The organism is Streptomyces sp. NPDC020958, assembly GCF_055562175.1.
The window spans coordinates 55,421-110,471 of sequence record NZ_JBVHFU010000010.1; the positions used below are offsets into that span (position 1 = coordinate 55,421).

The window sequence follows — 55,051 nt, forward strand, 5'->3', positions numbered from 1 at the left end:
AGTTCCCGCTCGGCGGCGATGCCGTCGACGATCCGGCCGTCCCCCTGAAGGGGGTGCGGACGGCGCACCGACTCGAAGCGGCGGACCAGAGCGTCGTCGGACGACTCCAGGAAGACGATCCGACGGGTGACGCCCCGGCTGTCCAGGTCCGCGAGGGACTCCCGCAGGTTGTCGAAGAAGCGCCGGCCGCGCACGTCCACGACGACCGCGATCCGGGCCACGTTGCCCTGCGAGCGGGCACCCAGCTCCACCATGGTGGGGATCAGGGCCGGCGGTAGGTTGTCGACGACGAACCAGCCGAGGTCCTCCAGACACTTCGCCGCCGTCGAACGACCGGCTCCCGACATGCCGGAGATGATCACCAGCTCGGGGATGGCCGCCTCGGCAGCCCCGGCCGGGGTGACGTCCGTGCTCACTTCTGCTCCGTTTTCCTGGACCGCTTCCGCTTGCTGCGGCTGATCCCGGCGCGCCTCGCCGGGCGTCCGCCCGGGGTCGCCCTGTGTCTCACCGAACGCCGGATCTCGCCCGGCCGTGCCCTGTGCGTCTCGCTCGGTCATCTCTCCTGCCCCCGTCGATCGTCCGGGGCGCCCGCGGGTACGGGCTCCCCCGAGGCGTCCGCCGTCGTCCCGGGCGCCTCGTCTTCCCTGTCATCCATGATCTCTCCCGTCGCCGTGTTCACGGCGGGTGCGGCCGGGGCCGCCTGGGCGAGGGCCGCGGCGATGGTCTCGGCCGTCTTGCGGCCTATCCCGGGGACTTCCTGGATCTGTTCGATTGTGGCGGACCGCAGCTTCTTCACCGAGCCGAAATGCTTGATCAACGCCTGTTTGCGGGTCTCCCCGAGGCCCGGTACCTCGTCCAGGGGGCCGGCGCGGAACCGCTTGGCCCGCTTGGTGCGCTGGTAGGTGATGGCGAAACGGTGCGCCTCGTCGCGGACGCGCTGGAGCAGGTAGAGACCCTCACTGGTGCGGGGCAGGACCACGGGGTCCTCGTCCTCGGGCAGCCAGACCTCTTCGAGGCGCTTGGCGAGACCACAGACGGCGATGTCGTCGATGCCCAGCTCGTCGAGTGCGCGTTTGGCGGCGGCGACCTGCGGCCGGCCGCCGTCGACGACCACGAGCTGGGGCGGGTACGCGAACTTCTTGGGGCGGCCGTCCTCCTCCTTGAAGCCGTTGACCGGGGCGCCGTCGGGGTGGATGTCGGCGCCCCCGAGGGCGGCGTTCGTGGCGGCGTCGGCGTCCGCGAGGGGGCTTGCGGTGTCGCCGTCCTCGACCCACTCCCCCGTCTTCTCCTTCTCGGCGAGGTAGCGGCGGAAGCGGCGGGTGATCACCTCGTGCATGGAGCGCACGTCGTCCTGCCCGGCGAAGCCCTTGATCTGGAAGCGGCGGTACTCGTTCTTGCGCTGGAGACCGTCCTCGAAGACGACCATGGAGGCCACCACGTCGTCGCCCTGGAGGTGGGAGATGTCATAGCACTCGATGCGCAGCGGGGCGCTGTCCAGGTCGAGGGCCTCGGCGATCTCCTCCAGCGCGCGCGAACGCGTGGTGAGGTCGGAGGCACGCTTGGTCTTGTGCAGGGCGAGCGCCTGCTGGGCGTTGCGCGCCACGGTCTCCATCAGGGCCTTCTTGTCGCCGCGCTGCGGAATCCGCAACGAGACGTTCGACCCGCGGCGGCCGGTGAGCCACTCCTGGACCGGCTCCAGCGGGTCGGGCAGGGCCGGGACCAGCACCTCCTTGGGAACGGCGTCCCCGGTCTCCTCGCCGTAGAGCTGCTGAAGGGCGTGCTCGACGAGAGCGGCGGTGGTGATCTCCTCCACCTTGTCCGTCACCCAGCCACGCTGGCCGCGCACCCGTCCGCCGCGCACGTGGAAGATCTGGACGGCCGCCTCCAGCTCGTCCTCGGCGACGGCGACGAGGTCGGCGTCGGTCGCGTCGGCGAGCACGACCGCGTTCTTCTCCATGGCCTTCTTGAGGGCCCCGATGTCGTCACGGAGGCGGGCGGCCCGCTCGTACTCCATCTCCTCGGCCGCCTCCGTCATCCGGTTCTCCAGACGGCGGAGGTAGGTGCCGGTGCGGCCGGCCATGAAGTCGCAGAACTCTTCTGCCAGTTCGCGGTGGTCCTCGGGGTCGATCCGGCCGACGCAGGGCGCCGAGCACTTGCCGATGTAGCCGAGCAGGCAGGGGCGGCCGGTACGGGCGGCGTTCTTGAACACCCCGGCGGAGCAGGTGCGCACCGGGAACACGCGCAGCAGCAGGTCGACGGTGTCCCGGATGGCCCAGGCGTGGCCGTACGGGCCGAAGTAGCGCACGCCCTTCTTCTTGTGACCGCGCATCACCTGGACGCGCGGGAACTCCTCGTTCATCGTCACCGCGAGGTACGGGTAGCTCTTGTCGTCGCGGTACTTGACGTTGAACCGGGGGTCGTACTCCTTGATCCAGGAGTACTCCAGCTGGAGCGCCTCGACCTCCGTGGACACCACGGTCCACTCCACGGACGCGGCGGTGGTGACCATCGTCCGGGTGCGGGGGTGCAGGCTCGCCAGGTCCTGGAAGTAGTTCGCCAGGCGCTGGCGCAGGCTCTTCGCCTTTCCGACGTAGATCACCCGGCGGTGCTCGTCACGGAACCTGTACACCCCGGGAGAGTCCGGGATCTGTCCCGGCTTGGGGCGGTAGCTGGAGGGGTCGGCCATGTCTCACACCCTACTGGCGAGCGCCGACACCGCGACGCCCTGTGGCCCCCCGGCGGGCATCCGGGACGGCCGGGAGCCGGGACGGCACGCCGGTCCGGGAGCCCATCGGAGGCCCACGCGGCGGCGGCCGGTGGCGGGTGCGGGGCGAGGCGGGTAACCGTGCGGTGACGTTCGTTCGCGGTCCGCGGTCGGCGGTCGTCCCGGTCCACCCGGAAGCCCGTCCCGGTCTTGGAATCGGCCACGTCGGCGCCGCCGCGAACGGCTGAGGCGCGGCACGTGCGAGAGGCCGGTCGGCGTCCCGTGCCGGGCCCCTGTGCTGCCGCCGAGCCGGTCACGACGGGGCGTGCGCGGCTTCTCCCCCCCTTCCTCACCTCTCCTTCTGACGATCTTCGCTCGACGGGACACCTCCGGCGCCACCGAGCCCGCTCGATCCCCCCGCACCGGGGTCACGCCTCGGCCAGGTGGACGCCCTCGGCCCGCCCAAGGTGTTGTCGGGGATTGGTCAACACGCTTCAATGCGGGGGAACTCGGGGCCGCGAGCGACGGCCCGCGGACGCGGCGTACCCAAGCGCGGCCGCCCCGGCACCGACGGGGTGGCCCCGGACCGCGCCAACGGCCTGACCAGCCGTTGAGAACCCCCCAAGAGAAAGGCCCCCTGCATGCGGCACGGCACACAGCACGCGGACGTCGCCATCGCGGAACTGGACTCGGTCCTGCGCGGCGGCCCCTTCCATGTGGCACTGCGCGCCGCGATCGCCGCCCGCGGGCTGCCCCTCCAGCGCGTGCAGCACCATCTGTCGCGTCACGGGGTCAAGGTGGGCGTCACCAGCCTGAGTTACTGGCAGCAGGGCGCCCGCCGCCCCCAGCGTCCGGAGTCGCTGCGGGCCGTCCGCGCGCTGGAGGAGATCCTGCAACTCCCGGACGAGTCCCTGATACGTCTCCTGGCCGAGACCGAGCAGGGTGCTGCCGTGCGCCGTCCCGCGGCCCGCTCCTACCGCTCGTTGATCGAGGCCTCCGACGTCATCGACCGGCTCCAGGCCGAGCTCGGCTGGTCCCTCGACGGCGGCCTGCACACCCTGGGGCACCACGAGCGGGTGCGGATCGGCGCCCGGCGTGAACTGGCCGGCCGCGAGTCGCAGCACATCGTGCGCGCCCACCGGGACGGCATCGACCGCTTCGTGGCCGTCCACCACGGCGACCCGGGCTGTGCCCCGCAGCACATGAGCGTGCACGCGCTGGAGAACTGCCGTACAGGGCGCGTCCGTTCGGACCAGGAGACCGGCCTGCTGGTGGCCGAGCTGCTCTTCGACACCCAGCTGCGCTCCGGCGACACCTTCCTCTTCCGTTACGCGGTCGAGGACGGCACGGCCGGTGTCTCCCGCGAGTACGTGCGCGGTTTCGGCTTTCCCGGCGGTCAGTACACCCTCCAGGTGCGCTTCGCCGCCGACGCGCTGCCGGCCCGGTGTCAACGGTTCGCCCAGCACTCGGCCGCGGCCCCGCGCAGCGGCCGGCAGAACCTGCCGCTGAGCGGGCTGCACCGCTCCGTCCACCTGGTCGAGCCCCGGGTACGGCCGGGTCTGCTCGGCATCGGCTGGGATTGGGACTGACCCGAGCGACTGGGAACGCCCCGCACGGCCGGGCTGACCCGGTCGGGCGGGCCGACCCGCGGAGACAGCCCGCGGTCTCAGGCGCCCGGGCCGGCCACGATCCGGCCGTTCGCCGCCTTGACCGGCAGTTCGCTCAGCGGCTCGGTGGCCGGCGACCGCACCACCTTCCCGGTCACGGCATCGAACTCGCTGCCGTGGCAGGGGCAGACCAGCGTCGTCCCCTGGAGCTCGTTGATCGGACACCCCGCGTGCGTGCAGATCGTGCTGTACGCCTTAAGGGTGCCGTCGCCGGACCGGCTCACGACGACGTTGTGCTCCCGGTAGAGCTTGGCACCGCCCTTGACGACCTCGCCCTCGGCCCCGAGGTCGACGGGCGCGGTCGGTGTCGCGTCCGCCGCGGCTCCCCCACCGGGCGCCGAGCAGGCCGCCAGCCCCAGTCCGGCGACCGGTACGGCCGCCGTCCCGCGCAGGACGGTACGACGGCTCGCGGAGGGACGGGCGGTCATGAGGTTCTCCCAGGGGTCGAGGGCGCGGTCTGCGCAGGCGTCTGGTGTACGTCACCGGGGGGACCGCGGCAGCGGGAGCGCCGTCACGGAACGGCCGCCCGGAATCGCGCAGGGCGACGATACCCGGGTCGGTCTGTCCCGCTTCGGGCGGGTCGGCGCTCGGGCGCAGCTCGCCCAAGCCGGACGTAAACGCTTGCGCAAGCGTTTACGCGATGACGTCGGATGGGGTAGCTTCCCGGCCGGAGGCCCGCGGCAGCCCCGGCGCGACATGGGGAGCCTTGCCCAGGCGGGGAAGCGGAGAAGGGGAACCCATGCCCACCATGGCCGACGTGGCGCGGAGTGCGGGTGTCTCCGTGGCGACCGTCTCCCATGTGCTGAACGAGACCCGTCCGGTGCTGCCGCACACCCGCCAGGCCGTCCTCGACGCCGTCGAGGAACTGGGCTACACCCCGAACACTCTCGCCCGCTCCCTGGTGACCTCCCGCACCCGCTCCATCGGGCTCGCGGTCTCGGCGATCAGCAACCCGTACTTCACCGAGATCCTCCAGGGTGTCGAGGCCGCCGCCCTGGAGCACGGCTACAGCCTGCTCATCGCCGACCCCCACGACGACCCCGAACACGAACGCAAGGTCGCCCAGCTCCTCCACGAACGCCGTGTCGACGGCATGATCGTCGCTCCTTCCGCCGCCCCGGGCGGACTTCTCGCCTACCTCGGCCGCCATGCCGTGCCGACCGTCCTGCTCGACCGGGTGATCGACTGCCGCGCGGACCCCGCCCCGCGCTTCGACCAGGTCTGCGCCGAGAACACCGGGCCGACCGCCCGGCTCGTCACCCATCTGGCCGCCCGGGGGCACCGACGGATCGGCCTGGTCGCGGGGCTGCCCGGGCTGAGCACCACCGACGAGCGGATCACCGGGTACCGGCGGGGGCTCGCCGCCGCCGGGCTGGCCCCGGACGAGGACCTGGTCGTCTCAGGCAACTCCGAGTCCACCGGTGCCGAGCGGGCCGTCGCCGTCCTGATGGCGCTCGCGGCGCCGCCCACCGCGCTCGTCACCGCCAACAACGCGATGACCATCGGCGCGCTGCGCGCCCTGCGGACCCACGGCCGCTCCGTGCCCGACGACATCGCCCTGTGCTGCTTCGACGACTTCGCCTGGGCCGATCTGTTCTCGCCCCGGCTCACCGCCGTCGCCCAGCCCAGCAGGGAGATCGGCGCCGAAGCGGTCCGGGTGCTCCTGGAGCGACTGGCCGCACCCGACCGGCCCGCCCGCACCGTACGGCTCCCCTGCACCTTCGCGCACCGGACCTCGTGCGGGTGTCCGGAGCAACCCGAGCATCCCGAGCCCTCCAGGGAAGGAACCCTCTCGTGATCGTCGTCGCCGGTGAAGCGTTGATCGATTTGGTACCGCAGGGCACGGGCGCCCTCGCCGCCCTGCGGCCGGCGCTCGGCGGCGGCCCGTACAACACGGCCGTGGCCCTCGGGCGCCTGGGCTCCCCGACCGCGTTCTGCTCCCGCGCCTCGAACGACACGTTCGGCGAGGCCCTGCTGGACGGGCTGCGGCGGGCGGAGGTGGACGTCTCCCTCGTGGCACGCGGTGCGGAGCCGACCACCCTGGCGGTCGCCACCGTCGACCCGCACGGCTCCGCCTCCTACTCCTTCTACGTCGACGGCACCGCCGACCGCCTGTTCACCGCCCCGGCCGCCCTCCCCGCAGCCACCCGTGCGGTCTCCTTCGGGACCCTCTCGCTCGTCCTGGAACCGGGCGCGAGCGCCTACGAGGAGCTGATGCGCGGCGCGGCCGGGCAGGGCCTGTTCATCGCCCTCGACCCGAACATCCGGACGGCTCTGATCCCCGATCCGGACGCCTACCGGGCGCGGTTCAAGAGCTGGCTGCCGTCGGTGACGCTTCTGAAGCTCTCGGAGGAGGACGCGCTGTGGCTGGGCGGCACCCCGCACGAGTGGCTGGCATCGGGGCCGTCGGCGGTCGTGGTCACCCATGGTGGTGACGGACTCAGCGCCTTCACCCGTGACGGCACCGTGTACTCCGTCCCGGGTGAGGAGGTCGCCGTCGTGGACACGATCGGCGCCGGTGACACCGTGAACGCGGCTTTGCTGCACGGTCTCGCGGCTCAGGACGCGCTGTCCGCCGAGGCGCTCCTGGAGCTGGACGCAGACGGCTGGACGACGCTGCTGCGCTTCGCGGCCCGGGCGGCCGCGATCACCTGTTCCCGGGCGGGCGCGGAGCCGCCGTACGCTGCCGAACTCGCGGCTCTCTGAGGGACGGTCGGCGTTTTCGGTCGCTGTCGTCGGCCTTGCCGGTTCGGCTTCGTTTCCGCTGTTGAGGAGTCAAGGTTCGTCCTGCCCGCGGAGATCGGGCGGCTGATGATGCAACGTGCGGCGCCCCGCGGGAAGTTCCCGCGGGGCGCCGCACATGTCTGGATTTGTCGAATCCGGTGACCCCGTGGAGGGTCACGCCTTGCGGGCCCGCGTCGTCTTCTTCGCGGGCGCCGCCTTCTTCGTGACCCCGGCCGTCTGCTTCGCCGCCTGCCTGCGCGGTGCCTTCACCGAGCTGGCGTCGCTGATGCGGTCGGCGCCGAGGATCTCGCGCAGGAACTTGCCGGTGTGGCTGGCCGGGACGCCGGCGACCTCCTCGGGAGTGCCCTCGGCGACGACGAGTCCGCCGCCGGCGCCGCCCTCCGGGCCCATGTCGACGACCCAGTCCGCGGTCTTGATCACGTCGAGGTTGTGCTCGATGACGATGACCGTGTTGCCCTTGTCGACGAGACCGGACAGGACCTTCAGCAGCTTGCTGATGTCCTCGAAGTGCAGACCGGTGGTCGGCTCGTCGAGGACGTAGACGGTCCGTCCTGTGGAGCGGCGCTGCAGCTCGCTGGCGAGCTTCACCCGCTGCGCCTCACCGCCGGACAGCGTGGTCGCGGACTGGCCCAGGCGGACGTAGCCGAGGCCGACGTCCTTGAGCGTGTTCAGGTGGCGGGCGATCGACGGGACGGCCTCGAAGAACTCCGTGGCCTCCTCGATCGGCATGTTCAGGACCTCGGCGATGGACTTGCCCTTGTAGTGGACCTCCAGGGTCTCCCGGTTGTACCGGGCGCCGTGGCAGACCTCGCAGGGGACGTAGACGTCCGGGAGGAAGTTCATCTCGATCTTGATGGTGCCGTCGCCCGCGCAGTTCTCGCAGCGGCCGCCCTTGACGTTGAAGGAGAAGCGGCCCGGCAGGTAGCCGCGGACCTTCGCCTCGGTGGTCTCGGCGAACAGCTTGCGGATGTGGTCGAAGACGCCGGTGTAGGTCGCCGGGTTCGACCGCGGGGTGCGGCCGATGGGCGACTGGTCGACGTGCACGACCTTGTCGACGAGGTCGTCGCCGTCCACGCGCGTGTGCCGGCCCGGGACGTTGCGCGCGCCGTTCAGCTCGCGGGCCAGGTGGGTGTAGAGGATGTCGTTGACCAGCGTCGACTTGCCGGAGCCGGACACGCCTGTGACGGCGGTGAAGACACCCAGCGGGAAGGACACGTCGATGTCCTGGAGGTTGTTCTCCCGGGCGCCGTGCACGGTGAGCCGGCGGGACGGGTCCTGCGGGCGGCGGATGTCGGGCAGCGGGATCGACTTCTTGCCCGACAGGTACTGGCCGGTCTGCGACTCGGCGTTGGCGAGCAGTTCCTTGAGGGATCCGCTGTGCACGACCTTGCCGCCGTGCTCGCCGGCGCCGGGACCGATGTCCACGACCCAGTCGGCAACCTTGATCGTGTCCTCGTCGTGCTCGACGACGATGAGCGTGTTGCCCATGTCGCGGAGCCGGACCAGGGTCTCGATCAGCCGGTGGTTGTCGCGCTGGTGCAGACCGATCGACGGCTCGTCCAGGACGTACAGGACGCCGACGAGGCCGGAGCCGATCTGGGTGGCCAGGCGGATGCGCTGGGCCTCACCGCCGGAGAGGGTGCCTGCCGCGCGGTTCAGCGAGAGGTAGTCGAGGCCGACGTCCACGAGGAAGCGCAGCCGCTCGTTGACCTCCTTGAGTACGCGCTCGGCGATCTTCTTGTCGCGCGCGTTGAGCTTGAGCTCACCCAGGAAGTCCGCGCAGTCGCTGATCGACATCGCTGAGACCTCGGCGATCGACTTCTCCATGATGGTGACGGCGAGGACGATCGGCTTCAGGCGGGTGCCCTGACAGGTCGGGCAGGGCACCTCGCGCATGTAGCCCTCGAAGCGCTCACGGCTGGCGTCGCTCTCGGCCTCGCTGTGCCGGCGCTTGACGAACGGCACGGCGCCCTCGAAGGGCGTGGTGTACACGCGCTCGCGGCCGTACCGGTTGCGGTAGCGGACCTCGATCTGGGTCTTGTGACCGTAGAGCAGGGCCTTCTTGGCACGCTGCGGCAGACCGGCGAAGGGGATGTCGGTGCGGAAGCCCAGCGCGTCCGCGAGGGCACCGATCAGGCGGCCGAAGTAGTCCTTGGTGTGACCGTGCGACCAGGGGTGGATGGCGCCCTCGTCGAGGGACTTGTCCTCGTCCGGGACGATCAGCTCCGGGTCGACCTCCATGCGCGTGCCGATGCCGGTGCACTCGGGGCAGGCACCGAAGGGCGAGTTGAAGGAGAAGGAGCGGGGCTCCAGCTCTTCGAAGGAGAGGTCGTCGTAGGGGCAGTACAGGTGCTCCGAGTACATGCGCTCGCGCTCCGGGTCGTCCTCGGGGAGGTCGACGAAGTCGAGCACGACCATGCCGCCGGACAGGCCGAGGGCGGTCTCCACGGAGTCGGTGAGACGGCGCTTGGCGGTGCCCTTCACCGTGAGGCGGTCGATGACCACCTCGATGGTGTGCTTCTCCTGCTTCTTCAGCGTCGGCGGGTCGGACAGCTGGACGGTCTCGCCGTCCACGCGCGCGCGGCTGTAGCCCTTGGTCTGGAGGTCGGCGAAGAGATCGACGAACTCGCCCTTGCGCTCGCGCACCAGCGGCGAGAGCACCTGGAAGCGGCTGCCCTCCGGCAGCTCCAGCACCTTGTCCACGATGGCCTGCGGCGACTGGCGCGAGATCGGGCGGCCGCACTCGGGACAGTGCGGCTTGCCGATGCGCGCGAAGAGCAGCCGGAGGTAGTCGTAGACCTCGGTGATGGTGCCGACCGTCGAGCGCGGGTTGCGCGAGGTCGACTTCTGGTCGATGGACACCGCCGGGGACAGGCCCTCGATGAAGTCCACGTCCGGCTTGTCCATCTGCCCGAGGAACTGGCGGGCGTACGAGGAGAGCGACTCCACGTAGCGACGCTGGCCCTCGGCGAAGATCGTGTCGAAGGCCAGGGAGGACTTGCCCGACCCGGACAGCCCCGTGAAGACGATGAGCGAGTCACGAGGCAGGTCGAGCGAGACGTTCTTCAGATTGTGCTCGCGCGCGCCACGGACGATGAGACGGTCGGCCACAGCCGGTCCGCACCTTTCTTGAGAGAAGTGACAGGGGCAGGGCCCCGTGCTTCTTCAGACTAGGGGGAGCCACTGACAACGCCGGACGGATTCCTGGATGCGTAAACAATCCCGGACCATCCAGCATGCCCGACGCCGTCAACGACGATATAGCACGCGCATTCGATTTACGGAGCCCGACGGAAACCTTCACCCGAAGGTGTGGCCGGACTACTGTCAGCCTCATGATTGATCACGCTCATGACCTGGCGGCTGTACAGAATGCGACGGACCGGCTCCTCAGCGCAGTCGCCGCCCTGGACAACGCGGCCGTCGCGCGACCGTCACGGCTGCCCGGCTGGACGGTCGGCCATGTCCTGTCCCATCTCGCCCGCAACGCGGACGCGCTCGTGAACGTCCTGGACGGCCGCCCCATGTACGCCTCCGCCGAGGCGCGGGACTCCGACATCGAGCGGGACGCGCCGCGCCCGCTCGATGTGCAGCTGGAGGACCTGCGCGCGAGCCACGCCGCGTTCCGGGCCCAGGCGGAGGTGCCCGCGGACTGGACGCGCACGGTGGAGCTGCGCAACGGCGTGACCGACACGGCGGGCCGGGTGCCGTTCCGGCGCTGGGCCGAGGTCGAGCTGCACCATGTCGACCTCGGGGCCGGGTACGAGCTGGAGGACCTGCCGGAGGAGTTCACCGAGCGGGAGATCGACTTCCTCGCCGACCGCTTCCTGGGGAGCCCCGATGTGCCGGCGACCCGGATCACGGACGGCACGCGCGCGTGGCGCACGGGGAGGCAGGCGCCGCAGACGGAGGTCACCGTCCAGGGCCGGCCCGCGGACCTGCTCGGCTGGCTCTGCGGACGCCGCGACGGAACCGCGCTGGAGCTGTCCGGCGGGGAGCTGCCGAAGCTGCCGCCGCTCTAGCGGGCGAACCGCCCCGCGGGGCCGTGCCCGCTATAGGCTGACCGCCATGACGTACAGCGGAGAGGTCTCGGTCGGCGGGCCGGCGGACGTGCACGAGCTCAAGGACCTGATGATCACCAAGATCGCGGTCGGGCCGATGAACAACAACGCCTATCTGCTGCGCTGCCGCGCCACCGACGAGCAGTTGCTGATCGACGCGGCCAACGATGCGGAGACGCTCCTGGGCACGATCGGTGACGACGGCATCGCGTCCGTCGTCACCACGCACCAGCACGGCGACCACTGGCAGGCGCTGGCCGAGGTCGTCGCCGCCACCGGCGCGCGCACGTACGCGGGCCGTGAGGACGCCACCGGCATCCCGGTCACCACCGACGTCCTCGTCGACGACGGCGACGTCATCCGGGTCGGCCAGGTCGAACTGACCGCCCGCCACCTCGTCGGCCACACCCCCGGCTCGATCGCCCTGGTCTACGACGACCCGCACGGCCATCCGCACGTCTTCACGGGCGACTGCCTCTTCCCCGGCGGGGTCGGCAACACGCGCAAGGACCCGGAGGCCTTCGCCAGCCTGATCCACGACGTCGAGACGAAGATCTTCGCGGTCCTGCCGGACGAGACCTGGGTGTATCCGGGACACGGCAACGACACCACGCTGGGTGCGGAGCGCCCGCACCTGCCGGAGTGGCACGCACGCGGGTGGTGAGTACGAGGCGCGCATCACCAATCGCGCGCCCCGTGTGAACAGTTCGCACGCGCCGGAGCCCAGCGCACGCTCCCGGCGCGTGTGGTTGCGCGGTCAACTGGTGGCAGCCCCGCACAGGATGACGGCTCCTGCGCGGTACGGGCCGCCGGTCATCATTCCCCGCCCTCGGCCGGCGGCCCCGGCGCGTCCGCCCGCCTCGTGAGCGGTCGCGTTCACAGAACCGCAACACCCGTTCCCAGCATGCGGACAAATACCCGCTTGACCTGGACAAACGCGGTGTTCGCTGTCACTCTCCCGCCATGCACCCTGCCCCGAGCGCGCCGCGTCGCGCTGCCGCCGCCGCCACCATAGCCCTGCTCGCCACCGCTGTCGGCTGTGCTCCGCAGCCGGACGACAAGGCGTCCGGCGCGTCCTCCTCGTCGACCGGAACCACCTGCGCCAAGGGCAAGTTGGCCACCCGGACCACCGGCAAACTGACGATCGCGACGGACGAACCCGCGTACGAGCCGTGGTTCAAGGACGACAAGCCGGCCAACGGCGAGGGCTACGAGTCGGCGGTCGCGTACGCCGTGGCGAAGCAGCTGGGGTACGGCAGGAGCGCGGTCGTCTGGCAGAGCGTGCCGTTCAACAAGGCGTTCGCCCCCGGGGTGAAGACGTTCGACTTCGACATCAACCAGGTCTCCATCAGCGCCGAGCGCAAGAAGGCCGTGGACTTCTCCTCCGGCTACTACGACGTGCGCCAGGCGGTCATCGCGCTCAAGGGCACCAAGGCCGCGAAGGCCAGGAGCGTCGCCGACCTCAAGGGTCTCAAGCTGGGCGCCCAGGTGGGCACGACGAGCCTCGACTACATCAGTGACGTGGTGAAGCCCTCCCAGCAGGCGGCCGCCTACTCCAAGAACGACCAGGCCATCTCGGCGCTCAAGAACGGCCAGGTGGACGCGATCGTGACCGACCTGCCGACCGCCTTCTACGTGACCGCGGCCCAGGTGACGAACGCCAAGATCGTCGGCCAGTTCGAGAACCAGGGCGGTACGCCCGAGCAGTTCGGCCTCGTCCTGGACAAGGGCAGCGCCCTCACCTCCTGCGTGACCTCGGCCGTGGACGCCCTGCGCGAGGACGGCACGCTGGCGAAGCTGGAGAAGCAGTGGCTGTCCGACGCCGTCGACGCTCCGGTGCTCAAGTGACGGTCACGAAGGCCGAGACCGGGGAGGACTCCGGCGAGGACGGAATGCGCGACGCCTACGTCCCCTCGCAGCGGCGCCTGGACCGCGAGCGCCACAAGCGCGTCAGGGCGCGTCGCGCGACCGCGATCGCCGCGCTGTCCACCCTGGTCACGGCCGTGGTTCTGTACTTGATCGTGGTCAGCGCGCCGGGCTGGGAGCGCACCAAGGAGACCTTCTTCGACGGGCGGTACGCACGCGAGGCTCTGCCCAAGGTGCTCGACGGCCTGTGGCTCAACATCCGGCTGCTGCTGATCTGCGGCGTGCTGGTGCTCGTCCTGGGCATGCTGATCGCCATCGCGCGCACGCTGCCGGGACCCGTGTTCTTCCCGTTGCGGGCGCTTGCGGCGGCGTACACGGACTTCTTCCGCGGTCTGCCGCTGATCATCAATCTGATGATCGTGGTGTTCGGGGTGCCCGCGCTGCGGCTCCAGGGCGTGACCGTCGATCCCGTGCTGCTGGGCGGTACGGCGCTGACGTTGACGTACTCCGCTTACGTCGCCGAGGTGTTCCGCGCGGGCATCGAGTCCGTGCACCCCTCGCAGCGCGCGGCGGCCCGCTCGCTGGGGCTGACCAACCGGCAGGCACTGCGCCACGTGGTGCTGCCCCAGGCGGTGCGCCGCCAGGTGCCGCCCCTGCTCAACGACCTGGTGTCGTTGCAGAAGGACACCGGGCTCGTGTCGATCGGCGGCGCGATCGACGCCGTACGGGCGTCCGACATCATCGCCCAGCGCAGCCTCAACTACACGCCGTACATCGTCGCGGGACTGGTGTTCGTGGCGCTGACCATCCCCATGACGCGCTTCACGGACTGGGTGACGGCCAGGACGGACCGGCAGCGGGCCCAGGGAGGATCCATATGAGTGAGGCGCCTGTCCTGCGCATGGAGTCCGTCCGCAAGACGTTCGGGGACTCGGTCGTCCTGCGGGACGTGGACCTGGAGGTCGCCCCGCACACCGTGACCGCGCTGATCGGCGCCTCCGGCTCCGGCAAGTCGACGCTGCTGCGCTGCGCCAACCTCCTCGAGGAGATCGACGACGGCGCGATCTGGCTGGACGACCAGGAGATCACCGATCCGCGTACCGACCAGGACGCGGTCCGGCGCCGTATCGGCGTGGTCTTCCAGGCGTACAACCTCTTCCCGCACATGACCGTGCTGGACAACATCACCCTGGCCCCCCGCCGGGTGCACGGTGTCCCCCGCGCCGAGGCCGAGGAACGGGCCAGGGAGCTGCTGGAGCGCCTCGGGCTGGGCGGGAAGGCGGATGCCTACCCCGACCGGCTGAGCGGCGGTCAGCAGCAGCGGGTGGCCATCGTGCGCGCCCTGGCGGTGCGGCCGCGGCTGCTCCTGCTCGACGAGATCACCGCCGCCCTCGACCCGGAGCTGGTCGGCGAGGTGCTCACCGTGGTCCGTGATCTGAAGGACGAGGGCATGACCATGGTGCTGGCGACGCACGAGATGGGCTTCGCCCGGGACGTCGCCGACCAGGTCTGCTTCCTCGACGGCGGTGTCGTCCTCGAACGTGGCACGGCCGACCAGGTGTTCGGCGACCCGCGGCAGGAGCGCACCCGGCGCTTCCTGCGGCGGATCGTGGAGGCCGGGCGCCTCTGAGGCAGCGGTCAGGTCTCGACGGTGGCGGCGCCGACCAGCGCCGCCACCCGCTCCACTCCGAACACGTAGCCCTGGACACCGCATCCGGCGATCACACCGTCCGCGCGCAGCGAGACGTACGAGTGGTGGCGGAACGACTCGCGCTTGTGGATGTTGGAGATGTGGACCTCCAGGACGGGCAGCCCGTCGCAGGTGTGGAGGGCGTCCAGGATCGCGACCGAGGTGTGCGAGTAGGCGCCCGGGTTGATGACGATCCCGCAGTGGCCGAGGCGCGCCTCATGGATCCAGTCGACCAGTTCGCCCTCGTGGTTGGACTGCCTGAAGTCGACGGTGCCGCCGTGTGCGGCCGCCGCCCTGACGCACAGGGCCTCGACGTCGGCGAGCGTGTCGGAACCGTAGATCTCCGGCTGGCGTCTGCCGAGCAGGTTCAGGTTGGGCCCGTTGAGGATCATGATCGGGGCGTCGGTCAGGGTGCGGGGCACTGTTCCTCCGGGTACGTCTGACGGGTGAACGGCCCTGGTGGGACCGCGGCTCAGACCGGTTTATCACGGTGCGCCGGAGCGCCCGCGAAGGACGCCGTGCGCCCCCGTAACCCGCGATCACCGTGGGTAGTTGACCCGGCATGCATGATGTACGCACCGTGACTCCTCCCTCGATGCTGCGGCTGGCCGCGGCCTCGCTCGTCGGGACCGCGATCGAGTTCTACGACTTCTTCGTCTACGGGACGGCCGCGGCCCTCGTCCTGGGGCCGCTGTTCTTCCCGACGTTCTCGACGGTCGCGGGGACGCTGGCGGCGTTCGGGACGTTCGGGGTGGGCTTCGTCGCCCGGCCGCTGGGCTCGGCGCTGTTCGGGCACATCGGGGACCGGCGGGGCCGGCGGCCCGTTCTGGTCCTGTCCCTGCTGCTGACCGGCGTCTCGACGGTCGCGGTCGGGTGCGTGCCCTCGTACGGCACGATCGGAGTCGGCGCTCCCGTCCTGTTGCTGGCGCTGCGGTTCCTGCAGGGTCTGGGGCTCGGTGGGGAGTGGGGCGGGGCGGTGCTGCTGACCGCGGAGCACGCGCCTGCCGGACGGCGCGCCCTGTGGTCGAGCCTTCCGCAGATCGGGCCGGCCGTCGGCTTTCTGCTCGCCAACGGCGTGATGCTGGCCCTGTCGGCGACCCTCTCGGACCCGCAGTTCGCGCAGTGGGGGTGGCGGGTGCCGTTCTGGGCGGCGGGAGCGCTGGCGCTGAGCGGTCTGTGGGTGCGCTCGTCGCTCCCGGAGAGCCCGCGCTTCCTGGAGCTCGACGAACACGCGCGCGTGCCGCTCGCCGAGGTCGTACGGCACCACTGGCGGCTGGTGCTGCTGACGGCGGGCGCGCTCGCGGTCGGGTACGCGGTGTTCTACGCGGTGACGACCTGGTCGCTGGCGTACGGGACGGAGCGGCTCGGGGTGAGCCGTACCGTCATGCTGGTCTGCATCATGGCCGCCGTGGTGGTGAAGGGCTCGCTCACACCAGTGATGGCCCTGCTCGGCGACCGTTACGGGCGGCGCCCGCTGTGCCTGGTGGGGTGTACGGTCTCGGCGCTGTGGTCGTTCCCGATGGTCGCGTTGCTGGCGACCGGGCAGCCCCTGTTGATGTTCATCGGGTTCACGGGGGCTCTGGTCGCCTTCGTCACGATGTTCTCCGTGGTCGCCGCCTATCTGCCGGAGCTGTACGAGCCGCGGGTGCGCTGCACCGGCGCCGCGGTGGGCTACAACCTGGGCGGGGTCGTCGGGGGCGCGCTCACGCCGATCGTGGCGACGGCGCTGGCGCAGCACGACGGGCGGGTGCCGTGGGGTGTGGGCGCGTATCTGGCGGGGGTCGCGCTGCTGAGTCTGGGCTGCTTCGCCCTGTTGCCCGAGACGGGCCCGGCGCCGGTGGCGGCGGTCGAGCCGGTCACCGGCCGCGCGCGGTCTATGGGTTGATCGCCAGTTCCAGGTAGACGGCGAACAGCACCAGATGGACACCGCCCTGCAGCGGTGTGGCCCGGCCCGGCACCACCGTCAGGGAGCTGACCACCACGGTCAGCGCGAGCAGCAGCATGTGGGTGGCGCCGAGGCCGAGGACGAGGGGTCCGGAGAGCCAGATGGAGGCGAGGGCCACCGCGGGTATGGTCAGGCCGATGCTGGCCATGGCGGAGCCGAGCGCCAGGTTGAGGCTGGTCTGCACGCGGTCGCGGCGGGCTGAGCGCAGGGCCGCGATGGTCTCGGGCAGCAGCACCAGCAGGGCGATGATCACGCCGACGACGGCCTGGTGCAGACCGGCGGCCTGGACACCGGCCTCGATCGTCGGGGACACCCCCTTGGCGAGTCCGACGACACCGATCAGGGCCAGGCCGAGCAGTCCGAGGCTGATCCAGGCCGTGTGCGCGGAGGGGGCCGCGGCGTGGTCGTCGACCGCCATCACCTCGCCCTGCCGGGTGATCGGCAGGAAGTAGTCGCGGTGCCGTACGGTCTGCGTCGCGACGAACAGGCCGTACAGGATCAGTGAGGTCAGGGCGGCGAAGGTGAGCTGTACGCCCGAGAACTCCGGGCCCGGCTTGGTGGTGGTGAACGTCGGCAGCACCAGGCTGAGCGTGGCGAGGGTGGCCACGGTCGCGAGGGCGGCTCCGGTGCCCTCCGGATTGAAGACCGCCGTACCGTGCCGCAGCGAGGCGACGAGGAGGCAGAGGCCGACGATGCCGTTGCAGGTGATCATGACGGCGGCGAAGACGGTGTCCCGGGCCAGGGTCGCACTCTTGTCGCCGCCGTCGGCCATCAGGGTGACGATCAGGGCTACTTCGATGATCGTGACGGCGACGGCGAGGACGAGGGAGCCGAAGGGTTCGCCGACCCGGTGGGCCACGACCTCGGCGTGGTGGACCGCCGCCAGGACCGATCCGGCGAGGACCAGCGTCACCAGCGCCACGACCCAGCCGGGCAGATCACGTCCCCAGGTGAGGGCGAGGAGGACGACCGCGAGCACCGGCACGAGGAACGTCCACTGAGTGGTGAGCGACCTGAGCCGAATGATCATGCAGCGATGGTGGCAGAGGCGTACATCGTTCGCATTTCCTGTCCTTTCGGGGGCCGGGGGCCCACCGTCGGCGCGGCGCGGCCCCCGGGTCGTACGGTGCGGTCGGTCGTGTCAGGAGTGTCAGGCGTGTATGGCGTGTCAGGCGTCGACGCTGTCCTTCGGAGCGCCCTCGCCCGTGGTCTGCGCCGGCTCGGCGGCCGCCTGCTTCGCGGAAGCCCTGAGGCTGGTGATCGTGGTGACGATCAGGACCGCGCAGATGACGCCGAGGGAGACCGGGATGCTGATCTCCGGAACGTGGACGCCGGACTCGTGCAGGGCGTGCAGTACCAGCTTCACGCCGATGAAGCCGAGGATGATCGACAGGCCGTACGAGAGGTGGACGAGCTTCTTCAGCAGTCCGCCGATGAGGAAGTACAGCTGTCGCAGACCCATCAGTGCGAAGGCATTGGCCGTGAAGACGATGTACGGGTCCTGCGTCAGGCCGAAGATCGCGGGGATGGAGTCCAGCGCGAACAGGACGTCGGTCGTGCCGATCGCGAGCATCACGACCAGCATCGGGGTCATGACCCGCTTGCCGTTCTGCTGGATCCACAGCTTGGTGCCGTGGTAGCGGTCGGCCACACCGAACTTGCGCTCGACGGCCTTGAGCAGCTTGTTCTCCTCGAACTCCGCTTCCTCCTCGTCGGCGCGGGCCTCCTGGATCAGCTTCCAGGCGGTCCAGATCAGGAAAGCACCGAAGAGGTAGAAGACCCACGAGAAGCTGGCGAGGATCGCGGCGCCCGCGGCGATGAAGATCGCGCGCAGCACCAGGGCTATGAGGACGCCGACGAGCAGCACCCGCTGCTGGTACCGCGAGGGCACGGCGAACTTCGCCATGATCAGGACGAAGACGAAGAGGTTGTCGACGCTGAGCGACTTCTCGGTGATGAAGCCGGCGAAGAACTCTCCTGCGGGCCGGCCACCGGAGAACAGCAGCAGACCGAGGCCGAAGAGTCCGGCCAGGGCGATCCAGACGACGGTCCAGATCCCGGCTTCCCTGATGGACACGTCGTGCGGTTTACGGCCGATGAAGAAGTCGACCGCGATCAGGGCGGCCAACCCCAGGACGGTGAGGACCCACAGGGTCACGGACACATCCACTGCGCCTCCGGTTCGTGAACGGGCAAAGTGCCAGCGTCATCGCTGCCGGAGGTCTCTTCCACCCGAGACGGGCCGACGCCCCGGGATCCGGTCGGATCCGTATTGACGGGTACGCCGCAGCAGACAGGGAGTACTCCCCTCCGTGGGGAAAACAGTACCCCAATCACCAAGGAAAGGTAAAGCGATTGGCAAAAGAAAGACCAAATACCCAGGTCAGGGGAGTTTACATGCGCTTGGTGCGGGCCGTCGCGACCTGGGTGAGCACCTGCTGGAGCACCTGGCTGCCGGCCGGTACGAGGCAGGGTTCGTACGTCCAGGCATGCCCCACCCAGGGATCGGCCAGGTGGTCGTCCGGTGCCGGGGTGAGTCGCATCAGTGAACGCCAGAGCGGGTCGAGCAACGGGCCGTGGGCGGTGGCGTCCTCCCGGTCGGCGACCAGCAGGAGGTGGACCCCGGCGTCCGGGCCCTCGTCCGCGAGGTAGCGCAGCTGGTTGACGGCACGGTCGTCGAAGCCGTGCGGGAAGTCGTGGACGATCAGCAGCTGGCGCGACGTGTCCAGACCGGGCGGCAGGGCGTCGGGCACCCCACCGCGCACCGCCATCTGCACCAGGTCGACACGCTCGGTGAGCCGCCCCAGCGTGTCCGCCACACCGGCGGCGCCTCTCGCGGGCGGTGCCGTCAGCGCGCCGGTCCCGGTCAGCGGCGCGAGCGCGGACGCGCCGGAACCGGCCGGATCGATCACTTGCACTGCGAACTCACCCGCCGGATGAACGGCGAGCAGCCGGGCCGCGAGCGCCACCGCCGTCTGTACGGCCAGGTGTCGCAGCTCACCGGTGTCGGCCGCGGATCCGTCGTGGGAGCCGCTGTCGATCCACAGCCCCCGCTCCAGCGGCAGCCTGACCAGCAACGGGATGCGCAGCGCGGGACTCTCCGGGAGGTGGAGGTCGCCCAGCCGGACGGCCATGGGCGGCTGGAGCGGCACCCGATAGCCGTGCCAGACGGGGTTGTCCCAGCGGGCGTACGCGGGAGGCAGTGCGGGCTCGACGACCTCGGACTCGGCGGTGAGCTGGGCGACGTCCCGGTCGAGGACCGCCCGCGCCTGGCCGACCAGCTCCTCCTGACGGGCCCGGGCGGCCTCGCGAGCGGCGTCGCCCACGGAGCCCAGGCGGCTGCGCGGATCGGAAAGGGCCTGGTCCAACTCCCTCTCCAGGCGCGACTCGGCGAAGTCGACGGCGCTGCGGTAGGCGGCGGTGGCTCGTGCCAGGTCCTCGAACATGCCCCAGACCTGGTTGTAGAGCCGCTCCTCCAGGGACCAGCCCACCGCGTCACCGGCGACGGGCGGCGCGGAGCCGTCCGCCGGGACCGGAGCTTCCGGTGCCGCGGGCCGGGGAGCCCGGCGGCGCCCGGGGTGCGTGTAGTCGATGGCGCCACCGGCGCTCGAAGTGGCGGCCTCTGCGGCACCAGACGCTTGGGAGTCGTACGAAGACCCGCCCGCGCCGTCGGGCAGGTCGGGCCCGGCGACGGAGGCGGCACCCGGCAGGTCGGGACCGGTGACGGAGGCGGCCGTGTGGCGGGAGCGGCCGGCGTCCGCCGAAGGCACCGGGACCGAGCGGGTCATGCCCTGAGCCACCGCTTCCTCGATCCCGCGGGCGAGTTCGGCGGCCTGAGGCACCCCCTGGTCGGTGAGGAGCGCGGTGAGACCGTCCGCGTAGCCCTGGCCCACCGCCCGGACCTTCCAGGCGCCCTGCCGCCGGTAGACCTCGAGAACCACGACGGCGGACTCGACGTCCAGGCCCACAAGGGTGTACGCGGCGATCTCGGTGCCGTCGAGGCCGGTGACCGAGGCACGGGGAGCGGGGACGGCACCGAAGCGGGGCGGACCGCCGGGTGTCGCGGGCAGGGCGATCAGGACGCCGAGCCGGTGCACGGCCTCAGGCAGGGCGTCGAGGTCGACGGCGATCCGGTGCCCGGCGGCCGCCTGCCGGGAGACCTCCAGCCCTGGCAGGCGGGGCGCGCCCGGATGGGCCACCCGGTCGGCGCCCTGTACCCGGCCGCTCTCGTCGGCGAGGGTGGCCCCGGCGACCACGGGCACGTCGGCCGAGATCCGGATCTCGATCCGGTTCCGTGAGAGCGGATGGTTCTGCCCGCGCACCAACTCGGCCGCCATGTCCCGTGTCCCCCTGTGTGTCGTGTCGCCGTGCGCCCCGGGCCGCTCCTAGAGGACCGGCAGGATCGTGGGCACCAGGTCCTGGAAGGTGCGGCCCCTGGCCGGGACGCCGAGAGCGGTCATGGTCCAGCCCGAGCCGGACCGGTGCACCTTCGCCATGATCTGGGCGGTGTACTCGCCGCCGCCGTCGAGCGTGTAACGGGCGAGTTCCTGTCCGTTGGTCTCGTCGACGAGCCGGCAGAAGGCGTTCTGCACCTCTTGGAAGGTCTGGCCGGTGAACGAGTTGACGGTGAAGACGATCTGGTCGACGTGGACCGGGACGCGAGCCAGGTCGACGAGGATCGCCTCGTCGTCGCCGCCCTGGCCGGCACCGCCGACGAGATTGTCACCCGTGTGGCGGACGGAGCCGTCGTCGCTCACCAGATGACGGAAGAACACCACGTCGACAGGCTGCTTGTCGGCGAACAGCACCGCCGAGGCGTCCAGGTCGATCTCCCGGGTACGCGATCCGAACAGTCCGCGGCGGGGTGCCGCCTTCCAGCCAAGGCCCATGCGGACCGCGCTCAGGGAGCCCCCGTCCTTCTTCTCCAGGCTGATGGCCTGACCCTTGGTCATGTTGACGGTCACGGCTGCGTTCCCCTCGTCGGATGTCCCCGGTCACCGCGGCGTGCGCGGCTGTCCAAAACCCTATGCAGCGCTACTGACAGTGCCGAACCCCGGCCCGCGGTTTGTGTCGGTGTTGCAACACTTCGCGCCCTTGCCGGGGTCCGGTGGCGACTGCGGGATCAGGCCAGGCCCGCCTCCTTCATCTGGCGCAGTTCCTTCTTCATCTCGGACACCTCGTCGCGCAGCCGGGCCGCGATCTCGAACTGCAGATCGGCCGCGGCGGCACGCATCCGCTCGGTCATCTGCTCGATCTGCTCGGCGAGTTCCGCCGCGGGACGGTCGGTGGGCACCGTCTCCCTGGCCTTGCCCTTGGCCGCCTTGCCCGCCTTCGCGCCCTTGGCCGCCTTGTCACCCAGGGCCGGGACGGGCGCCTTGGCTCCCTTGCCGTCCTTCAGCTTGCGGTAGCCCGAGCCCAGCAGCTGTTCGGTGTCGACCTCTTCACGGGCGATCTGCGCCACGATGTCGTTGATCTTCTTGCGCAGCGGCTGCGGATCGATGCCGTTGGCCTTGTTGTACGCGACCTGCTTCTCCCGGCGCCGGTTGGTCTCGTCGATGGCCTTCTCCATCGCCGGGGTGATCTTGTCGGCGTACATGTGGACCTCGCCGGAGACATTGCGCGCCGCACGGCCGATGGTCTGGATCAGCGAGGTGCCGGAGCGCAGGAAGCCCTCCTTGTCGGCGTCGAGGATCGCCACCAGGGACACCTCGGGCAGGTCGAGTCCCTCACGGAGGAGGTTGATGCCGACCAGCACGTCGAACTCGCCGGACCGCAGCTCGCGCAGCAGCTCGACGCGGCGCAGGGTGTCGACGTCGCTGTGCAGGTAGCGCACCTGGATGCCGAGCTCCAGGAAGTAGTCGGTGAGGTCCTCGGCCATCTTCTTGGTGAGCGTGGTGACCAGGACGCGCTCGTCCTTCTCGGTGCGCTTGCGGATCTCGTGCACCAGGTCGTCGATCTGGCCCTCGGTGGGCTTGACGACGACCTCGGGGTCGACGAGGCCCGTGGGGCGGATGATCTGCTCGACAACGCCGTCCCCGCGGGAGAGCTCGTACGGGCCGGGGGTCGCCGACAGATACACGGCCTGCCCGATCCGCTCCTGGAACTCCTCCCACTTCAGGGGCCGGTTGTCCAGGGCTGAGGGCAGCCGGAAACCGTGCTCCACGAGGGTCCGCTTGCGGGAGGCGTCACCCTCGTACATCGCGCCGATCTGGGGAACGGTGACATGCGACTCGTCGATGACGAGCAGGAAGTCGTCCGGGAAGTAGTCGAGCAGGGTGTTGGGTGGGGAGCCGGGCGCACGGCCGTCGAAGTGCATCGAGTAGTTCTCCACGCCGGAGCAGGTGCCGATCTGGCGGAGCATCTCGATGTCGTACGTGGTACGCATCCGCAGCCGCTGGGCCTCCAGCAGCTTGCCCTGCTTCTCCAGCTCGGCCAGGCGCTCCCCCAGTTCCTTCTCGATGTCGTTGACGGCCCGCTCCATGCGCTCGGGGCCCGCGACGTAGTGGGAGGCCGGGAAGACGTACAGCTGCCGGTCGTCGCTGATGATCTCGCCGGTGACCGGGTGGAGGGTGGACAGCGCCTCGATCTCGTCGCCGAACATCTCGATGCGCACGGCGAGCTCCTCGTACACCGGGAAGATCTCGATGGTGTCGCCGCGTACGCGGAACGTGCCACGGCTGAACGCCATGTCGTTGCGCGTGTACTGGATGTCGACGAACCGGCGCAGCAGGTCGTCCCGGTCGATCTCGTCGCCGACCCGCAGCGGGACCATCCGGTCGACGTACTCCTGCGGGGTGCCGAGGCCGTAGATGCACGAGACCGAGGCGACCACGACGACGTCACGGCGGGTGAGCAGCGAGTTGGTGGCCGAGTGGCGCAGCCGCTCGACCTCCTCGTTGATCGAGGAGTCCTTCTCGATGTAGGTGTCGGACTGGGGGACGTACGCCTCGGGCTGGTAGTAGTCGTAGTACGAGACGAAGTACTCGACCGCGTTGTTCGGGAGGAGCTCTCGGAACTCGTTGGCCAGCTGCGCGGCCAGCGTCTTGTTCGGCGCCATCACCAGGGTGGGGCGCTGGAGCTTCTCGATCATCCACGCGGTGGTGGCCGACTTGCCGGTGCCGGTCGCGCCGAGGAGGACGACGTCCTTCTCGCCGGAGCCTACGCGCCTGGCCAGCTCGGCGATGGCCGCCGGCTGGTCGCCGCTGGGCTGGTACGGGCTGACGACCTCGATGGGCGCCACCGTGCGTTCGATGTGGGAAACGGGCCGCATGGGTTCCACCGTACGACCCCGCACTGACAACCGGTTCTGATCAGCGGTTCTGGGGAGCGCGCACGCCGTGTTCCCGGTGGCTGGGCCCGCGGCTGGCGCGGAGGGACCGGCTGCGGCCCGGGTGGTGGGTGACCTCGGCCGCCGGGACGCCCGGCTTGTGCTCGACGCGACGCCGATCGGGCCTGCCCGTGACCAGCAACGGGTCGAAGATCACGACGACGGCGGCGAGGCAGAGGAAGGCCAGCGGGCCGATCAGCATGGGCGCGAGCAGGGAGGCCGGGGAGTCGCCGGGGGACGCCACGCCGGCGCTGTGGAGATGGACGGAGAGGGCGGCCATGCCGGTGTAGTGCATGCCGCTGACGGCGAGCCCCATGACCAGGCTCGCGCCGACGCTCCACAGGAAACCGCGGATCTGCCCGGCCGCCCACAGGGCCGAGGTGGCGGCCACCACCCCTATCAGGACCGACGCGGCCACGGTGACGGTGTCGTACTGCAGGGTGCCGTTCAGGCGCAGGCCGGCCATGCCGAGGTAGTGCATCGAGGCGATGCCCAGTCCGGTGATCGTGCCGCCGGTGAAGAGCGCGGCGCCGGTGGCACCCCGGTAGCCGACTATGAAGATCCCGATGCCCACCATGACGATGGCCAGGCCGAGGCTCGCATAGGTGAGCGGTTTGTCGTAGTGGATCGGCGTCTCCTTGACGCTGAACCCCATCATGGCGACGAAGTGCATGGTCCAGATGCCGGAGCCGATCGCCGCGGAGCCGAGCGCGAGCCAGGCGGGCCGCCATGTGTGGGCCACCAGCATCGCCCGGGTCGTGCAGCGCAGCCCCAGGGCGCCGCCGAGGCAGGCCATCAGATAGGCCACCAGCGGGGTGACGACCCCATAGCTGAATCCGTCGACCGTGCCCTGCATGTGCAGCTGCCCTTCACCCTTTGCGTCCCGGAATATGTGCAATGCGCCCCCGTCCCAGGACCGCCCGAGCGGTCAGGGTTGACGCAGAGAGTATGACCCGGCCCGGAAAGGTCGAACGATTTTCCGGCAAAGAAACACGGCCTTGCCTCACTTGTGCGGCACCGGTGAGCGGGCGTGGCCGACTCCGTTCGATCTGTGGTCGTCCCGTACCCGCCCGCCGTTGACTCACTGCTGTCAGTCTTGTGCTGTCCGTGTTCGTCCGACGTGAGGTGTACGCATGCACGCGCGCGCAGTTGCCGCCACGACCACCGCGCTCCTGGGGACGGCCGCCCTGCTGAGCCCCGTGCCCGCCGCCAGGGCCGGCGACGCGGGCCAGCTGACGGTGCTGGCCCACCGGGGCGCCAGCGCCTACGCACCCGAGAACACCCTGGCCGCCGTCGACAAGGCGGCCGCCCTGGGCTTCACCTGGGTCGAGAACGACGTCCAGCGCACCAGGGACGGCCGGCTCGTCGTCATCCACGACGACAGTCTCCGGCGCACCACGAACGTGGAACAGGTCTTCCCCGGCCGGGCCCCCTGGAAGGTGAAGGACTTCACCACCGCCGAGATCGCCCGGCTGGACGCGGGCAGCTGGTTCTCCCGTGCGTACACGGGCACGCGCGTGCCGACGCTGGCGCAGTACATGCGCGAGGTCGAGCACCACCACGAGAAGCTCCTCCTGGAGATCAAGAACCCCGAGCTGTACCCGGGCGTCGAGCGGCAGATCCTCGAGCAGCTGGGCGACGAGGGGTGGCTGGACCGCCGCCATCGCGGCCGGCTCGTGGTGCAGAGTTTCAGCGCGGACAGCCTGCGGCTCGTGCACCGGCTGCGGCCTGCCGTGACCACCGGTTATCTCGGCACGCCGTCCGCGGCGACGCTGCCGCGGTACGCGGGCTTCGCCGATCTGATCAACCCGTCGGTGGGGTCGATCTCCGCCGGTTACGTGCGCAGCGTGCACTCCGTCGACGGACCGCACGGCCGGCCGCTGCGTGTCCTCACCTGGACCGTGGACGACGCGGTCACGGCGTGGAAGGCCGTCGGGTACGGCGTCGACGGGGTCATCAGCAACAAGCCCGACGTGGTGCGGGCCGCGCTGCGTGCGAGCTGACCCGGGCCGGACGAGCGGGCGTTGTCAGTGCCGGGCCGTACGGTGGGGCGCATGGACAGCGAAGGGCAGTTCGAGCAGCGGGCGGTGTGGGCCGTCGTGGACACCGGCATCGGTCCGCTGCTGCTGGCGGCGACCCGCGAGGGCCTGGTCAACGTGGTGTTCCATGCCACGGACGCGGTGCGCGAGCAAACTCTCGAGCGGCTGACGGCCCGGCTGGGCACCGTGCCGGTCGAGGAGCCCGGGGCGCCGGTGCTGGCCGAGGCGATACGCCAGCTGCGGGCGTACTTCGCGGGCGACCGACGGGACTTCGACCTGCCGCTGGACTGGTCGCTGATCTCCGGCTTCAACCGCCAGGTGCTGCGCGAGCTGGCCGCGGGTGTCCCGTACGGCACGGTGGTCGGATACGGCGATCTGGCCCGCCGGGTCGGGCAGCCCGGCGGGGCGCAGGCGGTGGGTGCGGCGATGGGGGCCAATCCGCTGCCGGTGGTGGTGCCGTGCCATCGGGTGGTGGAGAGCGACGGCGGCATCGGCGGGTTCGGGGGTGGCCTGGAGACCAAGCGGAAGCTGCTCGCCCTGGAAGGTGTGCTGCCGGAACCCTTGTTCTGAGGCGCTCCTGCGGGGGCGGTCAGGCGTAGTGGCGTGCCTCGACGACGTTGCCGTCCGGGTCGCGGAAGTAGAAGTTCCGCGGGGCCTTCCCGCGGGCGCCGTAGGAGTCGTGTCCGATGCCGGTCATGGGGACGGCGTGCTGGGCCAGGCGGGTGCGCAGGGCGTCGAAGGCGTCGGACGGCAGGGCCAGACAGATGTGGTTCACGGGGTGGCCCGTGCTGTCGGCGGCGGAGCCGGGGAGCGCGGGCATGCGGTCGGCGAGGGAGAGCGGTGCGAGGTCGATGATGCTCCCCTCGTCCACCCGCAGGGAGGGGAAGGGCACCTCGCCCGCGGCGAACTCGGCGACCCTCAGCGGCTGCAGGCCCACCGTCCGCTCGTAGAAGGCGGCCGCGGCGACCGGGTCGGCGACCCACAGGACCACATGGTCCAGACGTACCGGGTGATTCGTCATGCGCTCCAGGCTGGTGGCGTCCCGCACGCGCCGCAAGCGTTTAGCGGGGTGTGCCGCCCGCCAGGGATTGAGGGAAGACCGACGGACAGGAGGCGGGCGCGTGGTGCTGGTGGTGTCGGAAGAGGTCCGGGAGGCGCTCGACGCGGGCCGGGCGGTGGTGGCTCTGGAGTCGACGATCATCGCGCACGGGCTGCCGCGCCCGCGCAACCTCCAGGTGGCGCTGGAGCTGGAGGACGAGGTACGGCGGGCGGGTGCGGTGCCCGCGACCATCGCGGTGCTCGACGGGCGGCCCCGTGTCGGTCTGGCCAAGGACCAGTTGGAACGCGTGGCGAGCGGGGACGGGATCCGCAAGCTGGGCCACCGTGACCTGCCGTTCGCCCTGGCGGCGGAGGCGAGCGGGGCGACCACCGTGTCGGCGACGGCGCAGCTGGCGGCGCTGGCCGGCATCCGGGTGTTCGCCACGGGAGGGCTCGGCGGGGTGCACCGGGAGTGGACGGTGACCCAGGACGAGTCGGCCGACCTGGGGCTGCTGGCCCGCACCCGGATCACGGTGGTGTGCGCCGGTGTGAAGTCGATCCTGGACGTGCCGGCGACTCTCCAGCGCCTGGAGACCCTGGGTGTGGCGGTGGCCGGGTACGGTACCGACCGCTTCCCCGGCTTCTACCTGTCCGACTCCGGGCACACGGTCGACTGGACCCTCCGGACCCCGGAGCAGGTGGCGGACGTCATGCGGGCCCAGGACGCGCTCGCCGCGGCTGACACGGCCCTGATCGTCGCCAATCCCGTGCCGGAGGCGGACCAGCTCGATCCGGACCTGCACGCGCGCGTGCTCGCCGACGCCCTGCACGCGTGCGAGGCGGAGGGGATCACCGGGCAGGCGGTCACCCCGTTCCTGCTCGGCTACCTGGTCCGGCACACCGACGGGGCGTCCCTGGAGGCCAACCTGGCGGCCGTGCGCGGCAACGTCAGACTGGCGGCCGGGATCGCCTCGGCGTGGGCCAGGGGGTGACGACGCGGCGGGAGACGCCGCCGAGCACGGATGCGGAAGCGAACCTGCGGCTCACCCGGGGCGTCGCCGAGACAGCGGGCCGGGCGGCGGTCGGGGGCGCGGCGCCGTGCGCGCAGGGGGCGCCGGGCGGGGGCGGGGGCGGCGCGCTGCTCGTCGTCGGGGACGTGGTCACCGATGTCGTCGCGCGGCACCGGGGGCCGCTGGCGGCGGGCACCGACACGGCCGCCGTGATCCGGACGCTGCCCGGCGGGGCGGGCGCCAACGTCGCCTGCTGGGCCGCTCACGCGGGCTGTGCGGACGTACGGCTGCTGGGGCGGGTCGGCGCGGACGCGGCCGGCTGGCACGAGCGGGAACTGGTCGCCTCGGGGGTGCGGCCCCGGCTGGTGGTGGATCCGGAGGCCGCGACGGGGACGGTCGTCTGCCTGGTGGACGGCGGTGCCTCGGCGGAGCGCACCTTCCTCACGGACAGCGGAGCGTCCCTGCGGCTGGAACCGGCCGACTGGTCGGACGTGCTGCTCGACGGGGTCGTTCGGCTGCATCTCTCCGGCTACCTGCTGTTCTCGGCGCCGAGCCGGGCCCTGGTGGGAGTGGCCCTGGCGGCGGCACGCGCGCGTGGTGTGCCGGTGAGCCTGGATCCGGCGTCGGCCGGGTTCCTCGTGGCGCTGGGCGTGGACCGCTTCGCGGCGCTCGTCGAGGGCGTGGACGTCCTGTTGCCGAGCCGGGACGAGGCCTGTCTGCTGACGGGGCTGCCGGATCCGGCGGACGCGGCGGCCGAGTTGAGCCGCCGGGTGCCGCTGGTGGTGGCCAAGGCGGGGGCTCAGGGCGCGCTGGTGGCCCGGGCCGGCCGTGTGGTGGCGCGGATCCCGGCCGTACCGGCGACGCCCCGGGACACCACGGGAGCCGGGGACGCCTTCACCGGGGCGTTCCTCGCCGCGCTGGTCGCCGGCACCGATGCCGAGGAGGCCGCGGCGTGGGGCTGCCGGGCGGGCGCGCGGGCGGTGGGACACGTGGGGGCGAGACCGCCGGCCCACGGCTGACACGGCGCGGCCGTGGGGGCTACTCCTTGCGGCCCCAGGCCGAGATCATCGGGGCGGTGGCGAGATCCATGGCGCCCGCCTCCACGTTGGCCAGGTGCTGGTCGACGTCCGCGTCCGTGGCGAGACCGGCCGCGACGAGCCGGTCGCGGATCTGCCGGACCGTGGCCGCCTCCAGCGCGGTGCACGCGGGTGAGGCGACCGGGAAGTAGGCGTCGGCCTCCACCTCGCGCAGTCCTGCCTCGCGGAGCAGCCGCGGAAGCTTGCGGCCGTACGACAGGTCGGCGCCCCGTTCCGCGAGGAGCTTGCGGAAGCCCTGGCGCAGGCGGTTGGCGAGCCGCTGCTCGGGGCCGTACTCGTAGGGGGAGGTGAGGGGCTGGAGGGCGGGGTCGGCATCCTCGATCAGCAGCCGTCCGCCGGGGCGCAGGGCCTTGATCATGGAACGCAACGCCCGTTCGCGGTCCGGCACATGGACCAGGACCAGCCGGGCGTGCACCAGGTCGAACCCCTCTCCCGGGGGTTCGTCGGCGCCGACGTCGTGGGTGCGGACCTCGACCGGCGGGTGGGCGGCCGCGGCGAGCAGCGAGGTGTCGATGTCGGTGGCGACGACCTGGCCGGCCGGTCCCACCTTCGCGGCCAGCCAGGAGACCACGGAGGTGCCGCCCGCCCCTACCTCCCAGCAGCGCCAGCCCGTCGTGAGACCGGACGCCTCGAGGTGCCGGAAGGTGGTCGGGTCGAAGAGCCGGGCGAAGGCGTCGAAGCGCTGTCCGGCCTCGCTCTGGCGGTTGTCGAGCAGGTATCCGTCGGCTTGTGTCATGAAGGGATGATCCCAGTTGCCCGGCTTGTCCTGGAGGGTCGGCGCCGGGGAGCCGGTCGTCCACAGCCGGGAACCAACCGGAACCCGCTGTTCCCACAGGCTTACCCGCGTCTCACACCGGGCTGGCAGACTTGCCCGGCAAGGCGCGGAAGGGTTGTGCGAGGGGATCCACGCAAGGAGTTCCGGATGACGATGGCAGGGAATCTGCGGAAGGTCACAGGGCTGGGCAGGGCCGGCGGCCTGCGCAAGGTGGCGCGGTTGGCCCGGCGGCGGCCCCGCGTCGACCTGAACCATCACGCGCGGTCCCCGCTGGGCTCCTCGGTGGTGAACTGCGTGACGTACGAGGACGGCGTGCGCGTCCCGGAGCGCAGCGATCTGTACTCGGCCGTGGAGCGGGTACGCAAGAAGGGTGAGGGGTTCGTCTGGCTGGGGCTGCACGAGCCCACGGACAGCGAGTTCGCGGGCATCGCGGAACTCTTCGACCTGCACCCGCTGGCCGTCGAGGACGCGGTCGAGGCCCATCAGCGCCCCAAGGTGGAGCGGTACGGCGAGACGCTGTTCGCGGTGTTCAAGACGGTCTGCTACGTCGAGCACGAGAAGCTGACCGCGACCAGCGAGGTGGTGAACACCGGCGAGATCATGGTGTTCGTCGGTGCGGACTTCGTGATCACGGTCAGGCACGGCAGGCACGGCTCGCTGGGGCCGCTGCGGGAGGAGTTGGAGGCCGCACCGGGGCAGTTGGCCAAGGGACCGGCCGCGGTGCTGCACGCGATCGCGGACCATGTGGTGGACGACTACCTGAACGTCACGGACTCCGTGCAGGCCGACATCGACCAGGTCGAGGCGGACGTGTTCGCGCCGGACGGTGCCCGGGCCGACCCGGGGCGGATCTACCAGATGAAGCGTGAACTCCTGGAGCTGAAACGGGCGGTGGTGCCGCTCGCCCGGCCGATGGAGGAGCTGACCACCCGGCCGTCCCGGGTGATCCCGCCGGAGATACAGACGTACTTCCGGGACGTGCTCGACCACCTGATGCGGGCGAAGGAGCAGATCGCGTCCTTCGACGAGTTGCTCAACTCCATCCTCCAGGCGCATCTGGCGCAGGTGACGGTCGCGCAGAACGAGGACATGCGGAAGATCACGGCCTGGGCCGCGGTGATCGCCGTGCCGACGATGGTGTGCGGCGTGTACGGAATGAACTTCGATCACATGCCGGAGCTGCACTGGCGGTTCGGCTATCCGCTCGTCCTCGGGGTCATATCCGCGGCGTGTCTGGCCCTGTACCGGGGGTTCAGGCGCAACGGCTGGCTCTGACACCCGAGGCCGCCGCGCTCGTGCGGGGTCGGGCTCGCCGGGACGCTCAGCCGCTCCACGCCGGATGACGGGGGTCGTCGGCGCGGACCAGGACGTCGGCCGTGCCGACGGGGTCGGTCTCGGCCGTGTAGCGCTCGAAGGCGGGCAGGGTCCAGTGCTCGCTCTCGGGGGTACGGCGGCGCAGGGCGCCGGGAGTCAGCAGGAGGTGGACGGTCAGGTCGAACGGGAACCAGTGCCGCAGCAGGAGCGGTCCGTGCAGCAGCAGCAGGCCGCCGGGCGGGAGGGAGACGTAGGGGCTGCGGGTGGCGCGGTCGGTGGCGGGGTCCCAGAGGTCGGGCAGGACGCGGCCGGTGCCGCCGGGGTCGAGGGGGCCGAAGACCTCACGCCACAGGGCGTTGGTGTCGAACCAGCCGCCGTAGTACGACTCCGCGTCCCGGTGACCGTGCTCCAGGCGCAGTGAGGCGGGGCGCAGGAAGCCCTCGGTGTCCACGACGAGCGACGGCCGGCCCCGGACCCGCAGCGCCTCGCCGACGCGTTGCGCGAGGTCGCCGGGCCGGGCCGCCGGGGCGCCGTCGAAGGCGACACGCGGCCAGGCGCCACCGTCGGCGGGCGTGAGGTCGGCCAGCCGCTCGGCGAGGCGCTCGGCGAGCCGGTCCCAGGTGATCGCTTCGAGTCGCACGGGGCCATGATGCCTCGCCGGGCGGGACCACCGGGCATGCCGGGGGCCTGCCCCGGGAGACGTCTCTAGGCACCGGCCTGCCACGGCCGAGGCGACGGCCGAGGCGACCGCACGGTGCGCCGCCGGGGCGGTGCCCGGCCCGCGGGGGCGGAGGCGAAGGACGTGTGGTCAGGCCCCGGAGCGGGGGGAAAGAACCGCGTATGACGCGTCTCGCAACTCCCCCTCATCACGGCGGACTTCTGGTCGTGCAGCCACTTCGGCACCGGCGGTGTGCGGCGTGCCGGCGGGGACCGTTGTCGTTGCTGGTGCTGGAGGACGGGGCGCCGCGGTGTCTTCAGTGCGCTGATCTCGGGCACCTGGTGTTCCTGCCGCGGGGCGACACCGCGCTGACCCGGCGGTCGCGGGAGGAGAGCACGCTGTCGGCGGTGGTGGTGCGGTTCAACCGGCGCAAGGCCAGGTACGAACGGCAGGGCGTCCTGGTGGAGGAGGCCGCGCTGGCCCGGGCCGAGGCGCGGTGTCTGGCGGACGCCGAGGCGCGGCGGCGCCGGCGGGCACGGGACGCGAAGCTCCGGGCGGCGCAGGACGTGCGGTTCACGCGGGCCTTCGCGGCGGAGATCCTTCGGCTGTTCCCGGGCTGCCCGGCGGAGCGGGCCCTGGCGATCGCGACCCACGCCTCGGTGCGGGGCAGCGGGCGGGTGGGGCGTAGCGCGGCCGGGCGGTCGCTGGCGGAGGGGGCGGTGGTCTCGGCGGTGGTGGCGGGGGTGCGGCATGTGGACACGCCGTACGACCAGCTGCTGATGAGCGGGGTCCCGCGGTACGAGGCGCGACGGCGGATCGCGGGGACGGTGGAGGCGGTGCTGCGGACGTGGGAGGCAGGGGTGGAGGTGCGGTTGACCGGATGATCGCGTACGTGGGTGTCCGTGGACGCCCGTCCCGGTCGCGGGAGGGGGCGGCTGGTGGGCACTGACCTGAGCGGCGGAGGTTGTCGGGCGTGGGTGGGGTGTGGTGGTCGTGATCGACGGACCGTATGACGTTCATGCCGGTGTTCGCGGGGTCGCCGGCCACTCTGCGGGCGGCTTCGGGCGGACGTATCGTGGCCGCAAGAGTGCCGCCCGACGAGGCACGGCCTGGGGTGAACGTACGCGAGGAAGACGACCATGGCCGATCCCAAGGGGTTCATGACCACGCAGCGCGAGGAGTGGCGGCGGCGGCCGGTCGAGGAGCGGGTACGCGACTGGGACGAGGTCTACGTCCCCGGGGCGCTGCTGCCGATCATCAGCAGGCAGGCGGACCGCTGCATGGACTGCGGGGTGCCGTTCTGCCACGACGCGTGTCCGCTCGGCAATCTGATCCCGGAGTGGAACGACCTGGTGTCGCGGGAAGACTGGCGGGCGGCGAGCGACCGGCTGCACGCGACGAACAACTTCCCCGAATTCACCGGACGGTTGTGCCCGGCGCCGTGCGAGGCGGGCTGCGTGCTCGCGATCAACCAGCCGGCCGTCACGATCAAGAACGTCGAGTGCGCGATCGCCGACCGGGCCTGGGCGGAGGGGTTCACCGCGCCGATGCCGCCGGAGCGGCTGTCCGGGCGGACGGTCGCGGTGATCGGGTCGGGACCGACCGGGCTCGCGGCGGCGCAGCAGCTGACCCGGGCCGGGCACACGGTCGCCGTGTACGAGAAGGACGACCGGCTCGGGGGGCTGATGCGGTACGGCATCCCCGCGTTCAAGATGGAGAAGCACCATCTGGAGCGGCGGCTGGAGCAGATGCGGGCGGAGGGGACGAAGTTCCGTACGTCGGTGACGGTCGGACGGGACGTGGGGGCGGCGGAGCTGCGGGCCCGGTACGACGCGGTGGTGATCGCGACCGGTGCGACGGCGTGGCGGGAACTTGAGGTGCCGGGAAGGGAGTTGGAGGGGATACACCAGGCGATGGAGTATCTGCCGCTGGCCAACCGGGTGTGCGAGGGCGATCTGCCCGAGTCGCCGATGTCGGCGGCCGGGAAGCATGTGGTGATCGTGGGCGGGGGTGACACGGGGGCGGACTGCCTGGGGACGGCGGTGCGGGAGCGGGCCGCTTCGGTGACCCAGCTGGACATCTACGCACAGCCGGGTGCGGAGCGGGACGAGGACCTCGAGCCGTGGCCGACGTATCCGAAGGTCTACCGGCTGTCCGCGGCGCACGAGGAGGCGCGGGACCTGGAGACGGCGCCCGCGGCTGACGCGGACGCGCGGTTGTTCGCGGCGTCGACGCTGCACTTCGCGGGCGACGGGAGCGGGCATGTGCGGTCGTTGCACCTGGTGGAGGTGGACGCGGCCCGCCGGCCGGTGCCGGAAAGCGGGCGGACGCTGCCCGTGGACATGGTGCTGCTGGCGCTCGGTTTCTCCGGACCGGACCGCGCGGACGGCCTCCTCGACCAGCTGGCGGTGGCGACGGAGCCGCGCGGGACGATCAGCAGGGACGCCGGGTTCGCGACGAACGTGCCCGGGGTGTTCGCCGCGGGGGACGCGGCGCGCGGGCAGTCGCTGATCGTATGGGCGATCGCGGAGGGACGGGCGGTGGCGGCGGCTGTCGACCGGTATCTCATGGGCAGTTCACAGCTGCCGGCACCAATATCACCGTACGACCGGCCGATGGTCGTATAACCGAAGGTCGTTCAGCGCTTACGGCTTACGGCCCAGTGCCCCGTAGCCAGGGATCACCCCGTCGTCCTGTCCCGGCACCGGCTCGCCCAGTTCCGGGTGCCAGTGGTGGACCACCGACACCCCGGGCTCGACGAGTTCCAGCCCGTCGAAGAAGCTGCCGAACTCCTTGCGCGAGCGCAGCGCCAGCGTGACCCCGGCCGCCCTGAGTTTCGCGGTGGCCGCCGCCGACTCCTCCGGGGTGAAGTCGGCGGTGGCGTGGGTCATCACCAGGTAGCTGCCGGACGGCAGTTCGGACAGCAGTCTGCCGACCAGTTCGTGCGCCCCGTCCTCGTCCGAGACGAAGTGGAGCAGGGCGACCAGCGACAGCGCGACGGGGCGGTCGAGGTCCAGGACCTCGCGCGCGCCGGCGATGATCGCCGCCGGGTCGCGCACATCGGCCTGGAGGTACTCGGTCGCGCCCTCGGGCGTGCTGCGCAGCAGGGCCGCCGCGTGGGCCAGCACGATGGGGTCGTTGTCGCAGTACACGATCCGGGCCTCGGGTGCGATGCCCTGGGCGATCTGGTGCAGGTTCGGCTCGGTCGGGATGCCCGTGCCGATGTCCAGGAACTGCCGGACGCCGTGCTCGGCCAGCCAGCGCGTGGCGCGGTGCATGAAGGCGCGGTTCACCCGGGCCATCACCGGCACCCGGGGGTCGAGGGCCAGCATCTGCCGACCCATCTCCTCGTCGACGGGGTAGTTGTCCTTGCCGCCGAGATACCAGTCGTACATGCGGGCCGGGTGCGGCTTGCCGGTGTCGATCACGGTGCGGTCCTGCCCAGTCATGAGGCACTCCATAAGCGTCGAACGCGGTCGCAGATCAATTGATTACCAAGAGAAAGAAGGTGAACGAGCGAACAGCAAAGGGCTTGAACGAGATGCGGAGCAGCTTCAGCAGTACAGGGTCAGGAGAGCAGGAAGTCGGCCTCCCCCGCCTTGGCGCCCTCGATGAAGGCCGTCATCTCGTCGGTGGTGTAGATCAGCGCCGGTCCGTCCGGGTCGGTCGACTGCCGGACGGCGATCCGGCCGTCGGCCAGTTTCATCGCCTCCAGGCAGTTGCCTCCGTTGCCGCCGCTCCACGGCTTGTGCCAGCCCTCGCTGCCCAGTTCCCCCGCGGGCATGCCGTTGTAGATCCGCCCCGCGCGGTTGCGCGGCCCGGACTGGTGTTTGATGCGATCCATTCACAGCTCCTTGCGGAGATCCCGGAGGATCTCCTTCGTGCGTTGTGCCGTGGCGGCCTGCGCCGCCATGCGGTCCATGACCTCCAGGTGGGTGGCCACCTCGGTGCGCGCGTCCAGGTAGACGGCGCCGGTCAGGTACTCGCTGTAGACCATGTCCGGCAGTTCGGGCATGGCGAACCGGAAGAGTACGAAGGGCCCGTACGTCCCCGGGTGCGGCCCGCTCGCGAACGGGACGACCTGGAGCGTCACATTGGGCAGGTCCGTGACCTCGAGCAGACGGTCGATCTGCGCACGCATCACCTCCGGGCCGCCGACGGGGCGGCGCAGCACGGTCTCGTCCAGCACCGCCCAGAAACGGGGCGCGTCGGGACGGGTGAGCAGGTCCTGGCGTTGCATGCGCAGGGCGACATGCCCCTCGATGTCCTCGGGCCGGGTCTGCCCGATGGCACCGGACCGCAGCACCCCGCGCGCGTAGTCCTCGGTCTGCATCAGGCCGGGGACGAAGTGCGGTTCGTAGGAACGGATCAGGCTCGCCGCGCCCTCCAGGCTGACGTACATGGAGAACCAGCCGGGGAGGATGTCGTGGAACCGCTGCCACCAGCCCGGCTTGTTGGCGTCCTCGGCGAGCCGGACGAAGAGGTCGGCCTCGTCGTCGGCCACTCCGTAGGCCTTCAGGAGGAGTTGGAGGTAGGGAATCTTGAGGGCGACCTCGGCCGTCTCCATGCGGCGGACGGTGGCGGGCGCCACGCGGAGCACCCGGGCGGCCTCCTCCCGCTTGAGTCCCGCGCGTTCCCGCAGGTCGAGGAGGCGCCGGCCGAGGACCACCTGGCCCACCGTCGGCGCGGACCGCGGCTCGCTCACGCTCCACCCACCTCCATGAAGTTCCCTGACCGGGCCGCCCCGGGCGCGCCGGACGGCCGCCTACAGGTGTCACCCGGCCTGCCGACGACCCGGCTGCGCCCGGGCACCCGAAACAGCCGGAATTCACCTGTTCGGCACCCTCGGTCGCATGGGCCGGATCGGTCCGCAGGATCCTCACTGATCCCAACCGGCGTCGCTCGACATGCCGTTGCGAGCAGTGTGCCACGGCCTTTCACTCCGTCACACAGCACTCTGCATTTTTCAGAGTGACACTTGCCAAGTGTTCGAGGCGGGGCGATAGTGGCAAGCGTGATTCCGTCCGCGCCCTTAGGAACAGACGCCGTCCGGGACCGTCTTGGTCTCGGCGCCACCGCGGGAGTCGCCCCAGGTGGGGGCGGCGCCGAGCGCCGGTTCCGGTTCGAGCTGGCCGCTCATCCGGGCTCCCCGGCCCAGGCCAGGCGTCTGGCACGGGCCCGGCTGACCGGTTGGTCGCTCTGCGCGGACACCTGTGACACCGCGCTGCTCGTCCTGTCCGAGCTGGTGACCAACGCGATCGTGCACACCGCGAGCACTCGGGTGGTGTGCGAGTTGCGCGATGGCGACGACACCGTGCGCATAGCCGTGCACGACGAGGGCTGTGCGCCCGACGAACCGCATCCGTCCCCGCAGCGTCCCGAGGAGGAGCACGGGAGGGGACTGCTCCTCGTCGAAGCGCTGTGCCTGGCCTGGGGGGCCCAGGAGCACGGGCCCGGCCTGCTGGTCTGGGCGGAGCTGCCGCGCCGGACCGACGCCGCCGCGGACACCCTCAAACCCAGCGACGACCTCGGCTGGGGCGCCCCTCCGGACCCGGGTCCGACGCGCGACTCGTCCCGCGGGACCCGACGTGATCCGGTGCACCGCCCTTCGCCGGGTACCGGCGAGGAGGCACAACCGGAGGCCCGGTACACGGTGCCGGAGGCCCGGCGCCCGTTCCCGAGGCGGGGGCAGGCGTGACCGCCGTTCCCGGCCCGGGGCTGCCGCTCGGCCTCGACACCCTGGTCCGCCTGCAGCGGGCCCGACGGCCGGGATCCGGGACCGGCCCCCGCAGGCTGCCGGTGCCCGAGGGCATGACGGCACCGCTGGGCAGCGACGCGGTGGCCGTACCGGCGGGGCTCGGGCCGCTGGTCGCGCCCCGGCTGCCTCGGGTGGGGTGCGTGTACGCCGATGGCACGCACTGGTGGTGGATCGTTCCGGCGGACTCCGACGACGCCCTCGGCTGGCCCGCCCCCGCCCTCTACAGCCCCGGCGCCGCGCTCCCCGGCGACGCCCGGCTGATCCACCGCCCCCGGGGGACGCTGCCGTACACCCCGCCCATACCCCTGTACCTCGCCCTGTGCCGGGTGACGGGGACGACCCCGGAATGGTCCCGCCGGCTGAGCGCGTGACCGCTGCGCGAGCCGGCCGCCAGGCGAACCCGGCCCTTCCCCTCGCCTCGCCGCACCGCACCCCCAGCACACTCCCCCGTGCCTCCCGAGCCCCGTCGCGCGCCCTGCCCGGCGGCTGTCGGGGCCCGCGATAGTGGCCGTTCGTCGGCGGCTCCGGGGAGGATCGTGGTGAGGAAGCGGCGGGATGCGGCGGCGCCAGAGGTGTCCGAGTCGGAGCGGCTGCTGTTCGGGGGGCCGCTCCGCTACGACATGGGCTGGAACCAGCACGGGGACGCCTTCCTGGAGCTGGACTTCCGCGCCATGATGACCCGGCTGCCCGGCATGCTCGCGTCCAGCCTGCGGCTGGCCCGGCAGGCGGACGCCCGGGACGCGCGGACCGTGCTGCTGGCCCAGTTGGGCGTCGGCGCGACCCAGGCCGTGAGCCTGCTGGCCGTGAACAGTGTGCTGGGCCGGCTGATCGGCACCGGCGCCATCGAGGAGCGGCTGCGCGACGCCGCCCCCGTCCTGGTCACCATGGCTGCCGTCATGTTCCTGGGCGCGCTGCTGCGCGCCGCGTCGACCTACGCCACGGGCCGCCTGGAACCGAAGGTCGAGCGGGTGGCGACGGAGCTGTACCTGGAGCGGGCGGCGGCCGTCGAACTCGCCGCGATCGAGGACCACGCCTTCCACAAGCTGCTGGACACCGCGCAGTACGGCGCCTCGTCGGCCCGCCGCATGATCAGTTACGGCACCCGCGTGGTGAACGCGATGATCTCGCTGATCGCGGCGGCCGGCGTGCTGACCGTGCTGCACCCGGCCCTGCTCCCGCTGCTGATCACGATGACGATCCCGAGCGCCTGGGGCGCCCTGACCAACGCCCGGCGCCGCTACGAGTCGTTCCACACCTGGGTGCAGCACGCCCGCGCGGGCCACCTGATCAGCAGCCTGCTCACGGAGCCGGAGGCGGCGCCGGAGATCCGGGTGCACGGGGTCGGCCCGTTCCTGCTGCGGCACTTCCGGTCGATGTCGGAGACGGCGGAGGCCGAGCAGGCCCGGCTGGCGCGGCTCGCGGCCCGTACCGGTCTGATCGCGGCGGCCTGGACCGGCTTCGCGACCGTCGCGACCTACGCCACGCTGGGCGCACTGCTGCTGAGCGGTGCGATGGCCCTGTCGGTGGCCGGGACGGCGGTGATCGCGATCCGCACCGGCTCGTCGAGCCTCGACACGCTCGTTCTGGAGATCAACACCCTGCACGAGGAGGCGCTGTTCGTCGGCGATCTGGAGCGGCTGTACGTGGAGGCCGCCGAGCGGGCGATCCCGGTCGGCGGGGACCTCCTGCCGGAGGATCCGCAGGAGATCCGCTTCGAGAACGTCACCTTCACCTATCCGAGTGACGACCCGGGCGACGGTCCGGGTTCCGCCCCGCGCCCCGCCCTGGACGACGTGACCCTCTCCCTCCCCCTCGGCCGGATCATCGCCCTGGTCGGCGAGAACGGTTCCGGCAAGACCACCCTGGTCAAGCTGCTGGCCGGGCTGTACCAGCCGGACCGGGGCCGCATCCTGTGGGACGGCGTCGACGCGGCGCGGGCCGACCGGCACCGGCTCGCCGAACGCATCGCGATGGTGGCCCAGGACTTCAAGCGCTGGCCGTTCACCGCCAAGGTCAATGTGGCCGTCGGCCGCTCGTCGGCGCCGCTCACCGAGGAGCGGCTGGCCGCGTCGGTCGCGGAGGCGGGCGCTCAGGAGGTGGTCCAGGACCTGCCGCGCGGCCTGGAGACGCTGCTGGCGCGCAGCTTCAGCGGCGGGCACGAGCTGTCCGGCGGTCAGTGGCAGCGCCTCGGCATCGCGCGGGCCGCCTACCGGCGCGGGCACATCCTGATCGTGGACGAGCCCACGGCCGCCCTGGACGCCCGGGCCGAACTGGAGGTCTTCGAGAAGATCCGGGCGCTGGCGGGCAGCGGGCAGACGGTCGTACTGATCACCCACCGGCTCGCGTCGGTCCGGCACGCGGATCTGGTGCACGTCCTCGACCAGGGCCGGGTGGTGGAGTCCGGGACTCCGGACGAGCTCCTGGCGAGCGGCGGTGTCTACGCGGAGCTGTACGGGCTCCAGGCGAACCAGTTCACGGCCGCGGTGCCCGCCCGGAAGGCGGGCTAGTTCTCGACGCTCTCGCCGGCGCGCACGATGACCAGGAAGGTGTCGGTCGCCAGGTCCATCACCACCTCCGCGGGCAGCCCTTCCAGCCGCCGGGCCTGTGCGAACTCCTCTGCAGGCCATGATCCTCGCGGTCCGCCTGCGGGAAAGCGTTCGAGCACGGTTCGCCCGTTCACCATCCTGCACCTCCAGAGCTGCGTCGTACGTGTAGGAGTTAACGCTCTGGAGAACGTGAATGGCTCGCCCGGTGACCGTACTGAGACACAGCCGACACCCTGTCGGCGCGGAGGGTGAGAGTCCGTTGACTTTCGGCCACCTTCGCGACCGCTTGTGTCAGTCCTCGTACTCGTCGTGATAGCGCACGCGGTCGCTGCCCGCGGGGGTCCGGCCCAGGGCCGTCAGGTCGAGCAGGGAGGCGACCGAGCCGAGCCCGTCGAGTCCGTGGTCGTACACCGAGTACGTGTGGAAGACCCGGTCCGACTCCCGCAGGAAGCAGCTGATCCCGGGACGTTCCACCGGTTCGTCGTCCACCACGATGGTCGCCTCGAAGTCGCGGTTGAAGTCGCGGCCGACGTCGCTGTGGCAGGAGGAGTACCAGGGGACCGTCCAGCCCATCCGTGCCTTGAACGGCAGGATCCGGGTGAACGGTGCCCGGGAGACCGCCGCGAACGAGGTGCCGCGTGCCCGCAGATGCGCGAGGTGGCCGATCTGGTCCAGGAAGGCGGCGCAGCCGGGGCAGCCGGCCTCCCACTCGGGGGCGAACATGAAGTGGTGGACCACCAGTTGGGTACGTCCGTCGAAGAGGTCGAGCAGGTTCGCCTTGCCGTCGCCGCCCACGAAGACGTACTCGGGGTCCACCTCGACCATGGGCAGCCGGCGCCGCTCGGCGCTGAGCGCGTCCCGCGCGCGCGTGAGCGCCTCCTCCTTCAGCAGTAGCTCCTCGCGAGCGGCACGCCAGCGCTCACGCGAGACGATCTCCGGAAGCGACATGGGTCCTCCTGTACGGCGGTCGGTTCCGGGTGGTGACCGTGGGAGGACGCAGAACTCATCGGCGCGGCCGAAGAATTCTTCTGCGTCGCCGTCAGCCGGCGAGCCGCGCGGCGACCGGCATCCGCGGCACGGCGACCCCGTACCGCTGCCCGCCCTGCGTCAACTCGGCTGCCAGGTCTTCGAGCTGCCGGGTGTGGCGGGCGGTGAGCCGACCGGTCTCGTCGAGGTGCACGGCGCACGCGGTGGTGGTGTCCACGAGCCGTTCGAGTACGGCGGCCACCGCGTCGGTGCCCTCGGTGTGCCGGGCGAGAGCCGGGAGTTCGGCGGCGGCGAGGGCGATGGCGGAGCGTGCCTCGGTCAGGGTGCGGTAGGCCTCGCGGCGCAGTGCCCAGCGTTCGTCGCGGTCGCCGGACTCGCTCAGTACGTGGGCGAGGTAGGTGTGCGCGGCCCGCCCGGCCGTCGCCAGCCGGCCCCGGACGCCGCCACCGCGCTTCCCCGGCATCGGCAGGTGCCCGACGAGCAGGACCAGCGCGCAGGCCAGCAGGGTCTCGCCGATCCGGCTGACCGAGGCCTGCGGTTCGCCCCCGACCATGACCAGGGCGAGCACCAGGACGGTGACGACGGCGGTCTGTGCGGCGAAGTGCCTGGTGGCCACCGGGACGAGGGCGCCGCAGACGGCCACCAGGGCGATGAGTCCCTCGGGCCGGGGCAGGACGGCGGCGAAGCCCGCGAAGACGAGGGCGCCGAGCACTGTCCCGGCGGCCCGGCACAGCACCCGGGAGGCGAGCGGACCGAGGTCGGGCTTGACGAGGAAGACGGCGGTGGCCGGCAGCCAGTACCAGTGCTGGTGAGTGCCGTACCAGCGGGTGTGGTGCAGGGCCTGCGCGATGGCGGCGCTGACGCCGAAGCAGAGGGCGACCCGCAGCCCGTACTCCCGTCCGCCGCTGCCGAACGCGGCTCGCAGGACCTCCTTCGGGCCGCGGCGCCGGGCGGGCGGCCGCTGTTCCGCGCCCTCGGACCGGTCGAAGGCCTCGGCGGCCCGCAGCAGGGCGTCGTCGAGGGCGCGCAGGGCGGGCACCGCTCGGGACGGCGCGGGCAGCGGTCCGGTGCCGGCGTTCTCCCGGACGGCGGCGGCCAGTCGGCGGGGCCCCTCCGCGGCCCGCTCGGATATCGGTTCGCCCGCCCAGGCGAGGGCGGTGGCCGCCTCGGCGAGGGGCAGCGCGGCGGCGTACTGCGCGTGCAGCCGGCGCTCGGTGGCGGAACTGGCGTAGCGTCGCAGCCGGGGCCCGGTGAGCGCGTCCTGGGCGTGGTCGAGTGCCGTGCTCAGCGCCTTGCGCCGGCTGAGCGCGGCCTCGCCCGCGACGGCCTCCAGGAGGTCGGCGATGGCGTCGTACACACCGGCGACGGCGTCCCGCTCCCCGTCGAAGCGGTAGTCACCGGCGAGCGCGCCGGGCGTGGGCAGGGCGAGCCGCAGCGCCAGCAGCCATCCGGCGCCGGCGAGGAAGGCGAGGGCCCGCTGCCAGCCCGCCTCGGCCACCGGCATCCCGGCGCCGATGGCGGCGGCGACCAGCAACTGCGTTCCGGCGCCGGACGCGACGGGCCCGACGGCGCTGATGCCCCCGGCGGCCAGGCCGAGCCCCGTGAGCAGCAGGGTGAGGGGGACGGCGGTGAGGTGCGCGCCGCCGTACGTCCCGGCCAGCAGCCCCACCGCACCGGCCGCCGCGGGCGCCCCGAGCCGCCGCACGGCGGCCCGCCGGCTGCCGGGCCGGTCGTTGATCCCGGCGAGCATGGCGGCGATGGCGGCGACCACACCGAGGGAGGTGCGCTGGGCCAGGACCGCCGCGAGCAGCAACGGCCCGGCGGCCAGCGCCCCTCTGGTCACCGCGCTCCAGGGCACGGGTCCGCGCTGGGCGCGCAGGGCGTGGGCGAGCCACGGGGGCAGGGTGATACGGCGGGACACGGGGCTCCTGTCCGGGCGAGGGCGGGGTGTGCCTTCGGACGACGGTGGCCGGGCGCTGTCGGCTTCGTTGGCCAACGGTAGATCGGGTTCCCGTACGAAAAGGTTCGATTGCATTGCGCTGGTGTGACAAGTGTCCCGAAGGACCGAGTTCTTTATGAACGCAATTCCGCGCGGCCCCGATCGAGCGTGCTGGGAGGCGCGGTCGATCCCGGTGATCGGCGGCTGACAAAACAGGATGCGTCGCGTGTGCAGGGGGTGGATCATCAGTTGGTCGATCTGATCACCCGAGGGGTGGAGGGCGTGGGCGCTGAAGTGGTGCTGCGGCGGGCCGGTGGGGCGGATGCCGGAGCGGTGGCCGACGTCTGGCTGCGGTCGTACCGTGCCGCGCTGCCCACCGTCGTGCGGGCGCACTCGGACGACGAGGTGCGGGCGTACTTCCGGGACGTCGTGGTGCCGGAGCGGGAGACCTGGCTCGCGGAGGCGGCCGGGCTCGTCGTGGGGGTGATGGTGCTCGCGGGGGATCTGTTGTCGCAGTTGTACCTGGACCCCGGATGGCGGGGGCGGGGTCTCGGCGACCGGTTCGTCGCGCTGGCGAAGGAACGCTCGCCGCGAGGCCTCACGCTGTGGACGTTCCAGGTCAACGAGCCCGCCCGCCGGTTCTACGAGCGGCACGGCTTCGTCGCCGTCGAGTCCACGGACGGAAGCGGGAACGAGGAGCGGGAGCCGGACGTCCGCTACGTCTGGCAGCCCTGATCCCCGGCGCGGCTCCCCGGGACGACCGCCGCCGCCACCGCCGGGGCCGTCCCCCGGACTCCTCTGGCCTACGTCTCCTCGCCTGCCGTCGGCCGGTCCGGCGGCAGGCGGTGTCTGATCTCGTCCATGACCGACGAGTCGGTCAGGGTCGTCACGTCGCCGAGCGCACGGTGTTCGGCGACGTCCCGCAGCAGCCGGCGCATGATCTTCCCGGAGCGGGTCTTGGGGAGTTCGGTGACGACCAGGATCTCCCGGGGGCGGGCGATCGGGCCGATCTCCGTGGTGACGTGGGTGCGCAGCTGCGCCGCCACCTCCTCGGCCCCGGCCGCGCCCGCCTGCACGTCGCCACGCAGGATGACGAAGGCGACCACGCCCTGTCCGGTCGTCGCGTCGGTCGCGCCGACCACCGCCGCCTCCGCGACCAGCGGGTGGGAGACGAGGGCCGACTCGACCTCCGTGGTGGAGATGCGGTGCCCGGAGACGTTCATGACGTCGTCGACGCGGCCGAGCAGCCAGATGTCGCCGTCGTCGTCCTTCTTCGCGCCGTCCCCCGCGAAGTAGGTGCCGGGGAAACGCGACCAGTAGGTGTCGAGGTACCGCTGTTCGTCGCCCCAGATGGTGCGGAGCATCGCGGGCCACGGCTGGGTGAGGACCAGATAGCCGCCGGAGCCGTCGGGTACCGGCCGGCCTGTGTCGTCGACGACGTCGGCCGCGACACCGGGCAGCGGGCGCAGGGCGGAGCCCGGCTTGCAGACGCTCACGCCGGGCAGCGGGCTGATCATCTGGGCTCCGGTCTCGGTCTGCCACCACGTGTCGACGACCGGGCAGTCGCCGGAGCCGATGACCTCGCGGTACCAGATCCACGCCTCGGGGTTGATCGGCTCGCCGACCGAGCCGAGGAGGCGCAGCGACGTCAGGTCGAACTCGGCCGGGATGTCGGCGCCCCATTTCATGAAGGTGCGGATCGCGGTCGGGGCGCAGTAGAGGATGGACACCCGGTACTTCTCCACCAGTTCCCACCAGCGGCCCCGGTGCGGGGTGTCCGGCGCCCCCTCGTACAGCAGGGAGGTGACGCCGTTGGCCAGCGGGCCGTAGACGATGTACGAGTGGCCGGTGACCCACCCGATGTCGGCCGCCGTCCAGAAGACGTCCCGGTCCGGTTTGACGTCGAAGACCGCCCAGTGCGACCAGGCGACCTGGGTGAGATAGCCGCCGGTGGTGTGCAGGATGCCCTTGGGGCGGGCGGTGGTGCCGGAGGTGTACATGATGTACAGGGGGTGTTCGCTGTCGAACGCCTCCGCCCGGTGCTCGGCCGGCTGTCCGTCGACCGTCTCGTGCCACCACAGGTCCCGGCCGGGGAGCCAGTCCACCGGCTGCCCGGTACGCCGGACGACCAGCACGTGGCGGACCTCGGGGCAGCCGCGGAGTGCCTCGTCGACGGCCGGTTTCAGGGCGGAGGGGTGGCCGCGGCGGTAGCCGCCGTCCGCGGTGATCACCAAGCGGGCGTCGCAGTCGAGGATCCGGCCGCGCAGCGCCTCCGCGGAGAAGCCGCCGAAGACGACGGTGTGCGGGGCGCCGATGCGGGCACAGGCCAGCATCGCCACCACGGTCTCCGGGATCATCGGCATGTAGACGGCGACCCGGTCGCCCGCGGTGACGCCGAGCACCCGCAGGGCGTGGGCGGCCTTGCGGACCTCCGTCGTCAGCTGGGCGTAGGTGAGGGTGCGGGTGTCGCCGGGCTCGCCCTCCCAGTGGAAGGCGACCCGGTCGCCGAGGCCGGCGGCGACATGCCGGTCCAGGCAGTTGTACGCCGCGTTCAGGCGGCCGCCGGTGAACCAGCGGGCGAACGGGGCACGGCTCCAGTCCAGCACCTGGTCCCAGGGCTGCTCCCAGTCGAGCCGGCCGGCCGCCGCGGCCCAGAAGGCGAGGCGGTCGGCGTCGGCCCGTGCGTAGTCCTCCGCGGTGGCGTTGGCCACTGCGGCCAGCTCCGGGGGCGGCGGGAAGCGGCGCTCCTCGTGCAGCAGGTTGGAGAGCGTCCCGCCGCCGCTGTCGGTCATGCGTGGACCCCGAACGGCCCGTGGCGGTGGCCGCGGTGCGGGCGCAGGTGCTCGCCGATGTCCGGGAAGACGGGCAGGACGGCACGGTGGAAGGTGGAGTTGGTGACGCCGGCGAACGACGCGTACCAGGCGCACACCGCGGTGACCAGGCCGAGCCAGCCGCCGGCCTCGACGGTGCCGGGCGACTGCGCGAACTCGCCGACGCACAGCACGATGAACGTCGCCGACAGGGTGACCAGCACGGCCAGCAGGGCGCCCGTGGTGCGGGTGGCGGCGACGGTCATGTAGACCGTGAAGACCGCGAACACCAGCAGGAACAGGCCGGTCGCCTGGTGCACGGTGGCGGGCGGCAGGCTGCCCGCGACGAACCTCGCGTAGGCGGCGTAGGCGAGCCAGAAGGCGGCGTACGACCCGAAGGCGGTGGCGCCGAAGGTGTTGCCCTTGCGGAACTCCCACATGGCCGCGAGCAGCTGGGCCAGTCCGCCGTAGAACAGGGCGAGCGGGAGGACGAAGGTCGTCGCCGCGAAGGCACCGAGGCCGAGCGGGCCGGGGTCCGCGACGGTTCCGGTGTCGGTGCTAGGGGTGCTCATCTGCGCCTCCTCAGGCGGTGTGCCTAGGCGGTGTGCCTCACGAGGACGTGAGTCCGTCCCGGACACCACGGGGGCCGGCGGCGCCACGCGTCCACGGTCTCCGGGTTCCCGCGCCCTTCGCCCTTATGCGGACACTTCTAACCAGATCCCCACATTCGGCGCTTCGTCAGCGGCTTCCGGTAGCTCCCCGCCCGGCTGGTGGTGAGCCCCAGCGTCACCAGCGACTCCGCCAGCTTCACCGCGGCGCCGACCCCGTCCACGACCGGAACCCCGAGCTTCTCCCCCACCGTCCGCTGCAACCCCGTCATCCCGGCGCAGCCGAGGACGAGGACCTCGGCGCCGGCGTCGCGGACCCGTTCGGCCGCCGCCAGGAACGCGGCCTCCGTCCGTCCGGGGTCACCGGCGAGGTCCAGGACCCCCAGCCCCGTTCCGGCCACGGCCACGCAGTTGCGGGCGACCCCCGCCGTCTCCAGGCTGTCCTCGATCTGCCCGCGCGAGCGGTCCAGCGTGGTGACGACGCCGTAGCGGCGGCCCAGCAGGCAGGCCAGATGGGCCGCGGCCTCGGTGATGTCGACGACCGGGACGTCCAGCAACTCCCGTGCGCCCTCCCGTCCGTGCTCGCCGAAACCGGCCATGACCACCGCGTCGTACGGCGGGCCCGGGTAGGTCCGCAGGGCGTCCAGGACCGCCGCCGCCGACAGGTAGCTGTCCAGCCAGCCCTCCGCCGACTCGGGGCCCCAGCTCGGGGTCAGCCCGGTCACGGCGGTGCCCGGGCCTGCGGCGGCCCGGGCACCTCGCACGATCTCCTCGGTCATCTCCTGCGTGGTGTTGCAGTTGGTGACGACGATCCGCACGTCCGTCAGGCCTCCTCGGTCTCGGGGGTCCGGTCGCCCCGGCACAGCGCCAGGTACAGGCCCGCGGACAGGGCGGTGCCGATGAACCAGGAGTAGGGCGCCACATCGCTGAAGGTCTTCACCAGCGCGAACACGCCGGCGACCGCCGCCGACGGCAGGAACGCCCACAGCGCCTTGGGGTTGACGCCCTTGCGGTAGTGGTACGGGGACCCGGGCGTCGCGTCGAAGAGCTGTCGCACGTCGACCCTGCCGCGCTTGATCGCGTAGTAGTCGACCATGATCACGCCGAACAGGGGTCCCAGGAAGGCTCCGAGGCCGCCCAGGAAGTAGTTGACGACGGAGGGGTTGGAGAAGAGGTTCCAGGGGGTGACGAGGAGCGCCGCGACCGTGCTGATCAGGCCGCCGACCTTGAAGGTGATCTTCTGCGGCCAGACGTTGGCCAGGTCGTACGCCGGTGAGACGAAGTTGGCGACGATGTTGACGCCCATGGTGGCGACCGCGAAGGTCAGGGCCGCCACGACCAGGACCCAGGTGTTGCCGACCTTGGCGACCAGTTCGGCGGGGTCGGTGATGGCCTCGCCGAAGACCTCCAGCGAACCCGCCGTCACGATCACCGAGACGACCACGAACGCCGTGGAGTTGACCGGCAGCCCCCAGAAGTTCCCGCGGCGCACGGTCCGGTAGTCGGGGGCGAAGCGGGAGAAGTCGCAGAAGTTGAGCATCAGCGTGCCGTACGTGGCGAGGATCAGGCCGATCGCGCCGAACCACTGGCGCCACTGCTCGCCGGTGGAGACCGGGTGCGGGGTGGAGGTGAGCGAGATGGTCCAGTGGGCCTTGGCGAGGATCCAGACGGCGAGGGCGATCATGACCAGCCAGATCGCCGGGCCGCAGAAGTCCTGGAACTTGCGGACCGACTCCATGCCCCGGCTGATGATCGCCGCCTGGATCAGCCAGAGCGAGACGAACGAGATCCAGCCCAGCGTGTCCAGGCCCAGGAAGGAGGTCTCCGTCAGGGACTTCAGGCCGGGCCAGGCCGCCAGCAGCATCACGTTGACGGCGACGGACGCCAGGTAGGTCTGGATGCCGTACCACATGATGGCGATGACGGCCCTGATCAGCGCGGGGATGTTGGCGCCCCAGACGCCGAAACTGATCCGGCTGACCACCGGGAACGGCACTCCGTGGCGCTGGCCGATCCTGCCCATCCAGTTCATGCCGACGTAGATGAGCACGAAGCCGACGAGGAGGGAGGTGAAGACCTGCCAGACGTTCATGCCGAGGACCAGCAGGCCGGCGGCGAAGGTGTAGTTGCCGAGGTTGTGGACGTCGGACATCCACATGGCGAACAGGTCGAAGACCTTCCAGTTCCGCTGCTCGGCGGGGGCGAGGTCGTCGTTGGTGAGCCGGGGGTCGGGGACGAACGCGGGTGCGCCGGTGGCTTCGGCGCGGTCGGCCAGGGACACGGAGCCTCCAGGACTTCGGGGCGGGGAGGGAGGGACGGCCGCGGGGTGCCGCCGTCGGGTGCCGGGGTGGGCTGCATGGGCTGCTGCGTGCGTTTGGTATACCAAACTGCCGTCATGGTCCTCCCGTCAAGCGTCCCGACCGATGTCCGTCCCGTTACGGCTCCGTGAAAGCCCCCTCGGGTCGGCGAAAATGACCTCATGGGCTCCCCCACGACGAAGACCGAACCCCTGGGCGCGGTACGCGAACGCGTCCTCGCCACCCTGCGGCAGGACATCATCGAGGGCCGACTGGCACCGGGTGACCGGCTGGTCGAGCGGGAACTCGCCGAACGGTTCGGGGTGTCCCGGGTGCCGGTCAGGGAGGCGATCCGGGCCCTGGTCGCCGAGGGGTTCGTGCTCTTCGAGTCGGCCCGCCGTACGGTGGTGCGCCGGCTGACCCCGGCCGACGTCAAGGAACTCTTCGAACTGCGCGAGGCGTTGGAGGTCTACGCGGCCGGTCTCGCGGCCTCGCGGGCGACGCCCGAGGCGCTGGCCGAGCTGCGGGAACTGCTCGACCAGGCGGCCACGGCGACCGATTCCGACGACGCCGAGACGATCACCGACGTCAACACCCGCTTCCACGACCGGATCCTGGGCCTGGCGGGCAACAGTCTGCTCATCTCGGTCATGGAACCGGTCGACGGCCGGCTCCGCTGGCTCACCCGACGCAACGAGGAATGGCCCCAGCTCCTCACCGAGCACCGCGAGTTGTACGACGCGATCGCCTCCGGCGACCCGGACCGCGCCCGCACCGTCGCCCTCGCCCACGTGCGGGCCAACCACCGCTCGACGGTGCGGCACCTGTTCGGCGAGGAGACCGGCCACTGACCGTGCCGGGGGTGGCAGTCGCCCGGTCGCACCGACACGGTCGCCGCCCCGGGGCGCCAGCTCGGGCCGGGGCCGGGGGGCGGCGGGCTCGGGGCCGGCGGGACGGTGAGCAGCAGGCCGGTGGGGTTCGGGGTCGGCGGGACGGTGGCGGAGGGCCCGCACGTGGGCGAGGGCGACGGTGCGGTGGCCGGTGGGGGCGGGCTCGGGTCGTCCCCGGCCGCACCCAGGCCCCTCCGGTCGCCCGGGTCAGAGCAGGCCGGCTGTCTGCGCCGCCGTCCGGAGTACTCCACGGAGCATCTCGGGGGTGAGGAGACCCGTGAAGGTGTTGCGCTGGCTGACGTGGAAGCAGCCGAAGAGCTCCAGGCCGCCCAGGTCGACCCGGGTGCCGTGGGCGAAGCGCGGGCGGGGCCTCGGCACGGTCCAGCCCGCCGCGGCGAACGCCGGCAGCGCGGCCTGCCAGCCGAAGGCGCCGAGCACGACCGTGGCCCGCAGTGTCGGCCGCAACAGTGCCAGCTCTTCCACCAGCCAGGGGCGGCAGGTGTCCCGCTCCGCGGGGGTCGGCTTGTTGTCGGGCGGCGCGCAGTGCACCGGCGAGGTGATCCGCACGCCGTACAGCCGCAGACCGTCGTCGGCACTGACCGCCGTCGGCTGCGAGGCGAGCCCGACGTCGTACAGCGCCTGGTACAGGACGTCACCGGAGCGGTCGCCGGTGAACATCCGGCCGGTGCGGTTGCCTCCGTGCGCGGCCGGGGCGAGGCCGATGATCAACAGCCGGGCGTCGGGCGGTCCGAAGCCGGGGACGGGTCGGCCCCAGTACGTCCAGTCGGCGAACGCCGCGCGCTTGGTACGCGCCACGTCCTCCCGCCAGGCGACCAGCCTGGGACAGGCACGACAGGCGCTGACCCGGTGATCGAGGTCGGCGAGAGGGGAGCGCTGCATGCTTCAACGGTAGGGCCGCCGGGGTGGGGGCGTGCTTCCGCCGGGTCCGGATCGGGGACGGGGGGTGACTGATCGTGCGTTCCCCGCGGCTCCTCGGGGCGCGTTAAGGTCGGGACATGTCTTCTCAGGACGTGCACGACAGCCCCGGCCCCGCCGAGCAGGCACAGGGCGCCGAGGCTCTCGATCCCGCCGCCGTCGCCGCGGCGGTCGCCGCCGCCGAGGCCGCCGCGCCGGGGCCCGGGGAGACCGTGCGGATCGACAGCTGGATCTGGGCGGTGCGTCTGATCAAGACCCGCTCCATGGGAGCCACCGCCTGCCGGGGCGGGCATGTCCAGGTGAACGGTGAGCGGGTCAAACCCGCCCACTCCGTGCGCGTCGGTGACGAGGTCCGGCTGCGCCAGGAGGGGCGGGAACGCGTCGTCATCGTGAAGCGGCTGATCCGCAAGCGGGTCGGCGCCCCGGTCGCCGCCCAGTGCTACGTCGACAACTCCCCGCCGCCCCCGCCCCGCGAGGCGGTCGCCCCCATCGGTCTGCGCGATCGCGGCACCGGCCGCCCCACCAAACGCGACCGTCGCGAGCTCGAACGGCTCCGCGGCCTCGCCGGGCCGGCAGGGGGCCTGGGCAGGCCGGGAGGCACGGGCCCGGCGAGCGGTGGGCGCCCCGGCGGTCGGTGATCCACCGGGGCGCCACCAGGCTCGGCCAGGGCCAGGGAGGGTCCGGCTCCGGACCCTCACATCCGTCCCCGCACCAGTCCCCACAGGCGCGCGTTCTGTTCCCGCCGGGCCCACGCGATCAGGACCAGCGGCACCAGCAGGATCAGCGGGGTCGCCGCGTTCTGCCCGTCGAACACGGTCAGCTGGACGATGAACGCGCCCACCATGAGCCCACTGAGCGCCATCCCCGCCACGGACTGCAGCACCGGTGTCAACAGGGCGATCGCACCCGCCAGTTCGAGCGCGCCGATGGCGTACATGCCCGCGCTGCCCCAGCCGATCCTGTCGAAGGACTCCACGGCGGCCGGATACGCGATCAGCTTGGGCAGTGCGCTCGCGACGGCGTAGAACAGGGCGAGCAGCACCTGCAGCGCCCGCAGGGCGAGGCGGGCGGCACGGCGTGGGCCCGGCTTCGCGGCTCCGGTGACGGTGGAGGGCACGGGGGCGGCGGACGGGGCGAGGGCGGCGGGAGCGGCGGTCTCGGACATGAGGTTCTCCTGGGGCAACGGTCTCTGCTGCTGTCACAGAGGTAGACCCGCCCGCTGCGGAGAACTCATCGCTGCCGCCGTCGATTTCCAGGTTTCCGCTATGCCGCGCCGAACCGGCGACGGGTCTCCTCGTCGGCAGGCAGGAACGTCTCCAGGTGCAGCCCTTCGAGGGCCGCGTCGGTGGCGGTGCTGAGCGTGGCGGAGGTGCTGAAGAACCGGAGCGGGCTGCCGTCCACGTCGATTTCCAGGGTGATGACCGGTCCCGTGCCGGTGACGGCGGCATCGGATGTGCCGAGGTACCCGGCGATCTCCCCGGCCAGCTCGTGGAGACGCTGGTCGTGGGTGCGTTCGGCACGGTGGCGCACCTGCTGGAGCAGATGGCCGCCCCACTGCGCGAGGTTGCCGATCCGGTCGGCCAGCCCGTCGGGATGCAGACAGACCCGGACCACGTTGACCGGTGGCTCCAGCAGTTCCGGCGCGCAGCCGGCCAGCAGCTGATCGACGGCGGCGTTGGCGTCGACGATGTCCCAGTGCTCGTCCAACAGCAGGGCGGGGTAGGGCAGATGAGCGTCGAGGAGCCGGCGCAGGCCGTCCATCACCACCGCGACCGACGCGTCGTCCAGTTGGTGGTCCTGGTAGCGCGGTGCGTAACCGGCGGCCAGCAGGAGCTGGTTGCGATCGCGCAGCGGCACGTCCAGGTTGTCGGAGAGGTGCATGAGCATCTCCGGTGTCGGGTGGGCCTTGCCGGTCTCCACCCGGCTCAGGTGCCGGGTGGAGACCCGCGAACGGTTCGACAGCTCCTGCTGGCTGAACCGGCGTCGTTCACGCCAGGTCCGCAGCAGTGCACCGACGGGCGGGACTTCGGTCGCAACGCTCATGTCCGCGAGGCTCATGTCCGCGAGTCTAGGGCGCCGTGTCCGGGCCGCCATGACCTGTGAGGTCATGGATCGGATGAGCGGCCGGGGATCAGGATGTGGGACATCAGCCGATCGAGACGAACGGAGAGACGAACATGAAGGGCATCGTCCAGCAGTACCTGGCCACCTGGAACGCGACCGGTGAGGAGCGGGCGGCATTGCTCTCCGAGCACTGGTCGACCGAGGCGACCTACACGGACCCGCTGGCCGAGGTCCGCGGTCACGAGGGGATCACCGCGGTCGTCGACGGGGTCCAGGCGCAGTTTCCGGGGTTCGTGTTCACCCAGGTCGGTGAGGCAGACGCCCACCACCGCCAGGTGCGGTTCCAGTGGGGCCTGGGTCCGGAGGGAGCCGAGCCGCTGGTGATCGGTTTCGACGTCCTGGTGCTGGACGAGTCGGGCCGCATCCAGGACGTGCACGGCTTCCTGGACAAGGTGCCGGCATGACGGCGCCGCTCGGTTACGTGGTGGGATACCTGCGGAACGTCGACCTCGGCCCGGAGATCGCGGAGTACATCGAGCGGATCGAGGCCACGATGGCACCGTACGGCGGTCGCTTCCTCGTGCACGGCGGACGGCTCGTCGAGCACGAGGGCACCTGGAACGGCGACATCGTGATACTCGAGTTCCCCGATACGGCCCGTGCCCAGGAGTGGTACGAATCGCCTGACTACCAGGCGATCCTGCCGCTCCGCACGGAGCGCGCGACCTCGATGGTCGCCCTGGTCGAGGGAGTACCCGACGACTACCGCGCCAGCGACAAGATCTCGCAGCTGTTCCCGCTCCCGAACGCCCCGGCGAGCTGAGCGCGGCCCGCGCCCGGGGGCCGGGGCCGGCTACGTCCGGGGGCAGGCTAGGGCGTGTTGTGAAAGTCCCGTCGTCCGCCCGGAGGGCGGGCCGCGCGGCGTCAGGTGCGTGCTCCGGGGGTCCCCCCGGCCGGAGGCCGGGGGGAGCGTGCATGGCGTCGCGCGGCAGGCGGGACTTTCGCAACACGCCTCAGGCCGCCGGGGCCTGCCGGGCCGCGGGTATCGCCCGTACCCAGGTCCCGTCCTCCGTCAGATACTCGGCCACCTCCAGTCCGGCCTCCGCCAGCGCGTCCTCGAACTGCTGCCTCGTGAGCGGCCTGGCCAGGAACGTCTGCGTCCAGGCCGCGTCCGGGAAGTCGTACTCCACGTGTACCGAGTTCACCCCGTCACCGACCGGCTCGGCCGACACGATCCGCACGGTGCAGCCGCTGGGGTCGACCCGCTCCCTGGGCAGGTCGGCGTGGTGGTCCGCGCCCTCCCGCTGGATGAGGACACAGCCGCCGTCCGCCACATGGGACGCGCAGGTCCGCAGCATGCCCTGGCGTACCGCCACGTCGCCGGCGTGCACCAGGAACGACGCGAGCAGCACCACGTCGAACCTCTCGCCCAGGTCGAGCGCTTCGATGGTGCTGCGTATCGTGCGCGCCCCACGGACGCGTTCCAGCATCTCCTGCGACTCGTCGACCGCGGTGACCGTGAACCCGCGCTCCAGGAGCGGGTGCGTCATCCGTCCCACCCCGCAGCCCAGCTCCAGGATGCGGGCGCCGGCCGGTACCGCCGCCTCGATGACGTCCGGCTCGCTCCCCACGGCCAGCCGCGAGTAGAGCTCCACCGCACAGCCGTCCGGGGTGATCGCGCCCGGACCCGTCCCCTCGTAACCCTCACGCATGTCGACCGTCATGCCCGAAGAACGGCCGGGCACCATGCGGCCGTTCCCGGGCACCGGCGGTTCACTCGTTCGAGTCGTTCGGTGTCCGACGGGAACTTTCCCGCGGCACCGGGAGGCTGACGGCCGGTCGGATCACGCCGTGCGCCGTCACCGTTCCCACGGGAACCATCCGTGCCCGATGTACCAGTGGCCGCCGGCCCGCAGCCGGTCGCCGACCGCCCGCTCCAACGACGTACGCCGGGGCAGGTCAGAGGCCGGTAGGTCGGGGTCACCGAAGACGAAGGCGACCGGCGTGGTGTCGGCCGGTTCCCGGTCGTCCCAGCCGGGCCGGAACCGCTCCTGGAACCGGATGATGTTGGAGTCCGCCGGGAGGTGCCGCCGCAGCTGCGGATCGAGCAGCCAGGAGTGGCAGGTCGCGACGACCGGCTTCTCGTCCGGGAAGTACCGGGCGAAGAACTCCCGGGCCCGGAGCACGGAACGGTCGCAGGCGGCCGGGGTGAGCGGTCCGAGGAAGTCGGGGATGTGCAGGTTCAGACTGGGAGCGGCGGCGACGACCGGGGTTCCGGCG

53 protein-coding genes (2 of these 53 cut by a window edge) are annotated in these 55,051 nt (G+C 71.7%); 24 read left to right on the top strand and 29 right to left on the bottom strand.

What is annotated here, in order from left to right:
* Together rapZ and uvrC are read right to left on the bottom strand one after the other, a co-directional pair.
* Window positions 1-557, bottom strand: partial view of an RNase adapter RapZ gene (rapZ, locus tag ACZ3KP_RS26240; protein WP_467502101.1) — the 5' portion only. The gene continues 484 nt to the left of window position 1, outside the view; the window shows 557 of its 1,041 coding nt (coding positions 1-557); it begins with the start codon at window positions 555-557; its stop codon lies beyond the left edge, outside the window.
* Window positions 554-2,686, bottom strand: a complete 2,133-nt coding sequence (uvrC, locus tag ACZ3KP_RS26245; protein WP_467502103.1) for an excinuclease ABC subunit UvrC — start codon at window positions 2,684-2,686, stop codon at window positions 554-556. The genes rapZ and uvrC overlap by 4 nt, the downstream gene beginning before the upstream one ends.
* A 659-nt stretch (window positions 2,687-3,345) precedes the next feature.
* Between uvrC and ACZ3KP_RS26250 the strand changes: the two genes are divergently transcribed.
* Window positions 3,346-4,293, top strand: coding sequence for a hypothetical protein (locus tag ACZ3KP_RS26250; protein WP_467502104.1), 948 nt, complete (start codon window positions 3,346-3,348; stop codon window positions 4,291-4,293).
* Window positions 4,294-4,370: 77 nt separating this feature from the next.
* Here ACZ3KP_RS26250 and ACZ3KP_RS26255 read toward each other — a convergent pair whose 3' ends face one another.
* Entirely contained in the window at window positions 4,371-4,799 is a 429-nt protein-coding gene (locus tag ACZ3KP_RS26255; protein WP_358975994.1) for a Rieske (2Fe-2S) protein, read from the bottom strand.
* A 311-nt stretch (window positions 4,800-5,110) separates the two neighbouring features.
* Between ACZ3KP_RS26255 and ACZ3KP_RS26260 the strand changes: the two genes are divergently transcribed.
* Window positions 5,111-6,169: a LacI family DNA-binding transcriptional regulator gene (locus ACZ3KP_RS26260; RefSeq protein WP_467502107.1), complete on the top strand. Its 1,059-nt coding sequence runs from the start codon at window positions 5,111-5,113 to the stop codon at window positions 6,167-6,169.
* Window positions 6,166-7,077, top strand: a complete 912-nt coding sequence (locus ACZ3KP_RS26265; protein WP_467502109.1) for a carbohydrate kinase family protein — start codon at window positions 6,166-6,168, stop codon at window positions 7,075-7,077. The genes ACZ3KP_RS26260 and ACZ3KP_RS26265 overlap by 4 nt, the downstream gene beginning before the upstream one ends.
* A gap of 192 nt (window positions 7,078-7,269) precedes the next feature.
* Here ACZ3KP_RS26265 and uvrA read toward each other — a convergent pair whose 3' ends face one another.
* Entirely contained in the window at window positions 7,270-10,227 is a 2,958-nt protein-coding gene (uvrA, locus tag ACZ3KP_RS26270) for an excinuclease ABC subunit UvrA (RefSeq protein ID WP_467502111.1), read from the bottom strand.
* Window positions 10,228-10,451: 224 nt separating this feature from the next.
* Here uvrA and ACZ3KP_RS26275 point away from each other — a divergent pair, with 224 nt between their 5' ends.
* From ACZ3KP_RS26275 to ACZ3KP_RS26295, 5 genes are all read left to right on the top strand, one after another.
* Window positions 10,452-11,138 carry a maleylpyruvate isomerase family mycothiol-dependent enzyme gene (locus ACZ3KP_RS26275; protein WP_467502113.1) on the top strand — a complete coding sequence of 229 codons (687 nt, stop codon included), beginning with the start codon at window positions 10,452-10,454 and terminating at the stop codon, window positions 11,136-11,138.
* 46 nt (window positions 11,139-11,184) lie between these two features.
* Complete coding sequence (locus tag ACZ3KP_RS26280) at window positions 11,185-11,841, top strand: MBL fold metallo-hydrolase (RefSeq protein ID WP_467502114.1); 657 nt, start codon at window positions 11,185-11,187, stop codon at window positions 11,839-11,841.
* Between the two features lie 299 nt (window positions 11,842-12,140).
* A complete protein-coding gene (locus ACZ3KP_RS26285; protein WP_467502116.1) occupies window positions 12,141-13,025 on the top strand; it encodes an ABC transporter substrate-binding protein in 885 nt (294 codons plus the stop codon).
* Window positions 13,022-13,924 carry an amino acid ABC transporter permease gene (locus ACZ3KP_RS26290; RefSeq protein ID WP_358975380.1) on the top strand — a complete coding sequence of 301 codons (903 nt, stop codon included), beginning with the start codon at window positions 13,022-13,024 and terminating at the stop codon, window positions 13,922-13,924. The genes ACZ3KP_RS26285 and ACZ3KP_RS26290 overlap by 4 nt, the downstream gene beginning before the upstream one ends.
* A complete protein-coding gene (locus ACZ3KP_RS26295; protein ID WP_358975383.1) occupies window positions 13,921-14,673 on the top strand; it encodes an amino acid ABC transporter ATP-binding protein in 753 nt (250 codons plus the stop codon). Before ACZ3KP_RS26290 ends, ACZ3KP_RS26295 begins: the two co-directional genes overlap by 4 nt.
* Window positions 14,674-14,681: 8 nt before the next feature.
* On the opposite strand, the gene aroQ is transcribed toward ACZ3KP_RS26295, so the two are convergent.
* Window positions 14,682-15,155: a type II 3-dehydroquinate dehydratase gene (gene aroQ, locus ACZ3KP_RS26300; protein WP_467502120.1), complete on the bottom strand. Its 474-nt coding sequence runs from the start codon at window positions 15,153-15,155 to the stop codon at window positions 14,682-14,684.
* Between the two features lie 173 nt (window positions 15,156-15,328).
* Here aroQ and ACZ3KP_RS26305 point away from each other — a divergent pair, with 173 nt between their 5' ends.
* Entirely contained in the window at window positions 15,329-16,618 is a 1,290-nt protein-coding gene (locus ACZ3KP_RS26305) for an MFS transporter (RefSeq protein ID WP_467502415.1), read from the top strand.
* On the opposite strand, the gene ACZ3KP_RS26310 is transcribed toward ACZ3KP_RS26305, so the two are convergent.
* The 6 genes from ACZ3KP_RS26310 to ACZ3KP_RS26335 form a co-directional block, all read right to left on the bottom strand.
* Window positions 16,608-17,708, bottom strand: a complete 1,101-nt coding sequence (locus tag ACZ3KP_RS26310) for a calcium:cation antiporter (RefSeq protein WP_467502122.1) — start codon at window positions 17,706-17,708, stop codon at window positions 16,608-16,610. The genes ACZ3KP_RS26305 and ACZ3KP_RS26310 overlap by 11 nt on opposite strands.
* A gap of 138 nt (window positions 17,709-17,846) precedes the next feature.
* Window positions 17,847-18,848: a TerC/Alx family metal homeostasis membrane protein gene (locus ACZ3KP_RS26315; protein WP_358975391.1), complete on the bottom strand. Its 1,002-nt coding sequence runs from the start codon at window positions 18,846-18,848 to the stop codon at window positions 17,847-17,849.
* 223 nt (window positions 18,849-19,071) lie between these two features.
* Window positions 19,072-21,015: a TerD family protein gene (locus ACZ3KP_RS26320; RefSeq protein WP_467502125.1), complete on the bottom strand. Its 1,944-nt coding sequence runs from the start codon at window positions 21,013-21,015 to the stop codon at window positions 19,072-19,074.
* A gap of 48 nt (window positions 21,016-21,063) precedes the next feature.
* Entirely contained in the window at window positions 21,064-21,642 is a 579-nt protein-coding gene (locus ACZ3KP_RS26325; RefSeq protein WP_132886137.1) for a TerD family protein, read from the bottom strand.
* 158 nt (window positions 21,643-21,800) lie between these two features.
* Window positions 21,801-23,948, bottom strand: a complete 2,148-nt coding sequence (gene uvrB, locus ACZ3KP_RS26330) for an excinuclease ABC subunit UvrB (protein ID WP_467502129.1) — start codon at window positions 23,946-23,948, stop codon at window positions 21,801-21,803.
* Window positions 23,949-23,988: 40 nt separating this feature from the next.
* The gene (locus ACZ3KP_RS26335; RefSeq protein WP_467502131.1) at window positions 23,989-24,861 is read right to left on the bottom strand and encodes an MHYT domain-containing protein; all 873 of its coding nucleotides are present in this window, start codon (window positions 24,859-24,861) and stop codon (window positions 23,989-23,991) included.
* A gap of 277 nt (window positions 24,862-25,138) precedes the next feature.
* Between ACZ3KP_RS26335 and ACZ3KP_RS26340 the strand changes: the two genes are divergently transcribed.
* Both ACZ3KP_RS26340 and ACZ3KP_RS26345 read left to right on the top strand, forming a co-directional pair.
* The gene (locus ACZ3KP_RS26340) at window positions 25,139-26,008 is read left to right on the top strand and encodes a glycerophosphodiester phosphodiesterase (protein WP_467502133.1); all 870 of its coding nucleotides are present in this window, start codon (window positions 25,139-25,141) and stop codon (window positions 26,006-26,008) included.
* Between the two features lie 51 nt (window positions 26,009-26,059).
* Window positions 26,060-26,614 carry a methylated-DNA--[protein]-cysteine S-methyltransferase gene (locus ACZ3KP_RS26345; protein WP_467502135.1) on the top strand — a complete coding sequence of 185 codons (555 nt, stop codon included), beginning with the start codon at window positions 26,060-26,062 and terminating at the stop codon, window positions 26,612-26,614.
* A 19-nt stretch (window positions 26,615-26,633) separates the two neighbouring features.
* Here the strand turns inward: ACZ3KP_RS26345 and ACZ3KP_RS26350 are convergent, their stop codons facing one another.
* Window positions 26,634-27,065, bottom strand: a complete 432-nt coding sequence (locus ACZ3KP_RS26350) for a VOC family protein (protein ID WP_467502138.1) — start codon at window positions 27,063-27,065, stop codon at window positions 26,634-26,636.
* 100 nt (window positions 27,066-27,165) lie between these two features.
* On the opposite strand from ACZ3KP_RS26350, the gene ACZ3KP_RS26355 reads away from it, so the two are divergent.
* Together ACZ3KP_RS26355 and ACZ3KP_RS26360 are read left to right on the top strand one after the other, a co-directional pair.
* On the top strand, window positions 27,166-28,074 hold the full coding sequence (locus ACZ3KP_RS26355) for a pseudouridine-5'-phosphate glycosidase (RefSeq protein WP_467502140.1): 909 nt from the start codon (window positions 27,166-27,168) through the stop codon (window positions 28,072-28,074).
* A gap of 146 nt (window positions 28,075-28,220) precedes the next feature.
* Window positions 28,221-29,111 carry a carbohydrate kinase family protein gene (locus tag ACZ3KP_RS26360; RefSeq protein WP_467502417.1) on the top strand — a complete coding sequence of 297 codons (891 nt, stop codon included), beginning with the start codon at window positions 28,221-28,223 and terminating at the stop codon, window positions 29,109-29,111.
* Window positions 29,112-29,130: 19 nt separating this feature from the next.
* Here the strand turns inward: ACZ3KP_RS26360 and ACZ3KP_RS26365 are convergent, their stop codons facing one another.
* Entirely contained in the window at window positions 29,131-29,925 is a 795-nt protein-coding gene (locus tag ACZ3KP_RS26365; protein ID WP_467502142.1) for a methyltransferase, read from the bottom strand.
* Between the two features lie 186 nt (window positions 29,926-30,111).
* Between ACZ3KP_RS26365 and ACZ3KP_RS26370 the strand changes: the two genes are divergently transcribed.
* Complete coding sequence (locus tag ACZ3KP_RS26370) at window positions 30,112-31,239, top strand: magnesium and cobalt transport protein CorA (protein WP_467502144.1); 1,128 nt, start codon at window positions 30,112-30,114, stop codon at window positions 31,237-31,239.
* A 46-nt stretch (window positions 31,240-31,285) separates the two neighbouring features.
* Here the strand turns inward: ACZ3KP_RS26370 and ACZ3KP_RS26375 are convergent, their stop codons facing one another.
* Window positions 31,286-31,918: a nucleoside/nucleotide kinase family protein gene (locus ACZ3KP_RS26375; RefSeq protein ID WP_358975422.1), complete on the bottom strand. Its 633-nt coding sequence runs from the start codon at window positions 31,916-31,918 to the stop codon at window positions 31,286-31,288.
* Between the two features lie 200 nt (window positions 31,919-32,118).
* On the opposite strand from ACZ3KP_RS26375, the gene ACZ3KP_RS26380 reads away from it, so the two are divergent.
* The gene (locus ACZ3KP_RS26380) at window positions 32,119-32,820 is read left to right on the top strand and encodes a DUF2293 domain-containing protein (RefSeq protein WP_467502147.1); all 702 of its coding nucleotides are present in this window, start codon (window positions 32,119-32,121) and stop codon (window positions 32,818-32,820) included.
* A gap of 255 nt (window positions 32,821-33,075) precedes the next feature.
* Window positions 33,076-34,563 (top strand): glutamate synthase subunit beta, encoded by a 1,488-nt coding sequence (locus tag ACZ3KP_RS26385; RefSeq protein WP_467502149.1) that lies wholly within the window; start codon window positions 33,076-33,078, stop codon window positions 34,561-34,563.
* An 18-nt stretch (window positions 34,564-34,581) separates the two neighbouring features.
* Here ACZ3KP_RS26385 and ACZ3KP_RS26390 read toward each other — a convergent pair whose 3' ends face one another.
* The 3 genes from ACZ3KP_RS26390 to ACZ3KP_RS26400 form a co-directional block, all read right to left on the bottom strand.
* Window positions 34,582-35,385 carry an SAM-dependent methyltransferase gene (locus tag ACZ3KP_RS26390; RefSeq protein ID WP_467502151.1) on the bottom strand — a complete coding sequence of 268 codons (804 nt, stop codon included), beginning with the start codon at window positions 35,383-35,385 and terminating at the stop codon, window positions 34,582-34,584.
* A gap of 119 nt (window positions 35,386-35,504) precedes the next feature.
* On the bottom strand, window positions 35,505-35,780 hold the full coding sequence (locus tag ACZ3KP_RS26395) for a DUF397 domain-containing protein (protein WP_467502153.1): 276 nt from the start codon (window positions 35,778-35,780) through the stop codon (window positions 35,505-35,507).
* Entirely contained in the window at window positions 35,781-36,641 is an 861-nt protein-coding gene (locus ACZ3KP_RS26400) for a helix-turn-helix domain-containing protein (RefSeq protein ID WP_467502155.1), read from the bottom strand. It abuts the gene before it with no gap.
* 300 nt (window positions 36,642-36,941) lie between these two features.
* Between ACZ3KP_RS26400 and ACZ3KP_RS26405 the strand changes: the two genes are divergently transcribed.
* The 3 genes from ACZ3KP_RS26405 (at window position 36,942) to ACZ3KP_RS26415 (ending at window position 40,201) form a co-directional block, all read left to right on the top strand.
* Window positions 36,942-37,634 carry an ATP-binding protein gene (locus ACZ3KP_RS26405; RefSeq protein ID WP_467502157.1) on the top strand — a complete coding sequence of 231 codons (693 nt, stop codon included), beginning with the start codon at window positions 36,942-36,944 and terminating at the stop codon, window positions 37,632-37,634.
* A complete protein-coding gene (locus tag ACZ3KP_RS26410) occupies window positions 37,631-38,065 on the top strand; it encodes a hypothetical protein (RefSeq protein WP_467502159.1) in 435 nt (144 codons plus the stop codon). The genes ACZ3KP_RS26405 and ACZ3KP_RS26410 overlap by 4 nt, the downstream gene beginning before the upstream one ends.
* A 249-nt stretch (window positions 38,066-38,314) precedes the next feature.
* A complete protein-coding gene (locus ACZ3KP_RS26415) occupies window positions 38,315-40,201 on the top strand; it encodes an ABC transporter ATP-binding protein (protein ID WP_467502419.1) in 1,887 nt (628 codons plus the stop codon).
* On the opposite strand, the gene ACZ3KP_RS26420 is transcribed toward ACZ3KP_RS26415, so the two are convergent.
* The 3 genes from ACZ3KP_RS26420 to ACZ3KP_RS26430 form a co-directional block, all read right to left on the bottom strand.
* Window positions 40,198-40,377 (bottom strand): hypothetical protein, encoded by a 180-nt coding sequence (locus ACZ3KP_RS26420; RefSeq protein WP_467502161.1) that lies wholly within the window; start codon window positions 40,375-40,377, stop codon window positions 40,198-40,200. The two genes, ACZ3KP_RS26415 and ACZ3KP_RS26420, sit on opposite strands and share 4 nt — an antisense overlap.
* A 154-nt stretch (window positions 40,378-40,531) precedes the next feature.
* Window positions 40,532-41,188: a DUF899 domain-containing protein gene (locus ACZ3KP_RS26425; RefSeq protein ID WP_467502163.1), complete on the bottom strand. Its 657-nt coding sequence runs from the start codon at window positions 41,186-41,188 to the stop codon at window positions 40,532-40,534.
* A gap of 91 nt (window positions 41,189-41,279) precedes the next feature.
* Window positions 41,280-43,148: an FUSC family protein gene (locus ACZ3KP_RS26430; protein ID WP_467502165.1), complete on the bottom strand. Its 1,869-nt coding sequence runs from the start codon at window positions 43,146-43,148 to the stop codon at window positions 41,280-41,282.
* A 300-nt stretch (window positions 43,149-43,448) separates the two neighbouring features.
* Here ACZ3KP_RS26430 and ACZ3KP_RS26435 point away from each other — a divergent pair, with 300 nt between their 5' ends.
* Window positions 43,449-43,901: a GNAT family N-acetyltransferase gene (locus ACZ3KP_RS26435; RefSeq protein ID WP_467502421.1), complete on the top strand. Its 453-nt coding sequence runs from the start codon at window positions 43,449-43,451 to the stop codon at window positions 43,899-43,901.
* Between the two features lie 68 nt (window positions 43,902-43,969).
* Here ACZ3KP_RS26435 and acs read toward each other — a convergent pair whose 3' ends face one another.
* The 4 genes from acs to ACZ3KP_RS26455 all read right to left on the bottom strand — a co-directional run bounded on the left by acs (window position 43,970) and on the right by ACZ3KP_RS26455 (window position 48,865).
* Window positions 43,970-45,958, bottom strand: a complete 1,989-nt coding sequence (gene acs, locus ACZ3KP_RS26440; protein WP_467502167.1) for an acetate--CoA ligase — start codon at window positions 45,956-45,958, stop codon at window positions 43,970-43,972.
* Complete coding sequence (locus ACZ3KP_RS26445; protein WP_467502169.1) at window positions 45,955-46,548, bottom strand: acetate uptake transporter; 594 nt, start codon at window positions 46,546-46,548, stop codon at window positions 45,955-45,957. Before ACZ3KP_RS26445 ends, acs begins: the two co-directional genes overlap by 4 nt.
* Window positions 46,549-46,685: 137 nt before the next feature.
* Window positions 46,686-47,402 carry an aspartate/glutamate racemase family protein gene (locus tag ACZ3KP_RS26450; RefSeq protein ID WP_467502170.1) on the bottom strand — a complete coding sequence of 239 codons (717 nt, stop codon included), beginning with the start codon at window positions 47,400-47,402 and terminating at the stop codon, window positions 46,686-46,688.
* 5 nt (window positions 47,403-47,407) lie between these two features.
* Window positions 47,408-48,865 carry an NCS1 family nucleobase:cation symporter-1 gene (locus ACZ3KP_RS26455; RefSeq protein WP_467502172.1) on the bottom strand — a complete coding sequence of 486 codons (1,458 nt, stop codon included), beginning with the start codon at window positions 48,863-48,865 and terminating at the stop codon, window positions 47,408-47,410.
* Between the two features lie 198 nt (window positions 48,866-49,063).
* On the opposite strand from ACZ3KP_RS26455, the gene ACZ3KP_RS26460 reads away from it, so the two are divergent.
* The gene (locus ACZ3KP_RS26460) at window positions 49,064-49,732 is read left to right on the top strand and encodes a GntR family transcriptional regulator (RefSeq protein ID WP_467502174.1); all 669 of its coding nucleotides are present in this window, start codon (window positions 49,064-49,066) and stop codon (window positions 49,730-49,732) included.
* A gap of 246 nt (window positions 49,733-49,978) precedes the next feature.
* On the opposite strand, the gene ACZ3KP_RS26465 is transcribed toward ACZ3KP_RS26460, so the two are convergent.
* The gene (locus ACZ3KP_RS26465; RefSeq protein WP_467502176.1) at window positions 49,979-50,671 is read right to left on the bottom strand and encodes a uracil-DNA glycosylase; all 693 of its coding nucleotides are present in this window, start codon (window positions 50,669-50,671) and stop codon (window positions 49,979-49,981) included.
* 116 nt (window positions 50,672-50,787) lie between these two features.
* Between ACZ3KP_RS26465 and ACZ3KP_RS26470 the strand changes: the two genes are divergently transcribed.
* On the top strand, window positions 50,788-51,345 hold the full coding sequence (locus ACZ3KP_RS26470) for an RNA-binding S4 domain-containing protein (RefSeq protein ID WP_358975474.1): 558 nt from the start codon (window positions 50,788-50,790) through the stop codon (window positions 51,343-51,345).
* A 56-nt stretch (window positions 51,346-51,401) separates the two neighbouring features.
* On the opposite strand, the gene ACZ3KP_RS26475 is transcribed toward ACZ3KP_RS26470, so the two are convergent.
* Together ACZ3KP_RS26475 and ACZ3KP_RS26480 are read right to left on the bottom strand one after the other, a co-directional pair.
* Window positions 51,402-51,872, bottom strand: coding sequence for a DoxX family protein (locus ACZ3KP_RS26475; protein ID WP_467502178.1), 471 nt, complete (start codon window positions 51,870-51,872; stop codon window positions 51,402-51,404).
* A gap of 98 nt (window positions 51,873-51,970) precedes the next feature.
* Complete coding sequence (locus ACZ3KP_RS26480) at window positions 51,971-52,765, bottom strand: helix-turn-helix domain-containing protein (RefSeq protein ID WP_467502181.1); 795 nt, start codon at window positions 52,763-52,765, stop codon at window positions 51,971-51,973.
* A 119-nt stretch (window positions 52,766-52,884) separates the two neighbouring features.
* Here ACZ3KP_RS26480 and ACZ3KP_RS26485 point away from each other — a divergent pair, with 119 nt between their 5' ends.
* Window positions 52,885-53,235, top strand: a complete 351-nt coding sequence (locus ACZ3KP_RS26485) for a nuclear transport factor 2 family protein (protein ID WP_467502183.1) — start codon at window positions 52,885-52,887, stop codon at window positions 53,233-53,235.
* Window positions 53,232-53,594: a DUF1330 domain-containing protein gene (locus ACZ3KP_RS26490; protein ID WP_467502185.1), complete on the top strand. Its 363-nt coding sequence runs from the start codon at window positions 53,232-53,234 to the stop codon at window positions 53,592-53,594. The genes ACZ3KP_RS26485 and ACZ3KP_RS26490 overlap by 4 nt, the downstream gene beginning before the upstream one ends.
* A gap of 190 nt (window positions 53,595-53,784) precedes the next feature.
* Here ACZ3KP_RS26490 and ACZ3KP_RS26495 read toward each other — a convergent pair whose 3' ends face one another.
* Together ACZ3KP_RS26495 and ACZ3KP_RS26500 are read right to left on the bottom strand one after the other, a co-directional pair.
* Window positions 53,785-54,483, bottom strand: a complete 699-nt coding sequence (locus ACZ3KP_RS26495; RefSeq protein ID WP_467502423.1) for a class I SAM-dependent methyltransferase — start codon at window positions 54,481-54,483, stop codon at window positions 53,785-53,787.
* 147 nt (window positions 54,484-54,630) lie between these two features.
* A protein-coding gene (locus tag ACZ3KP_RS26500) for an acyltransferase domain-containing protein (protein ID WP_467502187.1) crosses the window boundary here: on the bottom strand, window positions 54,631-55,051 show its end. The gene runs 494 nt beyond the window's last position; 421 of the gene's 915 nt are visible here — the last part of the coding sequence; its start codon lies off the right edge, out of view — the gene reads right to left on this strand; it ends in the stop codon at window positions 54,631-54,633.

What these genes read in the sequence shown, in the direction of transcription:
- uvrC (WP_467502103.1), bottom strand. Translation starts at nt 2,686, where the DNA reads ATGGCCGACCCCTCCAGCTACCGCCCCAAGCCGGGACAGATCCCGGAC.
- ACZ3KP_RS26250 (WP_467502104.1), top strand. Translation starts at nt 3,346, where the DNA reads ATGCGGCACGGCACACAGCACGCGGACGTCGCCATCGCGGAACTGGAC.
- ACZ3KP_RS26255 (WP_358975994.1), bottom strand. Translation starts at nt 4,799, where the DNA reads ATGACCGCCCGTCCCTCCGCGAGCCGTCGTACCGTCCTGCGCGGGACG.
- ACZ3KP_RS26260 (WP_467502107.1), top strand. Translation starts at nt 5,111, where the DNA reads ATGCCCACCATGGCCGACGTGGCGCGGAGTGCGGGTGTCTCCGTGGCG.
- ACZ3KP_RS26275 (WP_467502113.1), top strand. Translation starts at nt 10,452, where the DNA reads ATGATTGATCACGCTCATGACCTGGCGGCTGTACAGAATGCGACGGAC.
- ACZ3KP_RS26280 (WP_467502114.1), top strand. Translation starts at nt 11,185, where the DNA reads ATGACGTACAGCGGAGAGGTCTCGGTCGGCGGGCCGGCGGACGTGCAC.
- ACZ3KP_RS26285 (WP_467502116.1), top strand. Translation starts at nt 12,141, where the DNA reads ATGCACCCTGCCCCGAGCGCGCCGCGTCGCGCTGCCGCCGCCGCCACC.
- ACZ3KP_RS26295 (WP_358975383.1), top strand. Translation starts at nt 13,921, where the DNA reads ATGAGTGAGGCGCCTGTCCTGCGCATGGAGTCCGTCCGCAAGACGTTC.
- ACZ3KP_RS26305 (WP_467502415.1), top strand. Translation starts at nt 15,329, where the DNA reads ATGCTGCGGCTGGCCGCGGCCTCGCTCGTCGGGACCGCGATCGAGTTC.
- ACZ3KP_RS26310 (WP_467502122.1), bottom strand. Translation starts at nt 17,708, where the DNA reads ATGATCATTCGGCTCAGGTCGCTCACCACTCAGTGGACGTTCCTCGTG.
- ACZ3KP_RS26320 (WP_467502125.1), bottom strand. Translation starts at nt 21,015, where the DNA reads ATGGCGGCCGAGTTGGTGCGCGGGCAGAACCATCCGCTCTCACGGAAC.
- uvrB (WP_467502129.1), bottom strand. Translation starts at nt 23,948, where the DNA reads ATGCGGCCCGTTTCCCACATCGAACGCACGGTGGCGCCCATCGAGGTC.
- ACZ3KP_RS26335 (WP_467502131.1), bottom strand. Translation starts at nt 24,861, where the DNA reads ATGCAGGGCACGGTCGACGGATTCAGCTATGGGGTCGTCACCCCGCTG.
- ACZ3KP_RS26340 (WP_467502133.1), top strand. Translation starts at nt 25,139, where the DNA reads ATGCACGCGCGCGCAGTTGCCGCCACGACCACCGCGCTCCTGGGGACG.
- ACZ3KP_RS26345 (WP_467502135.1), top strand. Translation starts at nt 26,060, where the DNA reads ATGGACAGCGAAGGGCAGTTCGAGCAGCGGGCGGTGTGGGCCGTCGTG.
- ACZ3KP_RS26350 (WP_467502138.1), bottom strand. Translation starts at nt 27,065, where the DNA reads ATGACGAATCACCCGGTACGTCTGGACCATGTGGTCCTGTGGGTCGCC.
- ACZ3KP_RS26365 (WP_467502142.1), bottom strand. Translation starts at nt 29,925, where the DNA reads ATGACACAAGCCGACGGATACCTGCTCGACAACCGCCAGAGCGAGGCC.
- ACZ3KP_RS26370 (WP_467502144.1), top strand. Translation starts at nt 30,112, where the DNA reads ATGACGATGGCAGGGAATCTGCGGAAGGTCACAGGGCTGGGCAGGGCC.
- ACZ3KP_RS26380 (WP_467502147.1), top strand. Translation starts at nt 32,119, where the DNA reads ATGACGCGTCTCGCAACTCCCCCTCATCACGGCGGACTTCTGGTCGTG.
- ACZ3KP_RS26385 (WP_467502149.1), top strand. Translation starts at nt 33,076, where the DNA reads ATGGCCGATCCCAAGGGGTTCATGACCACGCAGCGCGAGGAGTGGCGG.
- ACZ3KP_RS26390 (WP_467502151.1), bottom strand. Translation starts at nt 35,385, where the DNA reads ATGACTGGGCAGGACCGCACCGTGATCGACACCGGCAAGCCGCACCCG.
- ACZ3KP_RS26395 (WP_467502153.1), bottom strand. Translation starts at nt 35,780, where the DNA reads ATGGATCGCATCAAACACCAGTCCGGGCCGCGCAACCGCGCGGGGCGG.
- ACZ3KP_RS26415 (WP_467502419.1), top strand. Translation starts at nt 38,315, where the DNA reads ATGGGCTGGAACCAGCACGGGGACGCCTTCCTGGAGCTGGACTTCCGC.
- ACZ3KP_RS26420 (WP_467502161.1), bottom strand. Translation starts at nt 40,377, where the DNA reads ATGGTGAACGGGCGAACCGTGCTCGAACGCTTTCCCGCAGGCGGACCG.
- ACZ3KP_RS26425 (WP_467502163.1), bottom strand. Translation starts at nt 41,188, where the DNA reads ATGTCGCTTCCGGAGATCGTCTCGCGTGAGCGCTGGCGTGCCGCTCGC.
- acs (WP_467502167.1), bottom strand. Translation starts at nt 45,958, where the DNA reads ATGACCGACAGCGGCGGCGGGACGCTCTCCAACCTGCTGCACGAGGAG.
- ACZ3KP_RS26445 (WP_467502169.1), bottom strand. Translation starts at nt 46,548, where the DNA reads ATGAGCACCCCTAGCACCGACACCGGAACCGTCGCGGACCCCGGCCCG.
- ACZ3KP_RS26460 (WP_467502174.1), top strand. Translation starts at nt 49,064, where the DNA reads ATGGGCTCCCCCACGACGAAGACCGAACCCCTGGGCGCGGTACGCGAA.
- ACZ3KP_RS26465 (WP_467502176.1), bottom strand. Translation starts at nt 50,671, where the DNA reads ATGCAGCGCTCCCCTCTCGCCGACCTCGATCACCGGGTCAGCGCCTGT.
- ACZ3KP_RS26470 (WP_358975474.1), top strand. Translation starts at nt 50,788, where the DNA reads ATGTCTTCTCAGGACGTGCACGACAGCCCCGGCCCCGCCGAGCAGGCA.
- ACZ3KP_RS26475 (WP_467502178.1), bottom strand. Translation starts at nt 51,872, where the DNA reads ATGTCCGAGACCGCCGCTCCCGCCGCCCTCGCCCCGTCCGCCGCCCCC.
- ACZ3KP_RS26480 (WP_467502181.1), bottom strand. Translation starts at nt 52,765, where the DNA reads ATGAGCCTCGCGGACATGAGCGTTGCGACCGAAGTCCCGCCCGTCGGT.
- ACZ3KP_RS26485 (WP_467502183.1), top strand. Translation starts at nt 52,885, where the DNA reads ATGAAGGGCATCGTCCAGCAGTACCTGGCCACCTGGAACGCGACCGGT.
- ACZ3KP_RS26490 (WP_467502185.1), top strand. Translation starts at nt 53,232, where the DNA reads ATGACGGCGCCGCTCGGTTACGTGGTGGGATACCTGCGGAACGTCGAC.
- ACZ3KP_RS26495 (WP_467502423.1), bottom strand. Translation starts at nt 54,483, where the DNA reads ATGCGTGAGGGTTACGAGGGGACGGGTCCGGGCGCGATCACCCCGGAC.